The organism is Streptomyces sp. NPDC050508 (assembly GCF_040655155.1).
In the GTDB taxonomy this organism is placed as follows: Bacteria; Actinomycetota; Actinomycetes; order Streptomycetales; family Streptomycetaceae; genus Streptomyces.
On the sequence record NZ_JBFAJJ010000001.1, the window covers coordinates 536175 to 593093 of the forward strand.

Genomic DNA, 56919 nt, shown 5'->3' on the forward strand with positions numbered 1-56919 from the left:
ACGACGAGATCGTCTCCGCCCTCGCCGAGGCGTTCGCCGAGCTGACCGTCGGCGATCCTCGCGACCCGGCCACCGACGTGGGCGCGATGGTCACCCGCAAGCACTACGAGCGGGTCCTGGACTACCTCGCCTCCGCGGAGAAGGAAGGCGGCACCTTCGCCGTCGGCGGCGGCCGGGCCCCCGGCCACGACATCGGCTACTACGTCGCCCCCACGATCATCACCGGCGTGTCCCCGGACGCCAAGGTCGCCCAGGAGGAGATCTTCGGCCCCGTCCTGACCGTCCTGACCTACCGGGACGAGGAGGAGGCCGTCCGCATCGCCAACGGCACCGAGTTCGGCCTGTCCGGCGCCGTCTACAGCACCGACACCGAGCGCGCCCTGCGCGTGGCCCAGCGGATCAACTCCGGCACGGTGAACCTGAACAACGGCATCACCGTCGACATCGGCGTGCCCTTCGGCGGCGTCAAGCAGTCCGGCTACGGCCGCGAACTCGGCCCCGAGGGCCTGGACGCCTTCTTCAACACGCACGTCATCTTCATCGACGGCGAACCCCTGCGCGTGATCAGCGGCTAGGGGTGGGGAGTACGGCCCGGTCCGGTCCGTTGCGGGGGACCGGACCAGGCCGTTTGAACTGATCCGGGATCAGTGGAGGAGCTCGCGTGCCTGCTCCCGCCCCTCCAAGCGGGGCGCGGCGGGACCGGTCGGCCCGGCGCCCAACCGCCCCGCCATGCCGGACCCCCGCCCGCGATCAGGGTTGCTGTTCGGGAACGGGTCGGAGGGTGCACGGCTGGTGACGTTATGCTCACGCGGTGGGCCGGAACCTCCCTCATGCCGTCGTCCGGACTGTCGGAGGATGGGAGATGAAGCCGGTCCCGTCGAGCACAGGGTCAGAGGAGGCAACGGGGTGCGGCAGGCAAGTGTGCTCGATGTCGGGTGTCACAGCGCTCTGCTGACGGTCGTACGGCGGCGCCCGGGTGCGGCGCTGGAGCCGGTCTTCTCCCGCAAGGTGCGGCTGAGACTGCACGAGACCCTCGACCACAAGGGACGGCTGGACCAGGCCGGCGTACACAGCGTCGAGCGGGCAGTGGCCGAGGCCGTCGCCGCTGATCCACGTCCGCGTGGACCGGAGGTGTTCGCGTTCGCCACCTCCGTCATCCGGGACGCCCCCAACCGGGACGCGATCATCGCGCGCGTGGCACGCACCACGGGTACCCGCCTACGTGTGCTGACCGGTGAGGAGGAGGCGCGGCTGGCCTACGTGGCCGCCCGCCAGTGGGCGGGCCCGGCGGCCGGCCCCCTGCTCGTCCTGGACATCGGCGGCGGCACCCTGGAGATCGCCTCCGGCACCGGAGACCAGCCCCGCACGGTGTACTCGCTGCCGCTGGGCGCCCGCAGGATCACCCGGGACTGGCTGCCCGGTAACACCTCGCCGTCCCCACGCCGCCTGGCCGAGATCCGGAAGTACCTGCAGCGGTCCCTGGAAGCCGTTCCCGACCTGCCGCGGGCCGAACCGGGCGTACGGGTGCTGGCCTGCTCCAAAACCTTCGAACAGCTCGCCCGGCTCGCCGCGGCCCGGAGCAAGTCGCCGCGAGCCGCACGGCAGTTGGCCCTGCCCCAACTGCGCGCCGCGGTCTCCCTGTTGGCCGGGGCGAAGCCGTCCCGCCGTGGCAAGCTGCCGGGCATCTCCCGGCACCGAGCCGAACAGTCGCTGGCTGGAGCCTTGATCGCCCAAGCCCTCATGGAAGCCTGCGGGGCCAAGCGCGTCGAGATCTGCCCCTGGTCCACCCGGGAAGGACTCCTGCTGGAACACCTCAGCGCACCCCGCACCACGACGGACCGCTCCCGCCTCGCCGGCTGAACCCCAACGCTCTGCTCCGCGAGCGTCGCCCGCCCTCCCGAGGTCGACCTCTTGGCGAGCCCCGCCTCGGCGAACAGCTGGCTGCGCACGCTCCAGTGGCCGACCCGCCCCCGTTCTACGAGCTGTGCGAAAGCCTCCAAGCGGCCAAGCGCTTAGAAGGCGCTTGCCCTGTCCGTTGAGTGGTGTATCCGGGCAATGACATCCCGGTCTGCCAGCGTTGCCTTTTGCTGCGCGGAGCCCATGGGAAGAGGGCCGCCCACCTTCAGTGTGTGTCCATCCGCTGCGCTGCAGCTGCACGCGATGTGCGGATTGACCGTGGGGTGTTGTGACGAGTGCCGGTGCCGGACAGTACGACGGCGATCCGCTCCCGGCTCCTGAACTGCCCCTGGTGGCGTTGAAGCCACGGGGAGGACGCGCTGACCTGCTGGGATGCGGCGATGGGGTTGCCTGGGGTGGAGGTGCGTGGACCCCTGTCTCTGTGCCTGGGCGGTTCGGGGGGTCGTGTGGGGTGCGGGGCTTGAGGAGGTTGGTCTGGGCGAGGCGTCGATTCCGGGGTGTGGCTGCGTGGGGGCAGTTGTGGCAGTCCGCTTGCTGACCTTTGCTGACTTTCCCGATGGTGTCTCAGCCGGCCGCGAGGGGGTTGGGGGCAGGGGCGGAGGCGGCCAGGCGGACGTGGCGGGATCCGAGGAGCCGTGGGCTGGCAGACTTCGTTCTGTGAAATCCGTGGTGAAGCGAACGACGAGCGACTTGCGGCGGCACAACCGGTCCATCCTCCTCTCCGCTCTCTATGTGCAGGGACCCACCAGCCGGAACAAGCTGACGCGGGTCTCCGGCCTCAGCTCCGCGACGGTGAGCAACGTCGTCTCCCAACTCCTCGCCGAGGGCCTGATCGCGGAGGGCGGTTCGGAGGACTCCGACGGGGGCAGGCCGCGCTCGGTGCTGGAGGTCCGCCCTGACTACGGCTCCGTGATCGGCGTGGACATCGGGGAGACGCACGTCCGGATCGGGCTGTTCGACTGGACCCTGTCGGTGATCACCTCCGAGGTCTACCCCATCGCCAGTACCCGGCTCGACGCCGAATCGGTGGCCGCACTGGTGCTCCAGGGCATCTCCGACGTGACCCGCGCCGCGGGCGTCGACCCCGCGGACCTGCTCGGCGTCGGTGTCGGCGTGCCCGGCGCGGTCCAGCCCGACCCGCGGATTCCCGGGCGCATGCTGGTACACGCGCCGACGCTCGGCTGGTCCGGTGTCGCACTCGGCGAGATGCTCGCCCCCGGGGTCGCCGCACCGCTCATGCTGGACAACTGCGCGCGAACCCTGGGCCAGGCGGAGATGTGGCGCGGCGTGGGCCAGGGCGCCGACCGGGTGGTCACCGCGCTCATCGGGGTCGGGGTGGGCGCGGCCCTCGGGTCGGGCACGGAGGGGGGCACCACGGGCCTGGCCCCGGCCACGATCGAGTGGGGGCACACGGTGATCTACGCCGGAGGGCTGCCCTGTCGCTGCGGTTCGCGGGGCTGCCTGGAGGCGTACGTCGGAGCCGATGCCATCCTCCACCGTTACCAGGCCACCCTGGGCAGCCAGCCGTTCCACGCCTCCGGGACCGAGGGGCGGCTCGCGGAGTTGACGGCACGGGCGGCCACCGACCCGGTGGCCATGGAGACCCTGGAGAAGATCGGGGAGTACATCGGCATCGGGATCGGCAACCTGATCAACCTGCTCCACCCGGATCTCGTGGTGCTCTCCGGATGGGCGGGCTCGGTGATGGGCGGGGTGGTGCTGCCCACCGTGCGTGAGACGGCCGAGCGGCACGCCCTGTCGTATCTGCGCGGGCGCACCCGGATCGAGGTCGGGCGGCTGGGCCAGGAGGCGGTGGCGATGGGAGCGGCCACCCTGCCGGTGGCGCACCTGCTGTCCACGGGCGGCCGACGTCCGGAGATCGTGTCCGGGCCCGGGGCCGGGGTGAGGTCCGTCTCCGGGACCGTGCCAGGGTCGGGGTCCGGCGCTGGGGCTTGGGCGTAGACCCGCCGGCAAAACACTCTGCTGTGCGGCGGGACCCGGTGGCACTGGTTGACGTCCATGACGTTCGCCTCTTAGTTTAAGTCAAAGCCAAAGTCTCCCTGACCTCCGTGGAGTCTTCATGACGTCTCAGTTCCCCGTGGCACAGCTCTACATCGACGGAACGTTTCGCCCGGCCTCGTCAGGGCGTACCGCCGACGTCGTGGAGAAGGCCACGGGTGCCGTGATCGGTACGTACGCCCTCGGCGGGGCCGTGGACGTCGGGCGGGCGGTGGCCGCGGCCAGGGCCGCCCAGCCGGGCTGGGCCGCACTCAGCGCTCCCGAGCGCGCGGCGGGCCTGCGGCGGATGGCCGAGTTCTTCCAGGCGCACCACGCGGAGCTGGTCGAACAGAGCATGCGCGAGACCGGCGGGGTGCGGGCCAAGGCCGAGGACGAGGTGTCCACCGGAATCCGTCAGCTGCAGATCTCCATGATCCAGGCGAGCGAGAACGCCGGCGACCTGCTGCCGCCGTACAAGGCGGGCAAGCTCTCCATGTCCCGGGCGGTACCGCTCGGGGTGATCGGTGTGATCACACCCTGGAACTACCCGGTCAACCTGGCCATGCGGGCGGTGGCGCCGGCGCTGGCCTTCGGCAACACCGTCGTGCTCAAGCCCGCCGAGCTCACCCCTATCATCGGCGGCCAGGTACTCGCCGAGGCGGCTCAGGCCGCCGGACTGCCGCCGGGTGTGTTCAATGTGGTGACCGGAGACGGCCTCGACGCGGGGCACGCGCTCGCCGAGCACACCGGCCTGAACCTGCTGGACTTCACCGGCTCCCGTGAGGTCGGCCTCGCCATCGCGGCCTCCGCCGCTGCCACGCTGCGGCCGGTCCGGCTCGAACTTGGCGGCAGCAACGCCTTCGTGGTCCTCGACGACGCCGACATCGACCGCGCGGCCTCGTGCGCGATGGTCGCCTCGCTCGAATACCAGGGGCAGACCTGCATCAGCGCCAGCCGCCACATCGTCACCCGCGCGGTGGCGGACCAGTACCTCGACGCCCTCACCCGCCGCGCCGCCGCCCTGCGGGTCGGCGACCCGATGAGCGGTACGGCGGATCTGGGCCCCCTGATCAGCACCTGCCAGCGCGACCGGGTGCACGCCCTCGTGACGGCATCGGTGGAGATGGGCGCGGAGGTGCTCACCGGCGGCACGTTCGACGGCTCCGAGGGGCTGTTCTACCGGCCCACCGTGCTGGCCAAGGTGACGCCCGAGATGCCCGCCTTCACCGAGGAGATCTTCGGCCCGGTCCTCCCGGTCACCGTGGTGGACGACCAGGAGGAGGCGGTGGCCGTGACCAACGGGCTCCCCATGCTGATGAACTCGGTGTTCTCCGCCGACCTCATACGGGGCCTGTCGGTGGCCGAGCGGCTGGACGCCGGCGAGGTGCACGTCAACGACGCCCACGCGCGGCATGGTGCGGACGACCAGATGGCGGGCTTCACGAAACGGCAGTGGATCGGTCTCCAACGCACACCGCTCACCCTGCCGTCGTGGACCGCCGACCCCGCGACCCGTTGATGGCCGCGGAACGTACGGCGCTGGTGGTCCGCGGCGGCTGGGAGGGCCACTCCCCACGGGAGTGCACCGACCTGTTCCTGCCGGCGCTGGCCGACGCCGGTTTCGCGGTCACGGTCCGGGAGGACCTGGAGGCCTACGCCGACGCGGACCTCATGGCACGGACCGATCTCGTCGTGCAGTGCTGGTCCGAGGGCCGGCTGACCGCGGAGCAGGGCGCGGGGCTCGTCTCGGCCGTCGAGGCGGGCACCGGCTTCGCGGGTTGGCACGGTGGCGTTGTAGCGACGTTCCAGGACACACCCGCGTACCTGCGCATGGTCGGCGGACTGTTCCTGCACCACCCGGAGGAGTTCCTGGAGTACCGGGTCCGGATCGAGCCGGAACACCGGGAGCACCCGATCGTCGCCGGACTGCCCGACACGTCGGTGATGACCGAGCAGTACTGGATGCTGACCGACGCGTTCAGCACGGTACTGGCGTCCACCACCGTCGCTCCGGACGCTGCGGGGCAGGGCGAGCGGCCGGTCGATATGCCCGTCGTATGGACCAGACAGTGGGGGCGGGGGCGCGTCTTCTTCTCCGCGTTGGGGCACCGGCCGGACGACCTGCGCGAGCCCACCGTAAGGGCGCTCACCACACGCGGACTGCTCTGGGCGGCCCGGTGAACCAGTCGGCCTGGAGGCACGTCGCGAGATCGAGCCGGGGCCGCGGCTGAGGGAGTTCCGCCGCGGCACGCGTGCGTGCCGCGCTCGCAGGGGCCGACATCCTGCTGACCGGCTGGGGCTGTCCGAGGGTGGGTGTGCCGGCCCGGACGCCGCGGCTGCGTGCCGGGGCGGAACGCGGCGGGCACGGCCAAGGAGCACCTGGCGGGCCGTCTTCGAGCGGGGCGTCGTGGCCGGACCGGCTCGGCGACTTGGGGCAACGCGATCCCGGTCGCGGAGTACACGCCGGCGTCGGCCGACAAGGGCGCGCTGACGGCGGCCCGTGAGTACCGGCGGCGCCGCGCCGATCCGGACTTGGTCCGCCGGGACCCGGTCTTCGGCGACTATCGCCCTACGGTTGACATGGCCGATACGTCGAGGATAGGGCGCCAGGTGCTGGAACTGCCGCAGCCGTTCGACCTGGAGGTGCTCCTCGGCGATCAGCTCTCACCGCCGACGAGACGGCGGCGCTCGGCGCCCGGCCGGCCGGGTTCGCGGAGTTGTTCGCCGTCGGCGACCTGGTCTCGCTGTACGCCCATCGGCCGAAGTGACGCGCGCGATGGTGGATGCCAGCCTGTCGGCCCGGATGCCTGCCGGCGCCACGCTGCTCGACACGGCACGCGGCGCGCTCGCGAACCGGGACGCCCTGGCCGCGGAACTGCGCACCGGCCGTATCCGGGCCGTCCTCGATGTCACCGAGTCCGAGGTGCGGTGCAGGAGGTCAGGCAGCCCTGTTGTGCGAGCCGACCCCTGCGTCCGCTGTCCGGTGCGGACTTCCCCTCATGAAGAAATCGACATGTCCAAAGAAATGGACCCGTCGTAAATCGGTACGTCGACCATATTGACCCCACCTCTGCCGCGACTTAGCTTAAGTCGAAGTCAAAGTCGGAGCAGGTCGACTGCCGGTCGGCCATGGGTTCAGGTCCCAAGGGGGACCACCGGGCGACGGCCTCACAGGCGGGACGACCGCGGCAGGCCCTCTTCTGACACGAAAGTGAGCACTGGCCAATGAAGACCAGATTCGCCGCAGTCGCAGGCGCCACACTGGCCGCAACACTGGTTCTCGCCGCCTGCGGGGGAGGCGGCGGGGGCTCCGGCAGCGGATCGGCGCCGACCGGCGGCAAGGTCCGCCTGACCATGTGGGCCTGGGACCCGGGCATGGACAAGGTCGTCGCCCTGTGGAACTCGACGCACCCCGACATCCAGGTCGCCCTCAGCAACCCGGCCGGCGGTGACCAGCTCGTCAGCAAGATGATCACCGCGCACCAGGCGAAGACCGCCCCCGACATCGCGAAGGTCGAGTACCAGTCGCTGCCCGGCCTGGTGGCGAACGGCGTGGTCCGCGACATCACCGCCGAGACGAAGAAGGCGGTCACGGACTTCGACGAGGCGACGCTGGCCCAGACCCGCTTCCAGGGCAAGGTCTACGGCATCCCGCAGGACTTCGCCCCGCTGATGATGTTCTACCGGGCCGACCTGTTCAAGAAGTACGGCCTGAAGGTGCCCACCACCTGGCAGGAGTACGCGCAGGTGGCCGCGGAGTTGCACAGCAAGGCCCCCGACGCCTCGATGACCAACTTCGACGCCGCCGACCCCGGCTGGTTCACCGGCCTCGCCCAGCAGGCGGGTGCGGACTGGTGGACCACGAAGGGCGACTCCTGGCACGTGGACATCAACGGCACGGCCAGTGACAAGGTCGCCGACTACTGGCAGGGACTGGTCGACAAGGGGCTGGTGAAGAAGAACCCCTCCTTCTCCCCGCAGTGGAACAAGGAGATGAACAACGGCACCCTCCTCACCTGGATCTCCGGAGCCTGGGCCCCGGCGCAGATCGGCGGCATCGCCCCGTCGACCAAGGGGAAGTGGACCGCCGCGCCGCTCCCGGCCTGGACGGCGGGCGACACCACCACCGGCATCTGGGGCGGCTCGGCCATCACGGTCACCACCGACTCGAAGCACCCTGCCGAGGCGGCCGAGTTCGCGAACTGGCTCAACACCGACGACAAGGCGGTCACCGCCCAGGTCAAGAACATCAACATCTACCCGGCCTCGACCTCGGGGCGCGCCCTGCAGATCCTCGACCAGCCGCCCGCCTTCTTCCCGAACCAGCCGGACTTCTACGCCGAGGTGAAGAAGGTCGCACCCGGCGCCCGCAGCTTCTCGATGTGGGGCCCGAATGTCACAGTGACCTTCTCCGCGTACCGGGACAGTTTCGGCGCGGCGCTGCAGTCCGGGAGCTCGTTCACCGGGGCGCTGGACACCATGCAGAACAACACCACGGCCGGCATGAAGAAGCTCGGGTTCACCCTGAACTAGCCCGGGCGACCCGGCCGCCCGGCCGCGGGCTCCTGACCCCCGCGCCGGGCGGCCGGGCCGGCTCCGCCGGCACAACCACCGAAACAACCATCGAAGCAACCACCGAGACAACCAGTCACTGGCACCAGCCATTCATCCGATGGGGACGACGTCGATGGCGACAAGCATTTCGCGGCGGGGCCGCCGGGCGGGCCACAGCCGTCTGCCCTATCTGCTGGTCCTGCCCGCGATCCTGCTCCTCCTGCTGTTCGTGGCCGCCCCCGGGGGCTACGCGCTGTTCCTCAGCTTCCAGCAGCGCAAGGTCAGCGGGGGCCTGCTGGGAACAGGCAGCAGAACGGTCTTCGCGGGTCTGGACAACTACTCCACCGTCATCCACGACACCGAGCTGTGGCACAGCCTGCTCCGGATGCTCCTGGTCGGCGCGATCACCGTACCGGCGACCGTGCTCCTCGCCCTGTTGTTCGCGCTCCTCCTGGACACGGCGCGAGCCCGGCTCACCCGGTTCGCACGGCTGGCCATCTTCCTGCCGTACGCGGTACCCGGCGTCATCGCCACCCTCCTGTGGGGCTTCCTCTACCTGCCCGCGACCAGCCCCATCGGCGGACAGCACCTCGACTTCTTCGGCAGCTCGATGGTCTACGTCTCGGTCGCCAACATCGCGGTGTGGGGCGCGGTGGGCTTCAACATGGTGGTGATGTACACGTCCCTGCGCGCGCTGCCGCCGGAGATCTACGAGGCGGCGAGGATCGATGGAGCCTCGGAACTCCAGATAGCGCTGCGGGTGAAGGTCGCCCTGATCCGTCCCGCCATCGCCATGTGCACCCTGTTCACCGTGCTCGCCGCCCTGCAACTGTTCAACGAGCCCAACACTCTGCAGCCGCTGTCGAACGCCATCTCCCTGACCTGGGTTCCCCTGATGAAGATCTACACCGACGCTTTCGTCGACTCCGACATCCACCTCGCGGCTGCCACCTCGGTCGTCTTCGCGGCCGGGATCCTCGCCGTCTCGGTGGTCGTCGGACGCCTCGCGCAGACCTGGTGGGGCGCCGCCGGAGCCGCCGGCAAGGAGGGACGATGACCATCGACTCGCCCGCCCGTCCCGTGCTGTCCCCGGTGACCGTCGCCCGGTCCGAAGGCCCCCGCCGCAGACGGATAGCCCTGCTGCCCACCGTCGTACTGCTGCTCGGAGCCGTCTACTGCCTGGTGCCGACGCTGTGGATCCTGATCGCGTCCACGAAGTCGCGCAGCGAGTTGTTCTCCACCGCGACCTATCTGCCGTCGTTCGGCTCGGGGCTGGTGGACAACGTCGCCGACCTCTCCTCGTACGACTCGGGCGTGTTCTGGCACTGGATGCTCAACAGCTTCCTGTACGCGGGGGTCGGCGGGTTCGTGGCCACCGCCGTCTCCGCCGCGACCGGCTACGCCATCGCCAAGTACCAATTCCGGGGCCGCACCCTGCTCTTCAACACCATCCTGGCGGGCGTCCTGCTGCCGCAGGTCGTGCTGGCCGTGCCGCAGTACCTGCTGCTCGCTCGGGTCGGTATCACCGACAGCTACGCGGCGGTGATCCTGCCCCAGCTCTTCAACCCCTACGGCATATACCTGTGCCGGATCTACGCGACCGCCTCCGTACCCGACTCACTGCTCGACGCCGGGCGGATGGACGGGGCGAGCGAGTGGCGGATGTTCTCCGCGATCGGGCTGCGGCTGATGGCACCCGGACTGATCACCGTCTTCCTCCTCCAGTTCATCGTCATCTGGAACAACTTCCTGCTGCCCTTCGTCATGGTGACGAACGACAACAAGTTCCCGCTGACGGTCGGCCTGTACAGCCTGCTGCGCCACGGCGCCAACGAGGCGTCCCTGTACTCGCTGGTGATCACCGGCACACTGCTGTCCGTCGTCCCGGTCATCGCCCTCTTCCTGTCCTTGCAGCGGTACTGGCGTATCGACCTGGTGACCGGTGGCCTGAAGTAGGCGGACGTACCTGTCGTGACGACATCGGCTCGCGGAGCTGGGCTTCAGGAGGCCCCGGGCAGTAAGGCGGATCAGTCGCCGTCCACCACGAGGATGGCGCCCGTGACGTAGGACGCCTCGGCGGAGACGAGGAACAGGGCGCACCGGGCGACCTCCTCGGGTGCGCCTACACGGCCCATGGGGTTGGCCCGGGCGATGGTGCGCATCGGATGGTCGGGGGCGAGCATGTCGCCCTCGGCGGCCAGTTGCCTGGTCATCGCGACGACGCCGCCCTTGGTGGCGGTGTGCGCGATGCGGGTGTTGGTGAGGGAGCCGGTCAGACCGGCGGTGGAGCCGACGAGCAGGATGCTGCCGCCGCCGCGGGCCACCAGGTGCGGCCATGCGTGCTTGGTGACGAGGAAGACGATGTCGAGTTCGTTGCGGTCGGTGAACGACCAGTCCGCGTAGGACGTTTCGGCGACCGGTGAGAACCGCGTCGTGCCCGCGTTGTTGTAGACGATGTCGATGCCGCCGTGGCGGTAGGCGGCCTCGTCGATCCACTCCGCGACCCCCTCTCGTCGGCGAGGTCGAGCGGATGGGTGCTGTCCATGACGCCCCGGCGGCGCGGACCGGCGCCACTGTCTCGGCGGCGCCGGCGGCGTTCACGTCCGTGCCTGCGACGGTCGCGCCCTCTTCACGGTCTTCATGGACGTGCTGCTGTGTGCCGTTCCGCTGAACGGAACAGGGCGCGACAGCCGGATTCTGGAGAAGCACGCTGGCCGCAGGAAGCCCGGAGCAGGTCATCGACGGACCGGCTGAGGCCGATTTCATGGGCGGCCACGGGGGTATCGCGAATCATCGAACCGCGAGGTGTGTGCAAATGTTCAAACTAGCCCGGCACAGAGCCGCGTTGCTGCTTGCCGCAGTGGTCACGACAGTGTTCGCTTCCCTGTCGTTCGCCGCACCTGCGCAGGCTGCGACCGGCCCGTTCCAGATCAAGAATTATGGAAGCGGTCTTTGTGTCCAGACCGACCACACCGACAACGGCGCCGACATCCAGGTCGAACAGGAGTCGTGCGATCGGTCCAACCCCGCCCAGCTGTGGTTCTTCGATGCACTCGGCGGCGGCGACTACCACATCGTGAACGTTCAGACGTTCAACTGCCTGCGGGCCATTGCCAATTCCGATGGCGCTCAGGTTCAGACCATCGACTGTACGACCATCAGTGACGAGCGGTGGGGCGTCGCCGGTTCGCTCCCCACGACCGTCCCGCACCAGATCATTTCCCACATCAGCGGTGGGAACCGGTGCCTGGACGTGCAGAACGGATCCACGTCGCCCGACGCGAAGATCCAGCTTTATCACTGCGTGACCGACACCGCCGCACAGGTATTCACCATTACCTGACGCGCAGGTGTGACAGAGCCGCCTGCCAACCCACGGCTGCGAAGTCTGGTTCACATGTTCCCGAAAGCGGCATCCGTGAGAAGCGATGCTCGCGGATGCCGCCGCCGACGACCGGGCACAGCCTTTCACAAGGTGATCAATACGGGTTGTTCGGTGATGCGCAACGTACGTGGGCATCGGCCTGGTGGCCGCCGGCCTCGGAGTGGGAGGCAGCGTCATGACGGTTCCCCTGCTACGACGAAGGGGCCTCCCCATGGCCGAGGCGACCGCTATGGCCAACCCCCTCAGCGTCCCGGTCGCGGTGGCCGGCAGCCTCGTCTATGCCCTCGCCCCCACCGCCCCGCCGGCCCAGGGCAGCTCGGTTACGTCGTCCTGCTCGTGGTCGTCCTGGTCGTGATGGTGGTCATGGGAACGTGACGCGGTGTTCCCGCGAACTCCTGGTCTCGGGTCCTGCTCACGGGCCGTCCGCCGGGTGTGTGGCTGCCTGGTGAATGCGGATCACCGCGTACGTCTCGCCGTTCCTTGGCGGTCGAGTCCATGAGCGGGTGGTGAAGGTGTGCAGCCGCCCGTTCGAGATGGCATGACGTGGTAGGGACGCACCGAACTCCCCGGCCACCGTTTCCAGCAGCGACTGTTCTGCTTCGGTCCTGTCCTCCGGGCCGCCGAAGAACCGGCTCGGATCCAGCGTCTGCGGTATTTCACCGCTCTGGTGGATCTCTCCGTCCGCGTACGTGAACGCGTATTCCTCGGCACCGTCTCGTGCCACCGAGAGGTGGAAGAACGGTGTCCCGTGCCGTGTCCTCAAGCCGCTCCACACCACCACCGCGCGGGTGCCCGCGCTGGCGGTCGAGGCCGGGGAGACGAACCGCCGGCGGTCGAACTGTGCGGGAGCGCCGTCGAAGGCGAAGCTCCAGCCGGTCCCGGCCCGGCCGACTGCCATGAGAGCCCTGTCGTCGTAGGACGAGAACTCCCGCTGGTTGCGCGTCGATCTGTGGCGCGCCTCCCAGAGGGTCTGGGGTTCGTTCAGCGCGATGCCGGCGCCGTTCCTGTCCGCGTCCCCGTCCCTGTCACCGTCCGTGAGGCGTCGGGGCAACTCTTCCGGCTCCGTACCTTCCACCAGGACGAACCGGTAGGACGTGCGGTTGTTGCCCGGGTCCGGTTCCGCGAGCCACGACAGGTTGTCCGGGTCGAGCCCGGCCGTCGGCCTTGGCGCCTCGCCGGCCTGCCCGCCCCTCGGCGTGGACAGCAGCTCGCGGCCCCGCTCCGGGGTCAGCAGCGGCCCGAGCAAGGGGTCGGCCACCCACCCCAGCGGCGCCAGATGGTCCGGTCCCAATGGCTCCCACAGCGGAAGAGCGTCCCTCAGCGTCCGCCATGCCCCGTCGGTGTCGCCCCACCGCGCCAACTCCCGGGCCCGCTCGACCGCTTCGCCGTACGGTCCGGCCGCCGTGTACCGGTACGTGCCGTTCCTCACCTGATCCAGCATCGAGTGAGCCAGTGACACCAGGTCGTCGTCGGCGCCCCGCTGGTGGAACCTCAGTGTGGAGTCGTCCCGGTACGAGTGCGCCGCGTGCTCGGCGACCAGCGGTGGCAGCAGCTCGGGCGCGTACCGCGGGTCCGTCACGAGTCCGTCGAAGTACACCATGTAGGTCTGCCCGAGCAGTCGGCGTATCTGGTCCCCCAGCCCGGCGGCCCGCGCTCTGCCGTACCCCTTGGCCTCGTCCAGCGTCTTCGCGGCCTGTTCCCAACCGCCGCGTAGCGCCTCCAGCCGGGCCTCCTCCACCAGAGCGTCCAGCTTTCGCGTCGTGTCGTTGGCGAACGCCGGCTCCCCGTCGCCCCGGCGCGCCCCCAGACTGTGGAACTCCCGGTACATGTCCCGCATGAACGCAGGGAAGTTCGCGTGCCGTTCGGGCGGCTCGGCCCGCCAGCTCGCCCACGTGTACACGGCCCACTCACCGTTCTCGTCCACGTCCTCGGGATCCAAGAGGACGTGCGTGATGTCGGACTCGATGTCGAGCTGCAGCCCGCGCCGCCAGATGTCACCCGCCCGCCGCTCCTCGAGCCCGGCGTCCTCGTCGAGGTCCTCCTCGAACATGTCGGCGAGTCCTGACTCGTTGTTGTGCCAGTGCGCGTTCTCGGTCCCCGCCAGCAGCCACACGAACCCGCCCGCGTGCCGCCACCCGTCGCTGACCTTGAGGAACTCCCGGTACGACGGGGGCATCCGTCGGCCGAGGCGCTCCTCCATGGCTGCGATCCGCTCCTCCGACGCGGACGGGAACCCCAGCCAGCGCGCCTGCCGCGCGGCCTCGTCGTCCTCGCCGCGCGTCTCACCGTCCGCCAGGGAATCCGCCCACTCCCCACTCCACCTGAGCAGGAAGGGCCGCCAGTCGAATGCCGTGGAATCCGTCATACGCCCGATGCTGCCACCCACCACTGACAGTGCCCGCTGTTTCCGTGACGGGGTACAGGCGCCGGGCCTTGGTACCGCCTCAGCCGGGCATGCGTCCGGGCTCTCCCGCGTGAGCAGAGGCCTGGGCGTTGAGGGGCGCGACGAGCGACGAACATGGGCCGGCGCGTGACGACACTGGACAGCACTCCCGGTCCGCCCCCCCAACTCGGGCGGAATGGACGGAGTGCGCCGGGCCGTCCAACCCCGCGCGACCGTGCGAGGGACTGTCGGATCACTGACCACGGACCAGCCAGCCCGCCAGTCCACCATGGGCGAGTGCTGGACTGTGAGTATAGTGATTGGACACACAGTCCGAGCAGACCAAAGGGCGGGAGAAGAGATGGCGATGCCGGACAACCCCCCGCCCCTGAACGCGGAACGGGACGCGATCGTCGCCGCATTGGCGCCCGTCGTCGATGGCATCGCGGCAACGTTCGGACCCGTCTGTGAAGTGGTGCTGCACGACTACCGGCGTCCGGAGCAGTCGGTGGTCGTCGTCGCCGGAGCCGTGACCGGACGGTCGGTGGGCGGGGCGATGAGTGAGATCGGGCTGCGGATGCTGGCCCGCGGGGACGAGGCCGTCGACGAGCTGAACTACCTCACCCGGACCAAGGGCGGTCAACTGCTCAAGTCGTCCACGATCGTGCTGCGGGACTCCACGGGCGCGGTGTTCGGCGCGCTGTGCGTCAACGTCGACGTCACCGCCGTACAGCAGGCGCAGGCCGTGCTGGCCGGGATCGGCAGCATCGGCGGAGCCGCTTGTGGCGGCGCGGCCGGGGCGGCGGCCACCACCACCTTCGGCAACGACATCGACTCCGTCGTCGAGGCCATCGTCGACGCCCACCAGCTCCGGCAGAGCAGGACCTGGGTCCAACTCGACCGTACCCAGCGGCTGGAGCTGTTCCGCAGCCTCGACGAGCACGGGGTGTTCGCCGTGCGTCGGGCCGTCGAGCAGGTCGCCGCCCGGCTGGGTATCTCCCGGGCCTCCGCCTACAGCTATCTCTCCCAGGCGCGGGCCGTGACCGGCACCCCCGCCCCTTCTGACTCCGCTTCCGATGGAGGAGCCGCGTGACGACCACCACCCCGCCCATCACCCTCGACGACGTCCGTGACGCCGCCGCGCGGATCAAGGGCGTCGCCCACCGCACACCGGTGCTGCGCTCGCGCACCCTCGACGCGCTCGTCGGCGCCGAAGTGTTCCTGAAGTGCGAGAACTTCCAGCGGATCGGCGCCTTCAAGTTCCGCGGCGCATACAACGCGGCCTCCCGGCTGACTCCCGAGGAGCTGGCCCGGGGCATCGCCGCCTACTCGTCCGGCAACCACGCCCAGGCCGTCGCCCTCGCCGCCCGGGAACTCGGCACCACCGCGGTGATCCTCATGCCCGAGGACGTCCCGGCCTCGAAGCGCGCCGCCACCGAGGGATACGGCGCCGAGGTCGTCACCTACGACCGTTACGGCAGCGACCGGGTGGCCATCGGGGAGGCCCTCGCCGCCGAGCGGGGGCTCGCCCTCATCCCGCCCTACGAGCACCCGCACGTCATGGCGGGGCAGGGCACGGCGGCACTCGAACTCGTCGAGGAAGTAGGGGAGTTGGACTCCGTGCTGGTGCCCGTGGGCGGCGGCGGGCTGATCGCCGGGACGGCCACCGCCGTCAAGGGGCTGCACCCGGGCACCCGCGTGATCGGCGTCGAACCGGAGGCCGGGGACGACACCAAGCGGTCCCTGGAGGCGGGTCGGCGCGTGTCCATCCCGGTGCCGCGCACCATCGCGGACGGGCAGGCAGCCGACACACCCGGTGAGTTGACCTTCTCCGTGAACCGACGGCTGGTCGACGAGATCGCGCTGGTCGGCGACGAGGAGATCAAGGACGCGATGCGGTTCGCCTTCGAGCGGCTGAAGATCGTCGTCGAACCCAGCGGTGCCACCCCGCTGGCCGCGCTCCTCGCCGGGCGCGCGGGCCGGCTTTCCGGCCGGGTGGGGATGATCGTCTCGGGCGGCAACATCGACAGCGAGCGGTTCGCCCGGTTGTGTGCCAGCGGCTCGTCCTGACCGTGCCCAAGTCGGCGTGCGGGTCTCGGCGTTGGCGTGCTGCGGGAGCGCGAGCGCACGGGACGGCCCGCACCTGGCGGTTCCCCCGAATGGCGCTCCCGGGTGGACAGGCAGACGATGGAGTGGTGGGGCGCGGCCCTCGCCGGAGCGCCGGTGCCGTTCATGGCTGCCGGGAGACGGAGACCGGCCCCGGCCGTGCTGTGCACGGCCGGAATGGAGGCAGTCGTCATGCTGGAAGTAAAGACGGTCGACAAGCCGGACGAGCGGCGTGACTTCCCCCGCGGCCACCTCGAAGCCGTCCACCTCAGCGGACTCGACTTCGCCGTGGGCACCTTTGAGCCGGGCTGGCGCTGGTCGGAGTCCGTGGCTCCGATCGCGGGAACCAAGAGTTGCCAGATCCACCACAACGGTTACGTGGTCCAGGGACGGATGCACCTCCTCATGGACGACGGCGGCGAGTCCGAAGTGGGCCCCGGCGACGTCTTCGTGTGCTCGCCCGGACACGACGCGTGGGTCGTCGGCGACGAACAGGTGATCGTGTACGACTTCGCGGGCGCCATGGCCACGGACTACGCGAAGGCCCCGTAGCGGCCCTGCGCACAGGTGCCCCGCGGTGGGACGCCTACGTCATGCCTCGTAGCGGAGGACTTGAGTCTCCGCGTACGCGACAGCCTCCGCGTGGCCGAACAGGCCGGGCAGTCCGCCCGTGTGCACGAACACGGTCCGCTCGCCCGGTCTGACGTCACCGTCCCGGACGGCTGCGATCAGACCTGCCATCGCCCGCCCGGTGTACGTCGGGTCGAGGACCAGCCCTGCGGTGCGCGCGGCGAGGGTGAGGGCTTCGGCGGTGGCTGCGGTGAGCGTGGCGTAGCCGCTGCCGATCTGGTCCCGTCGTACCCGTAGTCCCTCCGGTGCGGTCAGGCCCGCGAACTCGCTTACGGCGGAGGTCGGTTCGGGCAACGCACCGACGTCCACCCCGAGTACCGCCTCCGCCCCGAGCGATACCACCAGCCCCGCCATCGTGCCGCCCGAACCGAGCGCGACGACAGCGGTACGCAGATCGGGCAGTTGTCGGCGCAACTCCTCGCCGCAGCGGACGTAGCCGCGTGCGCCGAGCGCGCTGGAACCGCCGAACGGGATCAGCGCGGGCTTGGCCCCTGCCTTGCGTAGCTGCCCGGACACCTCGGCCGCCGCCCGGTCCAGTCCGGCCTGGTCCACCTCGCCCGCCCACGCGATCAGGGCGCCGAAGAGTCCGTCGAGGGTGAGGTTCCCCGAGCGCGACACACCCGGTGATCCGCGCAGCACCAGCACCACGTCCAGGCCCAGCCGGGCTCCGGCGGCCGCGGTCAGACGGGCGTGGTTGCTCTGCGGGGCGCCTGTGGTCACCAGGGTGTCCGCGCCCTCGGCGAGCGCCGCGCCCACGGTCCACTCCAGTTTGCGGATCTTGTTGCCGCCGCCTCCGAGGCCGGTCAGGTCGTCGCGCTTGATCCACAGGTCGTCCGGGCCGAGCCCGATCGCGGTGGCCAGTCGGGGCGCCGGTTCGACGGGGGTGGGGAAGGTGGCCAGTTCCACGTGCGGGTCGCTCATGGCGTACATCATCGCGCGCTCCGGTCGTCGGTCCGGCTGTGGGTGGGCTCGCGGGCTTGCCCATGGAAACCGATCGGTTTACTGTGGTCGACGTGAGGAAACCGATCGGTTTCCATCTCGCAGCGGGTGCTCTGCGGCATCCCTCACCTCGGGAGATCCCCATGACGAACATCGAAGGTTCCGTCGTCCTCGTCACCGGCGGCAGCCGCGGTATCGGCCGGGCGCTGGTCACCGCCCTGTACGAGCGCGGCGCGAAGAAGGTGTACGCCACCGCCCGTGACCCGAAGACCGTCACGCACCCGGACGCCGTGCCGCTGGCGCTGGAGGTCAGCGACCCCGCGTCCGTCGCGGCAGCTGCCGAACAGGCGCAGGACGTCACGATCGTGATCAACAACGCGGGCGCCGCCGTGAACGCGAACTTCCTGGACTCGCCCGTCGAGGACGTCCGCCGCGAGTTCGAGACCAACTTCTACGGCCCGCTGCTCGTCACGCGCGCCTTCGTGCCGATCATCGAACGCAACGGCGGCGGCCACATCCTCAACGTGCACTCGGTGCTGTCGTGGCTGGGCGTCCTGGGCTCCTACAGCGCTTCCAAGGCGGCCCTCTGGTCGCAGACCAACTCCCTGCGCCTGGACCTGAAGCCGCGCGGGATCGACGTCACCGGACTGCATGTCGGCTACGTCGACACCGACATGGCCGCCCACGTCGACGGTCCCAAGTCCACTCCCGAGAGCGTGGCGGCACAGGCCCTCGACGGCATCGAGTCCGGCGCCTTCGAGGTCCTGGCCGACGACCTGACCCGTCAGGTGAAGGCCGGGCTCTCCGCCGAAGGCGGTGCGCTGTACCCGCAGTTGGCGGCGGCCTAGTCAGATCGGCAGCAACCGGCCGACCAGCGCGCTGAGTTGCTGCGCGTTCCGGCACTCGTGCATCTCGACCAGCTCCGCGTAGCCGGGCGCCGCCGAGTCGCCGGTGCCCCACTGGGAGCGCTGCTCGGGGTTCAACCAGTAGACACGGCGGGCCCGTTGGGCGATGTGCCGGACGGCCGGGAGGTTCGGGTCGCTCATGTTGGTGCGGGCGTCGCCGAGGACGAACACGGTCGTACGCGGGCCGACGGCGTCGCCGTACCGTTCCGCGAACTCGCCCAGGGCGACGCCGTAGTCGCTGCTGCCGTGCCAGCCGGTGAGGGTGGCCTCGTCGCGGATGCGGGTGCCCAGGCCCTCGGGGTCGGCCGTGCCGTGCACGAGCAGCGGGGTCACCTCGTCGAGGCGGTTGACGAAGGCGAACACGCGCACCTTGCTGAACTGGTCGTGCAGCGCCTGCACCAGCAGCATCGTGAAGTCGGAGAAGCCCGACACCGAGCCCGACACGTCGCACAGCAGCACCAGTTCGGGCCGGACGGGCCGGCGTCGGCGCAGCACGGGCCGCATCGGCACCCCGCCCGTCGACAGTGAACCGCGCAGCGTGCGGCGGAGGTCGATCGTGCCCCGGGACGCACGGCGCCGACGCGCGGCGAGGCGGGTGGCCAGCTTCCGGGCCAGGGGCTGAACCGCCCTGCGCAGCTCGGCCAGTTGGGCCCGTCCGGCGAACAGGAAGTCGACGCGGTCGGCCGTCGGTGCGATCGCCCGACGGGCGATCTCGTCCCGGCCGCGCCGCTCGGCGACCCGGCGCCGCGCCTCCCCGGCGACCTGCCGACGGAAGCCCTCGATGCGCTGTCGGATCTCCTCGTCGAGCAGCCGGTCGGTGAACCCGGACTGCCCGCCCTCCGCCCGGATGCTCGTCCGCACCCGAGCCAGCAGCGTCTGCGGTCGCAGCCACTCCAGGGTCTGGTGCGACGACCAACCGTCCGACGTGGGGGAGTTGCCGTATCCGCCGAAGCCGTCGACGGCCTCCGCCGCCAACTGCCCCATCAGCGCTCGGTCGTTGGCGGTCAGCGCTGCCGTGAGCCGGTCGCGGAGGTCCTCGCGGTTGGTGGGCTCGCCCTGCGGTGCTCCGACGCCGCGCGGGAAGTACAGGTCGAAGACCGGGTCGAACACCGGGCGTTGGGCCGTGCCGTGCAGCAGTGTCGCGGCCAGACCCTCGCGGAGCAGTTCCCGGTCCGCGAACCCGAGCGCCTCCATGGCCAGCGCCGCGTCCACGGTCTCGCCGGTGCCGATGCGCAGACCGTGCGCGCGCAGCGCCCCGACGAGGCCCGTCAGCCGCTCGGTGACACCGACGGCGGTCACACGGCGTCCAGGTCGAGCTTGGCTGCCGCCCTGAGGATGTCGTCCTGGTGCTTGAGGAGGACGCCGAGGGTGTCCCGTACGACCGTCTCGTCGAGGGTGTCGGCGCCGAGCGCCAGGAGGGTGCGGGCCCAGTCGATGGTCTCGGCCACCGACGGCACCTTCCGCAGCTCCATCTCCCGCAGCGCCCCGACCACCCGGACCACCGACTCGGCCAGCGTCTCGCCGAGCCCCGGCACCTTCAGCCGTACGATCCGACGCTCCAACTCCTCGTCGGGGAAGCCGATATGGAGGAACAGGCAGCGGCGGCGCAGGGCCTCGGACAGTTCGCGGCTCGCGTTGGAGGTGAGGACCACGAAGGGGCGGCGGGTCGCGGTGATCGTGCCCAACTCCGGGACGGTGACCTGGAAGTCGCTCAGGATTTCCAGCAACAGGCCCTCCACCTCGACGTCCGCCTTGTCGGTCTCGTCGATCAACAGGACCTTCGGGTCGTCGCCGCGGATCGCCGTGAGCAGCGGGCGGGGGAGCAGGAACTCCTCGCTGAAGATGTCGGTCCGGGTCTCGTCCCAGCTCTCGTCGCGGCCCGCGCTGATGCGCAGCAGCTGCTTGGCGTGGTTCCACTCGTACAGCGCCCGGGACTCGTCGACGCCCTCGTAACACTGCAGCCGGACCAGCTGTGCTCCTGCGACCTCGGCGACCGCCTTGGCCAGCTCCGTCTTGCCGACGCCTGCCGGGCCCTCCACGAGGAGCGGCTTGCCGAGGCGGTCGGCGAGGAAGACGGTCGTGGCAACCGCGGGCGAGGCCAGATAGCCGGTCTCGGCGAGGCGTGCGGCGACATCGTCGACGGAACGGAACACGGGGCCTCCGGCGGGTCACGGGTGGTGTATCGGGCGCGCAGCAACATATCCAAGCGCTTGTTCACCTTCACTGTCACCCGGGATCGGGCGCCTGCGCAAGCTTGTACACCGATCGGTTTCCTCCTGGCGTCCGGCGCGGTAACCTCGCAGTATGGCCACGACAGAGAAGGCGTCACCCCGAGACCGACTGCTCGACGCGGCGGCCGAGCTGTTCTACCGCGACGGCGTCTCCATCGGCGTGGAGGCGCTGTGCAAGTCCGCCGGGGTCTCGAAGCGGTCGATGTACCAGCTCTTCGACAGCAAGGACGAGGTCCTGGCCGCGAGCCTGGAGCGGCGCGCCCCCGGTTACGCGGCGCACCTCATGCCTGGTCCGGACGACGCCGGTACGCCGCGCGAACGCATCCTGTACGTCTTCGAGCAGGCGGAGAAGGCGTCGACCCAGGCCGGCTATCTGGGCTGCCCCTTCCTCGCCACGATGGTCGAGCTGAAGGACCCCGAGCACCCGGCGAGCATGGTCGCCCGCGGGGCCAAGGAGAAGTTGCAGGACGCTTTCCGGGACCAGGCCGAGCTGGGTGGCGCACGTGATCCGGTGCTGCTGGCACGTCAGTTGATGCTGATCTTCGATGGGGCCAGTGCGCGTGCCGGTGCGAAGCTGGAGTCCCTGGACGGGTTGACCGTCGAGACTGTGCGGACGTTGCTGGATGCGGCGGGGGTTGCTTGAACGTTGGGAAGTGTTGTTGGTCGGCTACTGCTCCGTTGTGGCTGGGCGCGCCCACGCGGCGGAGCCGCATATCGATACAGCCCCGTGCCCCTTTGGGGCGCTGCCGGACCGTGGGTGAAGGGGCAGCCGCCGTTGCGACTGCCCCGAACCGAACCGAAGGCAACCGGACCGGTCGTACTCACGCGGCCAATGCCACCGCCTCCACCGCCGGCGTACGCAGCACGCGCCGTGCCGTCACCAGGCTCGTCCCCAGTGTCACCGTCGCCGCCACGGCGACGACCGCCAGCCAGATCCCGAGCCCCTGGTGCGGCAGTACCGAGTCCGTGCGGACCATGGTGAACGGGACGATCCCCGCCAGCGCGGCCACCGTGCCGGACAGGACGCCGGTGACCGTGAGGATCGCCGTCTCGGCGCCCACCGTGCGGAGCACCTGCCCCGGAGTCGCGCCTGCCAGGCGCTGTCCGCCGAACTCGCGGGCGCGGTAAGTCGTCGCCGCGTACAGCGAGTTGACCAGCATCACGCAGACGAAGACCACGATGATGCCGACGACCGTGAAGTTGAGGGTCTCCAGGTTCTTCGCGTCCACCGACTTCGTCAGGCCTGAGGCCTTCACCGCGTCGCTTTCCACCGCCTGCATGTAGAGCGTCGCCGTGGACACCGCCGTGAACAGGATCAGCGACATCAGGATCCCCGCGAGTTGGTCAGTGCGCTCCCGTAGATTGCGTACGGCCAACCACCCACTCGCGCCCGTCAGTTGGAGCCGGTCGAGCAGGCCCTTCAGGAACCGCGGTGCGAGCAGCGCCAGTCCCACCGACAGAAGGATCGCCCCGTACGCCGGTGCCGCCATCAGCGCCGCGTCCGTGGCGGAGAAGGCGAAGGTCGCCGTCACCGACACGACGCCGGCGACGAGTGCGGCGTACGCGAAGAACGTCCGCGCCCGGCCCTGCTGCCGCTGCCCGCGCGTCGCTCGTCGTACGGCCAGGAACGCGGCGCCAGCCGCGGCCAACAGCGTGATGCCGAGGCCCGATTGGAGCGCAAAGGGGCCGAAGGAGTAGTCGACGGAACGGGCCACCTGGCCGCTGTCCTGAAACACCCCGAGCAGTGCCCGGCCGCCGAGCATCGCGGGACCGATGGCGAGGATCGCGCCCAGCAGAGCGACGGCCACCGCCTCACCTACAACCATCCGCTTCAGCTGCGCCGGAGTCGCTCCCGAGCAGCGCAGGGTCTCCAACTCCCTCGACCGTTGCCGCACGTTGACCGTCAGCGTCGACGCGACGGCGAAGAACACCAGCAGGGTGCCGTATCCCCCGACGACACTCGCCGACGTGGACAGCGTGTCGGCGCTGACCGAGTCGATGCCGTGCTGCGCCACCGTGTCCTGCAGCGAGTTGAACGTCATGATGATCGCCGCGCCCAGGAACGCGGCCAGCAGTGTCGCCAGGAACCGGCCAGGACGCTGCCGGATCGAACGTATCGCCAGTACGAACATCGCTCACACCCCCGCCGTCACGTCGTCGCCCAGGTGTGCGAGCCGCTCGGCGACCGCGTCGACGGTCGGCGCGTGCATCCGGCCGGCGAGTCGGCCGTCCGCGAGGAAGAGCACCGAGTCGGCGTACGAGGCGGCGACCGGGTCGTGCGTCACCATCACCACGGTCCGGCCGTGCACCCGCACCGCCTCCTGCAACAGCAGCAGCATTTCCCGCGCGCTGCGCGTGTCCAGGGCACCGGTCGGCTCGTCCGCGAAGATCACCCGGGGTTCGGTGACCAGCGCGCGGGCGATGGCGACCCGCTGCCGCTGACCGCCCGAGAGCTGGTCGGGGCGGTGGCCGAGCCGGTCGCCGAGACCGACCGCGGTCAGGACCTCCTGGGCCCGCTTCCGGTCGACGCGCCGTCCGGCGAGCTTCAGCGGCAGCACGGTGTTCTGCGCGACGGTGAGCGTGTCCAGGAGGTTGTACTGCTGGAACACGAACCCGATCCGACTGCGCCGGAACCGCGTCAGCTCGGCCTCGCTGCCGCCCGTCATCTCCGCGCCGTCGACCATCACGATCCCGCTGTCCGGCCGGTCAAGCCCGGCCGCGCACTGCAACAGCGTCGACTTGCCGGACCCCGAAGGCCCCATCACCGCGGTGAACGTACCGCGCTCCAGGCTCAGCGTGACCCCGTCCAGGGCTGTCACGGCGCTGTCGTCATGGCCGTAGGTCCTGCTCACCTTGACCAGCCGCAGCGCCTCGGCGGCGGGTCCCTTGTCGTGCGTGCGTCGTGCGGTGCGAAACATCGCCATCACCCTCCGTGCGGCACGCCCTGTGCCTCGCTGAAGACGCTACGGAGCGGGCGGCCGACGCACATTGGGCGCAGAACCCGTATCCCGGGGTGTACTCAGCGACACCCCGTACGGGTCACCAGAACGAGCCGCCCCCGGGCCCGACCGATGCAATGGACCTGTGACCGCGCCCCCGGACGACTGCCTCGCCCGCAACGAGTGGATCTGCGGCGAGTACCTGAGCACGCGCCGCCACATCCTCGTCGACGCGGTCGTCCAGCACCTCCAGCTGACCGCGATCTCGGTGCTCATCGGCCTCGCCATCGCGCTTCCGCTCGCCGTGGTGGCCCGCCGCTGGGGCTGGGCCGCCGGCCCGGTGCTCGCGGTGACGACGATCCTCTACACGATCCCGTCCCTGGCGATGTTCTCGCTGCTCCTGCCCGTGTACGGACTGTCCGCCACCCTCGTCGTCGCCGGACTCGTCCTCTACTCGCTCACCCTGCTCGTCCGCAACATCCTCGCCGGCCTGCGCGCCGTACCCGAAGAGACCCGACAGGCCGCACGCGGCATGGGCTACGGCCCGATCCGCCTCCTCCTCACCGTGGAACTGCCCCTCGCGCTCCCGGCCGCGATGGCCGGTCTGCGCATCGCCACCGTCTCGGCGGTCTCGCTGGTCACGGTCGGTGCGATCGTCGGCTTCGGGGGACTCGGGAACCTCATCTACGCGGGCATGAACACCTACTTCAAGGCACAGGTGCTCACCGCGTCCGTACTGTGCGTGGTGATCGCGATCGTCGCCGACCTGCTCCTCCTGCTCGTGCAACGGCTCATCACGCCTTGGACCAGGGCGGTGCGCGGATGAACACCCTGACCGGCGCCTGGCACTGGCTCACCGACTCCGCCCACTGGACCGGGGACGACGGCATCTGGCACCGGCTCGCGCAGCACCTCGTCCTCACGGTCGTCTGCCTGGTCATCAGCTGTCTGATCGCACTGCCGGTCGCCCTCGTCCTCGGCCACCTCGGCAAGGGCGGCGCACTCGCCGTCAACATCTCCAACATCGGCCGCGCGGTGCCCACCTTCGCCGTACTGGTCCTGCTGCTCCTGACCCCGATCGGCAAGTGGGGCGAGGGGCCCACGGTCGTCGCCCTCGTCCTGTTCGCCGTACCGCCCCTGCTCACCAACGCGTACGTCGGCATGCGCGAGGTCGACCGCGACGTGGTGCGGGCCGCGCGCGGCATGGGGATGACCGGGCCGCAGATGCTGTTCCGCGTCGAACTGCCCCTCTCACTCCCGCTGTTGATGAACGGCGTACGGATCGCGGCCGTCCAGCTCGTCGCCACCGCCACGATCGCCGCGCTGGCGGGCGGCGGCGGGCTCGGCCGCATCATCACCGCCGGCTTCAACCTCGCCAACACCGCGCAGGTGGTGGCCGGGGCCGTGCTCGTCGCGGTGTTCGCGCTGCTCGTCGAGGGCGTCTTCGAGGTCGCCGAACGGCTGGCGCCCCGGTGGGCGGGGAGAGCGCGATGAAGCGACTGCGCCGGATGGTGGTGGCCGGACTGCTCCTGGTCACCGGCTGTTCGACCGGCCCGTCCCTGGAGAACCAGGGCGCCGTCACCGCACCGCCCGGCGACAGCCACCACCTCACCATCGGCTCGGCCGGATTCACCGAGAGCGATCTGCTCGCCCAGATGTACGCGCTGCTGCTGAACCAGGCCGGATACAAGACGTCCCTGCTCACCGTCGCCAACCGCGAACTCTACGAACCGGCCCTGGAATCAGGGCAGATCGACGTCGTGCCCGAGTACGCGGCCACCTTCGCCGACTGGCTCAATGCCAAGACCAACGGCCCCGACGCACCGGCCGTCGGCTCACCCGACCTCGCCACCACGATGAAGGCACTCCGCCAACTGGCCACGCCACGCGGCCTCACGATCCTCGACCCCGGGAAGGCCGTCGACCAGAACGCCTTCGCGGTGGCCCGCTCGTACGCTCGCGAACACCACCTCAAGACCCTCAGCGACCTCGGCGCCTCGGGACTCAAGGTGCGGCTCGCGGCGGGCGACGAGTGTGTGCAACGGCCGTACTGCGAACCGGGGTTGAAGAAGACCTACGGCATCGACATCACCGCCGTCGACCCGAAGGGCGTCGGCACGACACAGGCCAAGAGCGCCGTGCAGAACGGCCAGGACCAGATGGTGCTGACCACGACTACGGACGCCACCCTCGACGACTTCGGCCTGGTCCTCCTCACCGACGACAAGCACCTCCAGAACGCCGACTACGTCGTCCCGGTCGTCAACCGCTCCCGGGCGGGCAGCGCGGGCGTGACCGAGGCGCTGGGGAAACTGAACGACGTCCTGACCACGGCCGACCTGGCGTCCATGAACCAACAGGTGGACAGCTGGCGGCGGTTGGCGCAGGACGTGGCGCGGACGTATCTGAAGGACAAGGGCCTGCTGAAGTGAGCGCGGGGGGATTGTCAGTGGCGCCTTGTACCTTTCGAGCATGGGTGTCTATCTGGTCGATGTCGGTGCAGGAGAGTGGTTCGGTGAGGACACGGGGGAAGGGGGCCTGGGCGCGATAGCCAAGGGGCTCGACGCGGAGCTGGCCCGACGCGGGCTGCCGCCGTACGCGTCCGTGCCGGAGCGGGACTTCGGGGCGGCGTTCGAGGAGAAGCTGAGTCCGTCCATGCAGGGGTTCGACGCGCTGTGTCGTGCCCAACTGACGCCTGCCGGGCGGGAGTTGATCGGCGGCTGGTCGGTGCTGGTGCCGATCTCGCTCGACGAGGAGATACGGCTGCCCATCGGCTCCGCCTACACGGACGAGACGGTGATCGTGGGCGCACCGCAGGTGCTCGCCCTCGCTGAGCGGCTGGCCGCGGCTCTCGAACTGCCCGTCGAGATACCGGAGATGACCGGGAACCTCGCCCTGACGTTCTGGTTCCTGGAGGGCGAGGCGGAGGAGTTCGCCGCCGCCCGGCCCGGGCGCTGGAGCGAGGATCTGGACACGGCCTTCTACGTGGCCCTGTATCTGCGCGCCGCCCAGCACGCGCTCCGACAGGGCTGCCCCCTCACCTACTCCTGAGCGGCAGAGCGCTCCTCAGGCGTCCGCCACCGAGTCGAAGTCCACCTGGCCCCGCGGCACTCCGAGCGCATCCGCGTCCACGGACCGCCGTAGCGCCTCGTGGAGCTTCGCCGGAGTCAGCACGCCGAGGAAGCGCGCTCCGTCCAGCACGGCGACCCACCCGGCGTCGTGCTGGAGCATCACGCCGAACGCCTGCTTCAAGGGGGCGCCCACCGGTACCCACGCGTTCATGCGATGGGCGAGGTCGCCGACCGTGCCGCCTGCGGCGAGTTCGTCGGCCTTGACCCAGCCCTGCAGTTCGCCCTGCTCGTCGAGGACCACCGCCCATCTCGCGCCCTCGACCCGCAGCCGGTCGGCAGCCCGCTGCGCCTGCTCGTCCGCACGGGCGACCGGCGGCTGTTCCAGGTCGTCGGGCTCGATCTCCGTCACCGACAGCCGCTTCAGCCCCCGGTCCGCGCCCACGAACTCGGCGACATACGGCGTCGCCGGAGTACCGAGCACCGCACCGGGAGTGTCGTACTGCTCGATCCGCCCCTGCCCGTACACGGCGATACGGTCACCCAGCCGCACCGCTTCCTCGATGTCGTGCGTGACCAGCAGGACCGTCTTGCGCACGGCGGCCTGCATCCGCAGGAACTCGTCCTGCAACTGCTCCCGCACCACGGGGTCGACGGCGCCGAACGGTTCGTCCATCAGCAGCACCGGCGGATCGGCGGCCAGTGCCCGCGCCACACCGACGCGCTGGCGCTGCCCGCCCGACAGTTGCTCCGGATAGCGCGGACCGTACGTCTTCGGGTCCAGGCCCACCAGATCGAGCAGCTCGGCGGCCCGGGCCCGCGCCTTCGCCCGCTTCCAGCCGACCAGGGACGGCACGGTCGCCGTGTTGTCGAGGACCGTGCGGTGCGGGAACAGCCCCACCTGCTGGATGACGTATCCGATACGGCGGCGCAGCCGCACCGGGTCGACAGTGGCGATGTCCTCGCCGTTCACGAGGATCCGGCCGGAGGTGGGCTCGATGAGCCGGTTGACCATCATCATGGTCGTCGTCTTGCCGCAGCCGGACGGGCCCACGAGGGTGACGAGTTCGCCTTCGTTCACCTCGAAGGACAGCCCGTCCACGGCCGTCGTGCCGTCCGGATACCGCTTGCTGACCTGCTCGAACCGGATCATGACCTCACGCTAACGGCGCCGGTCCCGCGCCGCCCATCAGCGGGGGCCTACTGGCTGGTGACGGGGGCATGTCGACCTTGAAAGGATGCGAAGCCACTCCATCTCAGCGGTACACCTCCACTTCCCGGCAGGCTGAAGGGACAGCGGCATGAACGACGGAGTCGACGGAACGGCCTCCACCGAAGGAACCCCCTCGGCCGGCACCACGGTGTCGGGCCTGACCGCGGAACACCGCACCGACCCGCTCGGCATCGACGCGGCACACCCGCGATTCGGCTGGCGCATGGCGTCCACCGTGCGGGGCCGGCACCAGACGGCGTACCGGATCCTGGTCGCCACCTCGCCCGAGCAGCTTGCCCACGGCCGCGCCGACGTCTGGGACAGCGGTCGCGTCGACGCGTCGGACTCGGTCGCCGTGCGCTACTCCGGCCCCGAACTGCACGCCTCGACCCGCTACCACTGGACGGTGACGATCTGGGACGAGCACGGCCGAACCGTCCCCGCCGCACCCCCCGCCCACTTCGAGACCGGCCTGCTCGGCACCGACGGCGTCACCGGCTGGGACGGCGCGAGGTGGATCGGCATGACCGGCAAACGGCCGAACACCGCCGGCGCACCGCTCCTCCGCCGCGAGACGGCACTGACGGGCGGCCCGGTGAGCGAGGCCCGGCTGTACCTGTCCGCACTCGGCGTGTACGACGCCTACGTCAACGGCCGGCGCGTCCCCGTGCCCCAGGGCGACGGCACCACGTACGAGTTCCTGCCCCCGGGCTGGACCAACTACGACACCACCGTCAACTACTTCACCTACGACGTCACGGACCTGGTCACGGACCCGTCGCGGGTCACCCTCGCCGCCGTCCTCGGCAACGGCTGGTACAACGGCCGCATCTCCGAGAACAGCACCTACTACTCGGCCGACGGCAACCCCCTGGCCCTCAAGGCGAAACTCCTCATCCGGTACGCCGACGGCTCGACCCAGACGATCGTGACCGCCCCCGGCGACGACTGGCGAGCCACCGACACCGGCCCCTACCGCGCCGACGACCTCTACGACGGCCAGACCTACGACGCCCGCAAGGAGCTCCCGGGCTGGACAGCGAACGGCTTCGACGCCTCCACCTGGGCCACTGTCGAGGAGCACGACCCTTTCCCCGACGCCCAGTTGGTCGCCCATCCCGGTGAGAGCGCCCGCCTGATGCCCGAATGGGACCGGACCCCGCACTCCGTCACCGTCCACACGGGCGTGACGGGTCAGGACGGCAGCGCGAACGGCAGGGGCCGGATCGTCGTCGACCCCGCCCGCACGGTCACCGACCCCACCCGCGCGGCCACCGCCTCCGTCACCCTGCACCCGGGCGACACCGCCGTCATCGACCTCGGCCAGAACCTGGTCGGCGTGCCCCGCTACACCCTGCGCGGCCCGGCGGGCGCCCAAGTCGCCTTCGAACCGGGCGAGATACTCAACGACGACAGCGCCGGTGCCGACGGACCGGTCGGCTCCGTCTACCGCGCGAACCTCCGCACCGCAGAGGCCACCAGCACCTACATCCTCAAGGGCGACCCCGCCGGCGAGACCCACCAGGACTCGCTGACCTTCTACGGCTTCCGCTACGTCTCCGTCACCACGACCGAGACCGTCACCCTCACCGAACTCACGGGCCGAGTGGCCACCTCCGCCCTGCACGACATCGGCAGCGTCACCACCGACGACACCGACGTCAACCAGCTGATCAGCAATGTCCGTTGGGGCCAACGCGGCAACTACCTGTGGATTCCCACCGACTGCCCCCAACGCGACGAACGCCTCGGCTGGACCGGCGACACCCAACTCTTCGCCCCCACAGGCCTGTACAACACCGACGCGGTCGCCTACCTCAGCCACTTCCAGGACACACTGATCGACTCACAGCGCGTATACGGCGCGGACGGCGCCCAGTTCACCTGGGTCGCCCCGGGCCACCGCTACAGCCAGGCACTCCCGGCGAGCGGTTGGGCGGACTGCGGGGTGGTCGTGCCGTGGACGGTGTGGCAGATGTCCGGCGACACCACGATCATCGACCGCAGTTGGACGGCGATGACCAGGTACCTGGACTGGATCCGGCACCGCACCGGCGACACCTACGCGGGCCAGGGCGCGATCTTCGGCGACTGGCTCGCCTTCCAGATCACCAGCACCCAGCTCATCAGCGACGTCTACTACGGCCACAGCGCCCGCCTCATGGCCGACATGGCCCGAGCCACCGGCCGCACCGCCGAGGCGTCCGCCTACGACGAGCTCTTCGCCCACATCAAGCGGACCTTCATCACCAAGTACCTGACCACCGACCCCGACACGGGCCGGATCACCGTCCGGTCGAGCCTCGGCGACCCACCGCCGCACACCCCCGGCAACAGCACCGGCAAGACCGAGGACAACACCCAGACCGCCCTCCTCTGGATCCTCGAACTCGGCTTCTACGACACGGAGGCCCAGCACCGCCAACTCGTCACCCTGCTCGCCGACAACATCGGCAACAGCGCGGCCTACAAGAAGGCCCACCCCGACAGCACCCGCGTGGAGTACCCGGAGAACACCCTCTCCGTGGGCTTCCTCGGCGTGAACGTCATCGCCCCCGTCCTCACCGACGAGGGACGCGTCGACCTGGCGTACAAGCTGCTGCACCAGAAGGCGATGCCGTCCTGGCTCTACTCGGTGGCGAACGGCGCCACCACGGTCTGGGAGCGCTGGAACTCGTACTCGAAGGAGGACGGCTTCGGGCCGGTCGACATGAACTCGTTCAACCACTACGCCTACGGCGCGATCATGGAGTGGATGTACGAGAGCATGGCCGGCATCGCCAGGGACCCGGCCCATCCGGGCTTCAAGCACTTCTTCCTCCGGCCGCACATCGACCCGACCGGGAGGATCACGCGGGTGACCGGCTCCCACGTCTCGCCGTACGGGGAGATCGTGAGCGAATGGACCGCGCGGGACGGGCAGTTGACGTACCGGGCCGTCGTCCCCGCGAACAGCACGGCGACCCTGCGCATCCCCACCAGCGACCCGTCGACCGTCCGCGAAGGCAGGACACCGCTGGCCGAGACGCCGGGCGTCGAGTTCCTGGACTTCGCGGACGGCACCGCCTCCTACCAACTGCCGTCCGGCAGCTACGCGTTGACCTCCACGCTCGCCTGACCGCTCACCAGCACCACCTCCAGCGTGCGCGGACCGTGCACCCCCTCGACCCGGTCCAGCTCGATGTCACTGGTCGCCGAAGGACCGGAGATCCAGGTCAACGGGCGGGCGGGGTCGAGTCGTCGGAGTGCCTGGGGGACCGAGGAGACCACCTGCTCCGGCACCCGCACGACACAGATGTGATGGTCGGGGACGAGCGTGATCCGGCGGCGGCCCTGGTCCGGGCCGCCGTCCAGGACGATGGTGCCGGTCTCGGCGGCGGCCACCGCGCACGCCGTGACCACACTGTCGACCCGGTCCAGCTCGTGCGGGGTGTTCTCGGCCCGGTCCGCGATCTGCTCGACGTCGGCCGCGGCGAGCCAGGAGGGCTCAAGACCTGGCGGTACGACGACCGTCCGGGAACCCCGCTCGGCGAGCAACCCGGCGATCACGGCGGCCAGTTCGGCCTCCGTGCACCGGTGCACGATCGCCCGGTAGTCAGCCAGGTTCTCGGCGAGCAGGTCCACCGTCTGCTCGACACTCCGGTCCCCGTGCTCGCGCAGATAGCCGCGCTCGACGGCCTGGTCGTAGGGCGTGTCGTCCTGTGGCACGTCCGCGAGGGCGCGCTCCACACGGCCCAGAATCCGTTCCCTGCTGCTCACTTGGCGCCGTCCTTTCCGCCGTGCGTGCGCTGCCACCAGTCGCGGAACGGCTCCGCGGGTACGGCCGGCAGGTCCCGGGTACCGCTCCACGCCTTGCCGGGGCCGGGCAGGGTCCGGGGATGGAAGCGGCGGGTGCGGGACGCGAGCCGTTGCCCGGTGCGCAGGGCACCCGGGTGGCTGAACGTCCAGCGCGCCGCCCGCATGGCCGCCCGCTCGGCGGCATGTCCCTTTGCGGGTTGCAGGACGACCTTGTTGCCCTCCCGGGTCACCGGCCCGCCCTCCACGATCCGCTCCCGCAGATGCACCAGCACCTCGGGGATGTCGATGGCGACCGGGCACACCTCGTAGCAGGCCCCGCACAGGGAGGAGGCGTACGGCAACGAGGCGTCGATCTCGCTTGCGGTGCCCCGGAGTTGGGGGCTGAGGATCGCGCCGATCGGCCCCGGGTAGACCGAGCCGTAGGCGTGACCGCCGGCCCGCTCGTACACCGGGCAGACGTTCAGGCAGGCCGAGCAGCGGATGCAGCGCAGCGCCTGGCGGCCGACCTCGTCGGCGAGGGTGTCGGTGCGGCCGTTGTCGAGGAGCACCAGGTGGAAGGTGCGCGGCCCGTCGCCGTCCGTCGTGCCCGTCCACGTGCTGGTGTACGGGTTCATGCGCTCGGCGGTCGAGGAGCGGGGGAGGGTCTGCAGGAACACCTCCAGGTCCTGCCAGGTGGGCACGATCTTCTCGATGCCGACGACCGAGATCAGCGTCTCGGGGAGGGTGAGGCACATGCGGCCGTTGCCCTCGGACTCGACGACGACGAGCGTGCCGGTCTCGGCGACCATGAAGTTGGCCCCGGAGATACCCACCTTGGCGCGCAGGAATTTCTCCCGCAGGTGCAGACGGGCGGCCTCGGCGAGTTCGGCGGGCGTGTCGGTCAGCCCGTCCGGGGCCGGGCGACCCCACTCGCTCATCTCGCGGACGAAGATCTCCCGGATCTCGCCGCGGTTGCGGTGGATCGCGGGGACCAGGATGTGCGAGGGGCGGTCCTGGCCCAACTGCACGATGAGTTCGGCGAGATCGGTCTCGTAGGCGCGGATGCCCGCCGCCTCCAGGGCTTCGTTGAGCCCGATCTCCTGCGTGGCCATCGACTTGACCTTGACGACCTCCGACTCGCCCGTCTCCTTGACGAGTTGAGTGACGATCAGGTTGGCCTCGTCCGCGTCGGCGGCCCAGTGGACGATGCCGCCGGCCGCCGTCACCGACTCCTCCAACTGGACGAGATACCGGTCGAGATGGCGGAGGGTGTGGTCCTTGATCTGCTTGCCTGCCTCGCGCAGGGCGGCCCAGTCGGACAGCTCCGCCACGGCCTTGGCCCGCTTGGCGCGGATCGTGTGGGTGGCGTGGCGCAGATTTCCGCGCAGGGTCTGGTTGTTGACGGCCTCGTGGGCCGCGACGGGGAAGGCCGGGAACGTGGGCATTCCGACGAACGTCTCGCTCATGCGCCCGCCTCCTCTTCCGATTCCGTCGCGGCCAGGATCTCCGCGATGTGCACCGGCCGCATCCCGGTGTGGAGCCGGGTCATCGTGCCGCCGATGTGCATCAGGCAGGAGTTGTCCGCCGCGCACAGCACCTCGGCGCCCGTCGACTGGGCGTTGCGCACCTTGTCGGTGCCCATCGCCGCCGACACGTCGGCGTTCTTCACGGCGAACGTCCCGCCGAACCCGCAGCACTCGTCGGCACCGGGCAGCTCGACCAACTCCAGCCCCTTGACGGCCTGGAGGAGCTTCAGGGGCCTGTCGCCGAGCCCGAGGCTGCGCAGCCCGTGGCAGGTGGGGTGATAGGTCACCTTGTGCGGATAGTAGGCACCCACATCCGTCACCCCGAGCACGTCCACGAGGAACTCGGTCAGCTCGTACGTCTTCGGCACCACCGGCGCCAACGTGGCAGCGAGAGCGTCACCGCGCCCCTCCGCCCTGGCCCTTTCCCCCATCCGCGGATACAGCTCCCGCACCATCGCCCCGCACGACCCGGACGGCGTGACGATCGCCTCGTACTCGCCGAAGACATCGGAGAAATGCCGGGCCAGCGGCTCGGCCTCATGGCGGTAGCCGGTGTTGTAGTGCGCCTGTCCGCAGCAGGTCTGGGCCATCGGGAAGTCGACCTCGACGCCCAGTCTGGTCAGCAGTTTCACCACGGCGCGCCCGGTATCCGGATAGAGCGTGTCGTTGACGCAAGTCAGGAACAGGGCGACACGCATCGCGGCTCCTTAGTGGTCGATCATCGGATGAGTGCAGCGTAGTCGGAGGTCACCGTCTGGGGGAGCCCCCGGGTCACCGCGCGGCGAGCCGGGCCTGCGCCGCCCGCCACCGGGCGGTGTCGCCCTGCGGTTCGTACCGGGTCGAGGGCTGGGTACGGGCGAGCAGCCCCCGCATCCCGGCCAGGTCACCGACGAGCCCGTGGGCCCGCGCCTGGACGAGCACATTGCCCAGCGCGGCGGCCTCCGTGGGACCGGCCACCACCGGCAACCCACAAGCGTCGGCGGTCAGTTGGCACAACAGGGCGTTGCGCGTACCCCCACCGACAATATGCACCACATCGACTCCGTGGCCGGCGAGATCCTGGGCGTCGCAGACCGCCCGCCGATGGGCGAGCGCGAGGGAGTCGAGAATGCAGCGCGTGATCTCGTCCCGGGACTCCGGCACCGGCTGCCCGGAGCCACGACACGCGTCCGCGATCCGCTCCGGCATCCGCCCCGGCGCCAGAAACGCCGCGTCACCCGCGTCCACGACCGACCGCAGCGCCGGAACCCGAGCAGCCGCGCGTAGCAACTCGCCCAACTCCGGCTCGCCCCAGGCCCGTACACATTCCTGAAGCAGCCACAGCCCCATGATGTTGCGCAGATAGCGGACCGTGCCGTCCAGTCCCAACTCGTTGGTGAAGTTGGCGGCCCGGCTCGCCTCGGAGAGCACCGGCGCGTCGAGTTCCAGCCCGGCCAACGACCAGGTGCCGGTGCAGATATAGGCGAACCGCTCCTCAACTGCCGGAACGGCGGCGACGGCTGACGCTGTGTCATGTGACCCGACCGCCGTCACCGGCACCGGACCCCGAAGCCCCGTCTCCTCCAGCACCTCGGACCGCAACACCCCCGCCGGATCGCCAGGCTGCCGCAGGGGCGCGAACAGCCCGAGGTCGATATCGAGCCGGGAGGCGATGTCGTACGCCCAGTCGCGCGTCCGGGGATCGATGAGCTGGGTGGTCGAGGCGTTCGTCAGCTCGGTGCCCTGCTCGCCCGTGAGCCAGTACGACAGCAGATCGGGGATGAGCAACAGCCGCTCGGCGTGTGCCAGTTGAGCGGAGTCGCGGGCGGCCGTCAGCTGGTACACCGTATTGAACGGTGCGTACTGCAACCCGGTCGACACGTACAACTCACTCGCGGGCACGGTCGCCCACACCTTCTCGGCGACGCCTTCCGTGCGGGCGTCCCGATAGTGCACGGGATTGCCCAGCAAGGCCCCGTCCGCGTCCAACAGGCCGTAGTCCACGGCCCAGCTGTCGATGCCAACGGAATCCACGGCCGGGCCCGCCGCCCGGAGCCCGTCAAGGACACCGGCGTACAGCGCGAGGATGTCCCAGCGCAGCCCTTCAGGCGTGCGGACGGGCCGGTTGGCAAAGCGGTGCGCCTCCGCCAACTCCAGGGAGTCGGGCCCGACACGGCCGACCATGACCCGCCCACTGGACGCGCCGAGGTCGACCGCGGCATACGCCTTCACGTCGCCGCTCACCGAAGGAAGGCGGCCGCAACGCCGGCGTCGACCGGGACGTGCAGTCCGGTGGTGTGCGTCAAGTCCCCACCCGTGAGCGCGAATACGGCGTTGGCGACATGCTCCGGCAGTACCTCCCGCTTGAGGATGGTCCGCTGGGCGTAGAACTCGCCGAGCTTCTCCTCCTCGATCCCGTAGGTGGCCGCGCGCTGTGCGCCCCAGCCGCCCGCGAAGATGCCCGAGCCGCGCACGACACCGTCCGGGTTGATCCCGTTGACACGGATGCCGTGCTCACCCAACTCGGCGGCGAGCAGCCGTACTTGATGGGCCTGGTCGGCCTTGGTCGCGGAGTAGGCGATGTTGTTGGGCCCGGCGAACACGGCGTTCTTGGAAGCGATGTACAGAATGTCACCACCGAGCCCCTGCGAGATCATCGCCCGGGCAGCCTCACGCGAGACGAGGAACGACCCACGGGCCATGATGTCGTGTTGCAGATCCCAGTCCCGAGCCGAAGTCTCCAGCAGGGGCTTGGAGATGGAGATCCCGGCATTGTTGACGACAAGATCGACCCCACCGAAGGCGAGCAGGGCAGCCTTGAAGGCGTCAGCGATCTGGCCCTCGTCGGTCACATCAACCGTTACGGCAACGGCCTTGTCGGGCCCACCCAGTTCCTCCGAAACAGCCTGCGCACTCGCGGAGTTGAGATCCGCGACAACGACACAAGCTCCTTCATCGACCAACCGCCGCGCAATAGCTTTCCCGATCCCACTCCCCGCACCGGTGACGAGCGCGACCCGAGTGGCAAGCGGCTTGGGCTTGGGCATCCGCTGAAGCTTGGCTTCCTCCAACGCCCAGTACTCGATACGGAACTTCTCCGACTCCTCGATCGGCGCGTAAGCCGACACGGCCTCGGCGCCACGCATCACGTTGATGGCGTTGACGTAGAACTCGCCGGCCACACGCGCGGTCTGCTTGTCCTTGCCGAAGGAGAACATGCCGACACCCGGGATCAACACGATGGCCGGGTCGGCACCACGCATCGCGGGGGAGTCGGGCAGAGCGTGCCGCTGGTAATAGGCGGCGTAGTCGTCCCGATAGGCGGAGTGCAATTCCTTCAGTCGAGCGATCGCCTCGTCCAGCGGAGTGGTGGGCGGCAGATCGAGAACGAGCGGCCTGACCTTGGTCCGCAGGAAGTGGTCGGGACACGAGGTACCGAGCGCGGCAAGCCGGGGATGCTCGGCCCGCGCGAGAAAATCAAGCACGACACCGGAATCGGTGAAGTGCCCCACCTGCGGCCGGTCTTGAGAGGCGACAGCACGGACGTACGGCGCAAGCGCGGCGGCCCGATCCCGTCGCTCACCGTCGCCGAGCGGACCGTACCCCTCAATGACGGGCCCGAAGGGCTCCGGCCTTCCCCGCTCGACGAGAAATGCCTCGGCGGTACGGATGATGTGCAGCGAGTTCCGCTCGCACTCCTCGGACGTGTCACCCCACGCGGTGATCCCGTGCCCCCCGAGCACACAGCCAACGGCCTGCGGATTGGCGGCTTTGACGGCAGCGATGTCCAGCCCCAACTGAAACCCGGGCCGCCGCCAGGGCACCCACACCACGGTGTCACCGAAACACTCGGCCGTCAGCTTCTCCCCGTCGGCGGCACAGGCGAGCGCGATCCCGGAGTCGGGGTGCAGATGATCGACATGCGCCGCGTCCACGAGCCCGTGCATGGCGGTGTCGATGGAAGGCGCCGCACCCCCCTTCCCATGCAGGCAGTAGTCGAACGCGGCCACCATCTCGTCCTCGCGGTCCACGCCCGGGTACACATCGACAAGCGCCCGCATCCGGTCCAGCCGCAACACAGCCAGCCCGGATTCGGTAAGGGTCCCAAGGTCACCGCCGGACCCCTTCACCCACATCAACTCGACGTCACCGCCGGTGACGGGATCGGTGTCGGTGCCCTTTGCGGACGTATTACCGCCGGCGTAGTTGGTGTTACGGGCATCGGAACCCAGCAGATTGGACCGGGCGAGGAGGGCGTCGGCTTCGGGGTGAGGTGCCATGAACCTTCAGTCCTTCTTGAGAGAGGGCGAGCGCAATTTTTTTAGGGGCCCGGGGAACTGCGCGACCAGCCACAACGGACCCGCACCCGCAAACGACAGATACCCGGCAGACGCTCAGGCGCCCCACCCGGCCTGCTGCCCCCCAACCCGCTCAGCAACAATCCGCTCCTGCCACCCGCTGGCCCGATACGCCGCAATCGGGTCAGGGGCAAGCCCCTGCTCCTCGCGCAACTCCCGCAGCAACGGCCGCACATCCGTGTTGTACGCGTCCATCACCACGGCATTGGCCTGCAGCACATCCCCCGCACCCTGCGCCGCAGCCAACGCCCCTCGATCCACGAGCAACGCCTTCGCCGTAGCCTCCTGCACATTCATCACCGACCGAATGATCGCCGGAATCTTCGCCTCGATGTTGTGACACTGATCGAGCATGAAGGCAACATCAGCCGTGAACCCCCCACCCCGAATCACCTCATACATGATCCGGAACAACTGAAAAGGATCAGCCGCCCCCACCATCAGGTCATCGTCCGCATAGAACCGAGAGTTGAAGTCGAACGCCCCGAGCTTCCCCTCCCGCAACAAGGTCGCGACGATGAACTCGATATTGGTGCCGGGCGCGTGATGCCCCGTGTCGACCACAACCTGCGCCTTCGGCCCGAGCTTCAGGCAATGCGCGTACGCCGTCCCCCAGTCCGGAACATCCGTCGCGTAAAACGCCGGCTCGAAGAACTTGTACTCCAGCAACATCCGCTGCCCGTCCCCGAGCCGCTCGTACACCGCCGCAAGCGCCTCCGCCAACCGATCCTGGCGCGCGCTCAGATCATCCTGCCCCGGATAGTTCGTGCCGTCGGCGAACCAGAGCTTCAGATCGGCGGAGCCCGTCGCGTCCATGATGTCGACGCACTCCAGCAGATGATCGAGCGCCTTGCGCCGCACCGCCGCATCGGGATGACACACACTCCCGAGCCGGTAGTCGTCGTCCTGGAACGTGTTGGAGTTGATCGCGCCGAGCTTCAGCCCGTGGTCCTCCGCGAACTTCCCCAGCGCCCCGAAGTCGTCGACCCGGTCCCAGGGGATGTGCAGGGCCACGGTCGGCGCCACGCCGGTGAACTCGTGGACCTTCGCCGCGTCCTCCAGCTTCTCCTGCGGAGTCCGGGGAACGCCCTCCTGGGCGAAGACCTTGAACCGGGTCCCCGAGTTCCCGTACGCCCACGACGGCGTCTCGACTGCCTGGGTCCTGAGAGCGGCCTTCACCGCGGCGAGATCGGTCACTTGACGGCTCCTGTGACGTGCGACGGAACGGCGTATGTATGAAACGATTCAGAGAGCGAAGCTATGAGCCTCCCGAAGGGGTGTCAAGCCCTACGGCGAAGCCTGTGGCCCGTGACTCCAATGTGACCTTTGGCTATCGAAAGTTTTTCGACGCGGACCCATTGACGTGACAAGGCTGGCGCGCCTAACGTCCCGGCAACCAAGTTGAAACCTTTCACGACGCTGTGAGGGCCTACCCGCCGGCGTCGTCGAGGAGCCCCTCATGACCCACCCGTCAGAAGCGGGTCCGGCCCCGGTGCTCGCGCTCAAGGGCATCTCCAAGTCCTTCGGCGCGGTGCGCGCCCTGCGGGACGTGTCCCTCGAACTCTTCCCCGGTGAGGTGCACGCACTCGCCGGTGAGAACGGCGCGGGCAAGTCCACCCTCATCAAGACCCTCGCCGGTGTGCACCGGCCCGACGCCGGCCAGGTGCTGCTCGACGGCGCGCCCGTCCTCTTCCACGGCCCCGGCGACGCCCGCGACGCGGGTATCGCCGTGATCTACCAGGAACCGACCCTCTTCCCCGACCTGTCGATCGCCGAGAACATCTTCATGGGCCGCCAGCCCCGCCGCGCCCTCGGCCGTATCGACCACAAGGCCACGTACACGGCGACCGCCGCCCTGATGAAGCGGCTCGGCGTCGAGCTCGACCCCGACCGCCCGGCGCGCGGACTGTCCATCGCCGACCAGCAGATCGTGGAGATCGCGAAGGCGCTCTCCTTCGACGCCCGCGTCCTCATCATGGACGAGCCGACGGCCGCCCTCACCGGCAGCGAGGTGGCCCGCCTCTTCGGCGTCGTCCGCACCCTGCGCGAACAGGGCGCAGCCGTCCTGTTCATCTCGCACCGCCTGGAGGAGATCTTCCAGATCTGCCAACGCGTCACCACTTTGCGCGACGGCGCCCTGATCTCCAGCGAGCCGGTCGAGGGAATGACCGAGGACGATCTCGTACGACGCATGGTCGGCCGCGACCTCGACGAGCTGTACCCCAAGCAGGACGTCGAACCCGGTGAAGTCGCCCTGAGCGTCAAGCGGTTGACCCGCGAGGGCGTCTTCACCGACGTGTCCTTCGACGTACGGCGCGGAGAGATCGTCGGTCTCGCCGGGCTCGTCGGCGCCGGCCGCACCGAGGTGGCGCGGGCCGTCTTCGGCATCGACCGGTGGGACGCCGGCGGCGTCGAGGTCGACGGCAGGTCGCTGACGAACGGCGCCCCTTCGACCGCGATGGCCGCGGGCCTCGCCCTCGTCCCCGAGGACCGACGCGCCCAGGGCCTGGTGATGGACATGTCCATCGAGCGGAACATCGGCCTGACCGGCTTGCGTACGACCGTCAAGGCGGGCCTCGTCGACCGCGCCGCCGAGCGCAGCCGTTCCCTCGACTGGGCGGTGAAGCTGCACGTCAAGTACGCGCGGATCGCCGACACCGTCAACACCCTCTCCGGCGGCAACCAGCAGAAGGTCGTCCTCGCCAAGTGGCTGGCCACCGGCCCCAAGGTGCTGATCGTCGACGAGCCGACCCGTGGCATCGATGTCGGCACCAAGGCCGAAGTGCACCGGCTGCTCAGCGAGTTGGCCGCCGACGGGGTCGCCGTCCTGATGATCTCCTCCGATCTGCCCGAGATCCTCGGCATGGCCGACCGCGTGCTCGTGATGCACGAGGGCCGCCTCACCGCCGAGATCCCCCGCTCCGAAGCCACCGAGGAAGCCGTGATGGCCGCAGCCACCGGGAGGGCCGCCGCATGACGGTCACGGCTCCCAATCCCGCGCCCGCCGCCGAAGTGCCCGAGTCGAGCAGCACCCGGCTGGTCGACCGGGTCTTCAAGATGCGTGAACTCGCCATCCTGCTCGTCTTCCTGGTGATGATCGGCATCACCCAGGCGGGCAACAGCCAGTTCCTGTCCGAGCAGGGCATCAAGGACCTGCTCCTCAACGCGACCATCCTGGTCCTGGTCGCCACCGGTCAGTCGCTGGTCGTCATCACCCGCAACGTCGACCTGTCGGTCGGCTCCACCCTCGGCATCACCGCCTTCGCCACCGGCACCTATCTCCAGGGCGGTGGCAACGCTGTCATCGCGATCCTGCTGGCGGTGCTGCTCGGCATCGGACTCGGCCTGGTCAACGGGCTGTTGGTCAGTCTGGGGCAGGTGCCCGCCCTGGTCGTCACCCTCGGCACGCTGTACATCATCCGGGGCGTCGACTCCATCTGGGTCGGCTCACGGCAGATCACCGCCGCCGATCTCCCGGGCGGATTCGTGGACTTCGGCTCCGGCGGACTGTCCGCGGTGCCCTGGCTGGCGCTGATCGCGCTCGCTGTTCTCATCGCTACCGCCTACTACCTCAAACACTTCGGCAGCGGACGGGAGTTGTACGCGCTCGGCTCCAACCCCGAAGCCGCCCGGCTCGCCGGTATCCCCGTCCGCAAGCGGACCCTCGCCGCGTACACCTTCTGCGGCGGACTCGCCGGACTCGCCGGCGCGATGTACCTGGCCCGCTTCGGCAACGTCGACTCCGGCACCGGCACCGGCTACGAACTCACCGTCGTGAGCGCGGTAGTCGTGGGTGGCGTGGTCTTCACCGGCGGCTCCGGCAGCGTCTACGGCGCGGCCCTCGGCGCTCTCCTGCTGACCTCCATCAACAGCGTGCTTCCCGCCCTCGGTGTCAGTTCCGTCTGGGTGCTCGCCATCAACGGCATCCTGCTCATCCTCGCCATCGCCGTCGACCGGATCGTCGCCCTGCGCGTGGCCACCGCACTGAAGAAGAGGAACGCCCGCCATGCCTGAGTCGTTGACGCGCGCGATCCGCTGGGACACGGTCGTCGGCGCCCTCCTGATCGTCCTGCTGCTGTTCTCCTTCTCCTTCGTGGACGGCTTCGGCAACGTGCTGAACCTGTCGTTCCTGATCGGCAACACGCTCCCCATCGCACTGATCGCCCTTCCGATGACCCTGTTGGTCGTCTCGGGTGAGATCGATCTGTCGGTCGCCTCCACGGCCGGGCTGTCGGGCGCGGTGATGGGCAAGCTGTGGAACGACGGCATGGCCATCGAGACGATCATCCCGATCTGCCTGCTGCTGGGCGTGGCCTGCGGACTGGTCAACGGGCTGTTGGTGACCAGGCTGGGGCTGCCGTCCCTCGCGGTCACCATCGGCACGCTCGCCGCGTATCGGGGGATCGCGCAGATCGTGCTCGGTTCGGACGCCGTGACCGACTTCCCCACGCAGTACCTGGACTTCGCGTCCGGGCGGCTCGGGGGCACGTTCTTGCCGCAGGCTTTCCTGCCCTTCCTGGTGTTGCTCGCGATTGCCGTGGTCGTGTTGCATGCCACGCCGTTCGGGCGGTCGTTGTTCGCGATCGGCGCCAACGTGGAGGCTGCTCGGTTCGCCGGTATTCGGGTCCGGCGCCAGAAGCTGATCCTGTTCACGGTGACGGGGTTGATGGCTTCTCTCACCGGGGTGTTCTGGGCGCTGCACTACGCCAGTGCCCGCTATGACAACGCGACCGGGCTCGAACTGTCCGTCGTAGCCGCGGTGTTGCTCGGCGGGATCGACTTCGACGGTGGGAAGGGGACGTTGGGAGGTGCGGTCGCCGGTGTCTTTCTGCTCGGGGCGTTGCAGAACGTGATGAGCCTGCTGAACGTTTCGGCACAGTCGCAGATTGTCGTCACCGGTGTGCTGCTCGTTGTTTCGGTGCTTGGCCCTCGGGTCGCACGCCAGATTGCCATCGCGAGGGCCGCTGCGCGCGCCGTCGGATAGGTCGTTCGAAAGCTGCCGGCCGGTTGTGGCTGGTCGCGCAGTTCCCCGCGCCCCTTCAGGACGCGTCGTACTCACCTTCGTCACAAAGGAACCGACATGCGCAAAACATCCCTTCGCCGTGCCCTTGCGGCCCTCGTCGCCGTCACGTCTCTCACCCTCGTCGCCACCGCTTGCGGCGGCACCACCAAGAAGGACGTCAAGGACGAGAACACCGGCTCGGCCGTCACCGGCGGCAAGGCGGACCCGAACGCTGCCCTCAAGAAGGGGCTCACCGTCGGCTTCCTGCCCAAGGCGGTCAACAACCCGTACTTCACCACGTCCGACAAGGGCGGCGAGAAGGCGCTCACCGAACTCGGCGAGAAGTACAAGGAGGTGGGCACGACCAACGCCACCGATACCTCCGGTCAGGTGAGTTACGTCAACACGCTCACCCAGCAGCAGGTGAACGCCATCGCCGTCTCCGCGCAGGACCCGGGCGCCCTGTGCACCGCGCTCAAGCAGGCCATGAGCAACAAGATCAAGGTCGTCACCTACGACTCCGACACCAACCCCGAGTGCCGCAACGCCTTCGTCTCGCAGGCCAGCGCCGAGGACCTCGGCCGCACCCAGGTGCAGCTGCTCGCCCAGCAGATCGGCTACAAGGGCGAGATCGCGATTCTGTCGGCCGCGCAGACCGCGACGAACCAGAACACCTGGATCGGTTTCATGAAGGAGGAGTTGAAGGACCCCAAGTACAAGAACATCAAGCTGGTCAAGGTCGCCTACGGCAACGACGACGCCCAGCAGTCCTTCCAGCAGACCCAGGGCCTCCTCCAGGAACACCCGAACCTGAAGGGGATCATCTCCCCGACCACCGTCGGCATCAAGGCCGCCGCCCAGTACCTCTCCGGCTCCAAGTACAAGGGCAAGGTCAAGCTGACCGGCCTCGGCACCCCCAACGACATGCGCAAGTACGTCAAGAACGGCACCGTCGACGGCTTCGAGCTGTGGGACCCGGCGAAGCTCGGCGAGCTGGCCGCCCGTACCGCGGTGGCGCTGGTGTCCGGGCAGATCACCGGCAAGGAGGGCGAGACCTTCAAGGCCGGCGACATGGGCTCGTTCACCATCGGCAAGGATGGCGTGATCAACCTGGGCAAGCCGACCGTGTTCGACGCGAAGAACATCGGCCAGTTCAACTTCTAGTGGATACAGGGGTGTTGATGCAGCGCGTGTGCTTCCTGCTGAAGGTCCGGGCGGACCGCCTCGACGAGTACCGCGAGCGGCACGCCGCCGTGTGGCCCGAGATGCTCGACGCACTCTCGGCCACCGGCTGGCACAACTACTCGCTCTTCCTGCGCGAAGACGGCCTGCTGGTCGGCTACTTGGAGACCGAGGACTTCGCCGCTGCCCAGGCAGGCATGGAAGCCACCGACATCAACTCCCGCTGGCAGGCGGAGATGGCGCCGTTCTTCGAGTCCCTGGACGGCGCCCGTCCCGACGAAGCGATGAAGCCCCTCACCGAGGTCTTCCACCTCGGGTGATCCCCCACAGGAGCCGCTCATGAGAAGACGCGCCGTGCTCACCACCGCCATACTTGCGGCCGTGGCAACGCCGGGCATCGCACGGGCAGCCGACCCCGGCCCGTCCGTCACCAAGAAGAGCACCACCCAACTGGACGCCCAGGCCGTCTACTTCGTCTCGTACGACGGCCTGGTCAACAACAACTCGTTCCAGAAGAACGGCCTGTTGACCTACAAGGGCTACCAGTACGCGGCCTGGTACACGTCCACCAAGCACGCCGTCGTTGCCCGCCGCATCCTCGGTGGCTCCACCTGGTCCACGGTCACCCTCTCCCACACCCTGAAGAGCGACGACTCCCACAACGTCATTTCGATGGGCGTGTCCAAGGTCGACGGCCGCCTCCACCTCAACATGGACTCGCACAGCGACGGCTTCTTCTACGTCAAGTCGGTCGCCGGCCTCCTCGACAACCCGGCGTCCACCATGTGGACTTCGGCCGTCTTCGGAGCCGTACAGACATCGCTGGACGGAGTCGCCCTCACCACCCAGTTCACCTACCCCCAGTTCATCGCCACCCCCGAAGGCAAGCTCCAGCTCAGCTACCGCGTCGGGATCTCCGGCAACGGCCGCAACGCCCTTGCCGAGTACGACGGTTCGACCTGGACGGCGCTGGGGGAGTGGAGCGCCTCGACCGGTACCTACACCAGCACGCACGGCTCCAGCACCGCCCGCAACATGTACCTCCACGGCATCGACTACGACGTCAACGGCCGACTGCACTCCTTCTTCACCTGGCGCGAGCAGTCCGCCGCCGTGATGTGCAACAGCGGCGGCATCACCAACCACGACACCGGCTACGTCTACTCGACCGACCGGGGCCGCAGTTGGCGCAACGACGCGGGAACTGTCGTAGGAACCACGGGTAGTTCGAACACCGTGGCCGTCACGGACGCAGGCCTGGTCGTCGACCCGCTCGACCCCGACCACTCCCTGATGAACCAGGAGAGCCAGTCCACCGACTCCACCGGCCTCCCGCACGCGATCATCAGTTACGTCCCCGGCCGCTTCGGCCAGTGCACCACCAACTACGTCACCGACCGCACCGCCAACGGCCGCGCCTTCCACGTCCGCAAGAACTCCGCCGGCACCTGGCAGAAGACCGAGATCCCGATCGCCCTGAACTCCAGCCAGCGCAGCAAGCTGGTCCTGGACAAGTACGACAACGCCTACGCGGTCCTGCCCTACGGCCGTATCGCGGGCGCTTCGAAGTCCTCGGGTTACACGGACTGGGCGCTGCTGTACGACGGGAGCGGCCTGAACGCCTTCGGCGAGGTCGTCATCGACGAGCTGCGGGTCAAGGCGGACAATGTGCTGTCGTTCATGTACCAGGAGAAGTCGAGCGGCACGACCCCCTCGGCACTCCACGTCGTCGACTTCGCCCTGCCCGCGTGACCGGCATGGTCGTAGGAGTCGTCACAGGTCATGGCGGTAATGTGAAGACCTGCCCGCCGTCCCACGTCACCCTGGAGGTCTCCGCCTGATGGCCCAGCCGGTGGGTATCAAGGACGTCGCCCGCGCTGCCGGAGTCTCCGTCGGCACGGTCTCGAACGTCATCAACCGCCCGGACACCGTCGCCACGGAGACCCGGGCCCGGGTGCTGTCCGCGATCGACCGGCTCGGCTATGTCCGCAGCGAGTCCGCGCGTCAGCTGCGCGCGGGCCGGAGCCGGATCATGGGGCTGCTCGTCCTCGACATGGGCAACCCGTTCTTCGTGGACGTGGCCCGCGGCGCCGAGCGGGCCGCGCGAGAGTCCGGGCTCGGTGTGATGGTCTGCAACAGCGCGCAGAGCCCCACCGAAGAGGCCGAGTATCTGTCGCTCTTCGCCGAACAGCGGGTGCGGGGCGTGCTGTTGACCCCGGCGGACGCGACCGGACGCAACATCGAGTCGTTCCGTCGGCACGGCATCCCCTTCGTGCTCGTCGACCGCGTCGCCGAGGGCACCACCGAGTGCTCGGTCTCCGTCGACGACGTCGCCGGCGGCGCGCTCGCCGTGCGCCACCTCGTCGACGCCGGGCACCGATCCATCGCGTACGTCAGCGGCCCGCCCGGCTTCAACCAGGTACGGGACCGCCGTACCGGCGCGAAGAACGCGCTCGCCGAGGCCGGACTCGACCCCGACGCGCTGCGCGAGCTGCCCACCGACCGGCTCGACGTGGCCGCCGGGCGCGATGCCGGGGCACGTCTACTCGGCCTCGCCGACCGGCCCACGGCCGTCTTCTGCGCCAACGACCTCCTAGCCCTCGGCGTGCTCCAGGCCATGTACGCGGCCGGGGTCGGTGTCCCCGACGACCTCGCGATCGTCGGCTACGACGACATCGAGTTCGCCGCCGCGGCAGCCGTCCCGCTCACCTCGGTCCGCCAACCCGCCGTCACCATGGGCGCGTTGGCCGCCGAGCTGCTCCTGGAGGAGACCGAGGCGGAGACCGCGGCCCGACCGCACGAGCACCGGCGGGTCGTGCTCCAGCCGGAACTGGTGGTGCGCCGCTCCAGCCTGGCCGCCCGCTGACCCGTCGGTCAGTAGAGGTCGGCAGGATTTCATGATCCAGGGGGTCGGATATCGGACGCGCATGTGCTGAGATGTGACGCGGCCCGTCATTCGTCCGTACCAGGAGCCCCGTTGTCTGTCAGCTACCGCCAGCCCGGCGTCGTCCTCACCGACCGCCACTTCACCGTGCCCCTCGACCACGAGGACCCCACGGGCGAGACCATCGAGCTCTACGCCCGTGAGGTCGTCGCGAGCGACAAGGCGCACCGCGAGGACCTGCCGTGGCTGGTCTACCTGCAGGGTGGTCCCGGGTTCGGGGCGAATCGTTTCGTCGGCAGACAGGCCTGGCTCGACCGCGCGCTCGACGAGTACCGCGTGCTTCTCCTGGACCAGCGCGGCACCGGCCACTCCACTCCGCTCACCCGGCAGACGCTCCCGCTGCGCGGCGGCCCCGCCGAGCAGGCCGAGCACCTCACGCACTTCCGCGCCGACTCGATCGTCCGGGACTGCGAGACGATCCGCCCGGCCCTCACCGGCGGCGCCCCCTGGACCGTCCTCGGCCAGAGCTTCGGCGGCTTCTGCGTGGTGAACTACCTGTCCACCGCCCCCGAGGGCCTGCGCGCCGCCGTCCTCACCGGCGGCCTGCCGTCCCTGGACGCCCACGCCGACGACGTCTACCGGGCCGCCTACCCGCGCATCGAACGCAAGGTCGCCGCCCACTACGACCGCTACCCGCAGGACGTGGAACGGGCCCGCCGCATCGCGGAGCACCTGATGCGGCACGAACCGATCCTCCCCAACGGCTACCGGCTCACCGCCGAGGCCTTCCAGTCCCTCGGCATCATGCTCGGCGGCAGCGACGGCAGTCACCGCCTCCACTTCCTCCTCGAAAGCGCCTTCGTGCGCACCCCGCAGGGCCACGAACTCTCCGACGCGTTCCAGGAAGAGGTCCAGAACTCCCTGTCGTACGCCGGACACCCCCTCTACGCCCTCGTCCACGAGGCGATCTACGGCCAGGACGGCCGCCCCACCGCCTGGTCGGCGGAGCGGGTCCGGGCCGAGTTCCCGCAGTTCGACGCCGCCAAGACGCTCGCGGGCGACAGCCCCCTCCTCTTCACCGGCGAGTCCATCCACCCCTGGATGTTCGACTGCGACCCCGCCCTGCGCCCGCTCCGCGACACCGCCGAACTCCTCGCCGCCCACACCGACTGGCAGCCGCTCTACGACCCCGCGCGCCTCGCCGCCAACGAGGTCCCGGTCGCCGCCGCCGTCTACCACGACGACATGTACGTCGACGCGACCCACTCCCTTCAGACCGCTCGCACGATCCGCGGCCTGCGCACCTGGGTCACCGACGAGTTCGAGCACGACGGCGTACGGGCCGGCGGCCCACGCGTCCTGGACCGGCTGCTCGCTCTCACCCGCGACGAGGTGTGAGGGGGGGCTCCACCGGGTGGCCGTCGAGGACATGCCGCGTCGAAATTTCCGGCATAGGGTTTATTTCGATGAATACCAAGTCGCTCCGCCGGGCCCGCCCGGCCGCCCTGGTCCTCGCTGTCGTCGCGGCGAGCACGGTCACGTTGGTGTCGTGCGGCAACGACAACGACAACGACAGCTCCGCCAGCAGCAGCTCGCAGGTCTCGACCCCGGACACGGCCTCCTTCTCGGGTATGACTCCGTCGCCCCTGAAGTCGGCCGCCTCCTCGGCGGTCGCGTCCGCCCGTGCCGCCGCCTCCGCGGCAGCCTCCTCCGCCTCGGCCGCCGCGTCCTCCTTCGAGGCCTCCGTGTCGGCCGAGGTGGCCCGCGCGAGCAAGGACGCCCAGAACGAGCTGAAGGACGTCAAGGGTCAGGGCAACGCGATGTCGGAGGTCGCCATGACCGGCAAACCGCGCGCCCAGACCAGCGGCCTGCTCGCCGTCGTCGTCAACATCACCAACAAGACCGACAAGAAGGCGTCGTACGCCGTCCAGGTCGACTTCCTCGACTCCTCGGGGAAGGTGGTGGAGACCCGCTACGTCGGCGCCGAGAACCTCGCGCCCGGCGCGAAGGCCCAGCCGGTCGCCATCAGCGCCAAGCCGCCCGAGCCGGTACTGACCCCGAAGTTGGCGAAGGCGCAACGTTATTGAGTGAGCTGTTGGGCAACAGGTCTATCGGACCTGGGCGTTGAGTTCGTCCACGGCTCCGCCCGCGTCCCCGATCGTTGTGTAGTCCACGGCGACGAAGTTCACCGGCCGACCGCGTTCCCGCTCGCAGCGGTGGACGCGGTCGAGCACGTACTGCCGGGCGTTGACCTTGCCCGCGTCCAGTCGGCTGCCGCCGTCGATGGTGATGAAGTGGTTGAGCAGGAACAGGCGTTTGTCGCTGCCGCCGCGATGCGGTATGCAACTCATCGCGTCCGGAGTGCGGAACGCGAACGGGGTCTCCATGCCGTAGTCGTAGAAGTTGCGGTACCAGGACGCCGGACCGTCGGCCTTCTCGGCGAAGACGACGAGCCGTCGCCCGCTGTCGATCATGTCGCCCAGGGTCGGCCAGGGCTTCGCGGGATCGGCGTCAGGGGTGTGGACCAGGTCGGTCAACCCGGCCTGTGCGAAGGCCTGTTCGGTGTCCTCGCCGCTGATCGCGTCCTGCACGATCAGCGTGATGACCTCGGTCGGATGGGCACGCATCCAGTCGCCGATCTCGCGCAGGGCGGGCACCAGGGCGAGGGCGCCGGCCCGGCACACGGAGTGGCACAGCCACAGTCCCTCGCGCGGCGGGTTGAACCTGTCCACGGCCGCGGCGATGAACTTCCGCTGTTCCGGGGTGAAGTCGGACTCCGCGAGCCGCTGGGTGATCTCGTCGGGTCGCTCCCACCGGTAGGTGTCGATCTGGAGGGCACGCACTCCGTCGTCCAACTGGGCGGTGATGCCCGGGTCCTGGAGCGGGCCGATGAACCGGTCGACGGTCGTCGACATCGCGTTGTGCGAGGTGAGGTAGGCGACCTTGTCGTAGGACCGGTCGCACAGTGCCGCGCTGCCCTCGCAGGCGCGGGACGCGGCGGGCGTGACGGCGTACGGCACCAGGAGGATGCCGGCGACGGCGGCGCCGCTCGTGGCCAGGGCCAGCCACCGGACGCGGGGCGGCGCGGAGAGGTGCGGTCGGACCTGGAGGGCCCAGCCCACGCCGGTCAGGAGGGCACCGGCCAGCACGGGCACCAGGGCCGTCGTCAGGGCGGTGGTCGTGAGCCGGTCAAGGGCCGTGCGCTGCACGTCGTCGACCAGTCGGGCGAGGCTCGGCGGCCACGAACCCGGAGGATCGATCACCTGCCCGCCGCTGACCAGCCGGAACAGGACGGCGACGAGCCCGGCCAGTACCCCGCCGGCCGCGAGCGACCAGCCCAGCGGCAGCAGTCGGCGACCCGGAGGCGCCGAACCCCCGGCCGCCCACAGCACCGCCAGCGCGACAACGAGGAGCGCCGAGGAGAGGGCCTCCGCCAGGCCGAGTCCGACGGCGGTGTAGGTGCGGGCGCGGTGGAGGGGAGCCAGGTCGTTGCCGGACGCGGCGAGGGCGTCGGTGAGGTTCCAGGTGCCGCCGCCGACGGACGTCCGCAGCTGGGCGGCGGCCGTGCGGGTCCGGTCCGACACGACGGCGGGGGCGACGGTGGCGAGCGCGGTCGCGACATCGCCGTTCCGCAGTGCCGCCTCGACCGCGGGGCGCAGGGTGTCCCGGTCGGCGACGGGCAGGCCGCTCACCAGTGTCCCGGCCGCCTGGCCCGCCTGCGCCTCGGTCAGCGGAAGGGCGGGCAGCCCGTCGGGCACGTGCCCCGCTGCCACGGCACCCAGAGCGGCGGACAGGTCGGCCGAGAAGCGCTCGAAATCGGGCTCGGGCCGGTCCTGGACCGAGGCGACGAGATCGCCGAAGTAGATCTGGGCCAGGTCGTTGACGTTGGCCAGCACCGGCCGCAGATCGACCGTGAGGTCCAGCGAGTCGCTCTTGCCGCCCAGATAGCCCACCACGGCGTTGATCTGCTGCTGGGTGAGGTCCCGGACCGTCTCCGGTGGCAGCACCAGCTTGAGGTTGGAGGTGACCTGGGCCTCCGGCACGGGCAGCCGGGCCAGCAGCCCGCGCGTGACCGCCGCCGTCTTCGGATCGACCAGCACCTGGTTGTACAGCCGGTCGTAGGCCTTCTGCTCGTCCAGCGTGGACCGGTAGAAACCCGGTGAGACGACAGTGGAGCGGGCCGTGGCCGCGGTGGTGAGGACCGCGGTGGCGAGGACGGCCAGGAACATGGCCGCGATGCGCGGCAGACTGCGGGACGCGACGCCGACCGGGTCCATGATTCACCATCGTCGTCCCGCCCCACCCGGCCCGCAAACGGACAGGGGAGCCAGAAACCGTATGGCCATGGCGGCGGAGGACGTGTTTTGATCCCTCCGGCTTTCGCTCGCACGACTACGGAATCCACAACGGGGACGGTATGAACGACACGGAACTCCTGGCGGACCGCTTCGAGGAACACCGCGGCCGACTGCGCGCGGTGGCCTACCGCATGCTCGGCTCGCTGCCGGAGGCCGAGGACGCCGTCCAGGAGACGTGGCTGAAGCTCAGCCGTACCGACGTGGACGACATCAGGAACCTCGGCGGCTGGCTGACCACGGTTGTCGGCCGGGTCTGCCTCGACCTGCTGCGCTCCCGCACCGCGCGCCGCGAGGACCTCATCGACGAGACCTTCGCCGAGACGTTCGTCCCCGACCCCCTGATCAGCCCTCTCACGGACCTCGACCCGGAGGAGGAGGTGCTCCACGCCGACTCGGTGGGTCTCGCCCTCCTCGTCGTGCTGGAGACCCTGGAGCCCGCCGAGCGGCTCACGTTCGTCCTGCACGACATGTTCGCGGTGCCGTTCGACGACATCGCCCCGATCGTGGAACGCAGTTCGGCCGCGACCCGCCAACTGGCCAGCAGGGCCCGCCGCCGGGTGCAGGGCGCGCGCCCGTCGACGGATCCCGACCTCGTCCGCCGGCGCGAGATCGTCGAGGCCTTCCTGGCCGCCGCACGCGAGGGCGACTTCGACGCCCTCGTCGCACTCCTCCACCCGGACGTGGCCCTGCGCGCCGACTCCGGCGCGCTGGTGCGGGGCGCGGCTGCCTCCAAGGCGGTGCGCGGAGCACGCGCGGTCGCCGAACAGGCCCTCATGTTCGCGCCGTTCGCCCGCTTCGCCCGACTCGCTCTGGTCAACGGCTCGGTGGGTGTGGTCAACGCGCCCGAAGGACAGCTGCTTTCGGTCATGGGCGTCACCGTGGCCGACGGCCGGATCACCGAGGTCTACATCCTGTCCGACCCGGACCGGCTGGGGCGCCTCGACCTGGATGGGTCAGTACGCTGAACGACATGGAAGATCACATAGCGGCCCCGACCGACCTGCGCGGCGACTGCGAGCGGTGTTTCGGGCTGTGCTGTGTGGCGCTGCCCTTCACCGCGGCGACGGACTTCGCGATCGACAAGGCGGCGGGGACACCGTGTCCGAATCTCCAGGGCGATCACCGCTGCGGAATCCACACGAAGCTCCGGCCGAAGGGTTTCACCGGCTGCACGGTCTACGACTGCTTCGGGGCCGGGCAGAAGGTCTCGCAGGTCACCTTCGGCGGTCAGGACTGGCGTACGGTCCCGCGAGCGGAGTCGCGTCGGATGTTCGACGTGTTTCCCGTCGTACGGCAGCTTCACGAGTTGCTGTGGTACTTGACCGAGGCGCTCACCCTTCCCGCGGCCGGGTCGATCCATGGCGAGTTGCGTCGTGCGCTGGAGAAGACCGACGCGCTCACGCGCGGGACGCCCGAAGAGCTGGGCGTGCTGGACGTGGGCGCGCATCGGCAGGAGGTCAATGTGTTGCTGCTGCGGACCAGTGAGCTGATGCGGGCCGGCGTGAAGGGGAAGAAGAAGGACCGGCGCGGTGCCGATCTCATGGGCGCCCGTCTCAAGGGCGCCGATCTGAGCCGGGCCAACCTGCGCGGCGCCTACCTCATCGCGGCCGATCTCACCGGGGCCGACCTGCGGGGTGCGGATCTGATCGGTGCCGATCTGCGGGACGCCGATCTCACGGACGCCGATCTGACCGGCGCGTTCTTCCTCACCCAGCCCCAGGTCAACGCGGCCCGGGGGAGCGCCGGGACGAGGTTGCCGGAGTCAGTCGTCCGCCCCGTGCACTGGACAGCGGGGCTCTGAGGGGCCGTCGTCGGGAACGGGCACCGCTTCGGCCGGGGCCGCCGCCGTGCGCCGGTCCAGGTGCAGGCGGAGACCCTCGGGCATCAGTGTCAGCCGCTCGGTGACGCGCAGACGGTACGCGGGGTCGGGGCGCAACTCGTAGCGGCGCAGCAGCAGACCGAGGACCAGCGTCGCCTCGTGCAGGGCGAACTGGCGGCCGATGCACGCCCGCGCCCCCGTCCCGAACGGCTTGAAGGTGTGCGGGGCGCGGGAGCGTACGGCCTTGGCGTCGAAGCGGTCCGGGTCGAACTCCTCGGCGTCCGCGCCCCACACCTCGGGGTCGCGGTGCAGCATCGGCGTCAGGATCAGCGCCCAGGCGCCGCGCCGCATCGGGTGGACCCCGGCGAGGTCGGTGTCCCGGGTGGCCTCGCGGGCGTACGCGGGCGCCGTCGGCCACAGCCGTAGCGACTCGTCGAGCACCCGGCGGACGTAGCGCAGCTTGGCGACCTGGTCGTAGCCCGGCGTCTTCGTGTCGCCCCAGACCTGGTCGACCTCGGCGCGGGCGCGGGCCGCGATCTCCGGGTGGCGGGCGAGGTAGTGCAGGGCGAACGAGAGGGAGCCCGAGGTCGTCTCGTGGCCGGCGACCAGGAAGGTGATGACCTGGCGGCGAACGTTCTCGGGGGAGAGGCGCTCGCCGGTCTCCGGGTGGGTCGTGTCGAGCATCCGGTCGAGCAGGTCGCCGTCGCCGCCCGCCGTACGGCGGGTCTGCACGAGGTCGTCGACCGTGCGGTTGAGGTAGGCGATGTCGGCCTCGTTGCGGCGCGTCGCGGTGCGCAGCAGGAGCGGGGCGAGGGGGGACGGTACGGAGTTGAGGCGTTGGGCGTAGCTGAGGGTGCCCACCATCGAGGTGACGAAGGGATGCGGGTGGTCGCGTTCGAAGGAGCCGAAGTCATGGCCGAAGCCGGTGCGGGCGATCGTCTCCAGGGTCAGCTTGGTCATGTCGCCGGGGACGTCCACCGACCGTCCGGCCGTCAGTTCGCGGTCCCAGCGGTCCGTCAGCCGCTCGGCCACGGACAGCATCATCGGGTGGTAGCCGGCCATCGCCTCGCGGCTGAAGCCGGGGGCCAGGACGTCGTGCGCCAGCTGCCAGTTGGGCTCGTGGTTGTACGCCGTGAACAGCCCGTCCCCGGCGACCGGCCGCAGGTTCGCGACCCCCAGACCGACATGCTTGGCGAACCGTGACTCGTCCGCCATGTCGGCGACCAGGTCGGCACCCCACACGAACACGAACTCCTTGCCGAAGGCCTTCCGGCGGAAGATCGGGCCCAGTTGGCGGGCGTAGCGGAGCGTGTCCTGCAGGGGAGTGCGGCGGTCGGCGCCGAGGACGTCACCGAGCAGCGGGACCCGACGCGGGGGATGCGGGATGCGGTCGAGGCGGGGCCAGCCCTGCTCGGCACCCCGGAATCCCTTCGGCAGTGCGGTCGGCGTCGCTGTCGTCGTCTCCGCCATGACGCGATCTCCCTTGATCCTGCGGCAGGTTGAGCCTGTTGTACGTGGGTTCAATAGCGGGTTTCAGTGTGATCCCGTTGTTGAACCGACGTCAAGTAAAGTGCGGGAATGGCCGCGAACCAGGGTGAGCGCACGCGCCGTCGCCTCAGCACCGAGGAGCGCCGGGAGCAACTCCTCACGGTGGGTGCGCGGCTGTTCTCTGAGGATCCCTACGACGACGTGTGGATCGAGCAGGTCGCCGAGATCGCCGGGGTCTCCCGCGGGCTGCTCTACCACTACTTCCCGACCAAGCGGGACTTCTTCGCGGCCGTCGTCGAGCGCGAGAGCGAGCGGATGCTGCAGATGACGGCGGCCGTACCGGGCGTACCGGCCCGTGAGCAACTCGCCGTCGCGCTCGACACGTATCTGGAGTACGTGCACACCCACGCGCACGGCTACCGCGCCTTCCACCGTGCCGACGCGGCGGGGGACCAGACCGTACGGCGGGTCTATCAGCGGGCGTTGGCGGCGCAGGAGCGGCAGATCCTGGCCGCGCTGGCGGCGGATCCCGAGTTCGGGCCGGCCGTGGCGGAGCGGCCCGACGCGAAGCTCGCGGTGCGCGGCTGGCTGGCCTTCACCACCGCCGTCTGTCTGGAGTGGCTGCGGGGGCCGGAGTTGAGCCGGGAGCAGGTGCGCGATCTGTGCGCGCGGGCCCTGTTGGGCGTCATCTCGCCCTGAACGACTGTGGTCTCACCCCGAAGTGCCGTTGTAGAGATTGCGTGGCGTGGTTGGCGTGCGCCCCGATCTTCGGTAAGTTAGGCAAGGCTTACCTAAGGAGGTTCAGGGATGGGTGACAGCCAATCGTGGACGGCCGTGCCTGCCGCGGCCGAGCGGGCCCGCTCGGTGCTCGCCGCCGCATGGTCCTGCGCGGTGACCGCGGAGGGCGGTCGCGAGGAGTTCGTCGGAGCGCACAGCGTGGCCGACGACGGCCGGGTGCTCCTTCAAGTACCCGAGGACAGCGCCCTGTTGGCGACCGCGATCTGCGCGCCGCGCGGAGAGCCGTCCGCCGTCCTGGAGTTCGCGGACGTCGCGCCCGTCCCCGTACGCAACCGTATCCGGGCCCGGCTGTGGATGGCCGGCTGGTTCGTGTCCGAGGAGGACCAACTCGCCTTCCGCGCAACGCGCGTGGTGCTGCGCCCGGCGACCGGCGCGGTCGTCATCGACCTCGACGAGTTCGCCGCCGCCGAACCCGACCCGCTCGCCCTGGCCGAGGCCCAGCTGCTGACCCACCTCGCCGACTGCCACTCCGACGCGGTCGAGCGGCTCACCCGGCTCGTCGAACCCGACAGCCTGCACGGCGCGGTCCGCGTCCAGCCCCTCGCCGTCGACCGGCACGGACTGACCCTGCGCATCGAGCGCGCCCGCGCCCACGGCGACGTACGACTGCCGTTCCACGCGCCCGCCGACACGGTCGCCCACCTCACCGAGCGCATGCACGCACTGCTCACCCAGGCCAGTGCCGCGTCCTGCCCGCGCCCCCTACAGCGGCAGCGCACAGACGGCGACCGGTGACGCGAACGGCTCGCCCGCGAGCCGTAGTTCACCGCTCGTGGCGTCCACATGGAACACGCTGACCGTGCTCGACCTCTGGTTCGCCGTGAACAGCAGCGCCCCGTCCGGCGAGAACGCGATCTGCCGCGGGAAGTCACCGGACACCGGCACGGTGTCGAGCAGCCTGAGCCGGGCGCCGTCCGCCTCGACGGCGTACCGGGCAAGGGTGTTGTCGCCGCGGTTGGCGAGATAGGCGTACGCACCGCTCGACGTCACCAGGATCTGCGCCGGGTAGTTGGTGGTGCCGCCCGTGCTGCCGCTGGACTGCGGGTCGCCGATGGAGAGGGCGCCCGTCGCCGGGTCGTAGGCGCAGACCGCGACGGTGTCGTCGACCTCGTTGGCCAGATAGGCGTACCGGCCGCCGGGGTGGAACGTGAGGCTGCGCGGGCCCGCACCCGCGCGCGTGTGCGCCTGCGAGACCTCGGTGGGCGTGCCCTTCGTGGTGTCCAGGCGGTAGGTGTAGACCGTGTCGGTGCCCAGGTCGACGGCGAGGACATGGCCGCCGTCGGGACTCGTGACGAACTGGTGCGCGTGCGGGCCGTCCTGGCCCGGTCCCGGCTGGGGACTGGAGTGCTTGACCAGGGCGGTGCGGTCACCGAGCTCGCCCGAGGTGTCGATCGGGTGCACGGCCACGCTGCCGGACGTGTAGTTGGCGCTGAGCAGCCAGCGCCCGGTGGGGTGCACGGACAGATGGCAGGGGCCCGCG

General features: G+C 69.8%; 51 protein-coding genes (2 of these 51 running past the window's edge). 34 read left to right on the top strand and 17 right to left on the bottom strand.

Going from position 1 to position 56919, the window contains the following annotated elements; all coding sequences use genetic code 11:
* The 9 genes from AB0I69_RS02400 to AB0I69_RS02440 form a co-directional block, all read left to right on the top strand.
* Positions 1-575, top strand: the 3' portion of a protein-coding gene (locus AB0I69_RS02400) for an aldehyde dehydrogenase (RefSeq protein ID WP_363093609.1). 913 nt of this gene lie to the left of the window's left edge; 575 of the gene's 1488 nt are visible here — the last part of the coding sequence; the start codon falls outside the window, past its left edge; its stop codon occupies positions 573-575.
* A 331-nt stretch (positions 576-906) separates the two neighbouring features.
* Entirely contained in the window at positions 907-1860 is a 954-nt protein-coding gene (locus tag AB0I69_RS02405) for a hypothetical protein (protein WP_363093610.1), read from the top strand.
* 723 nt (positions 1861-2583) lie between these two features.
* Entirely contained in the window at positions 2584-3879 is a 1296-nt protein-coding gene (locus tag AB0I69_RS02410) for an ROK family transcriptional regulator (RefSeq protein ID WP_363093611.1), read from the top strand.
* Positions 3880-3997: 118 nt separating this feature from the next.
* Positions 3998-5434, top strand: a complete 1437-nt coding sequence (locus AB0I69_RS02415; RefSeq protein ID WP_363093612.1) for an aldehyde dehydrogenase family protein — start codon at positions 3998-4000, stop codon at positions 5432-5434.
* Entirely contained in the window at positions 5407-6096 is a 690-nt protein-coding gene (locus AB0I69_RS02420; protein ID WP_363093613.1) for a ThuA domain-containing protein, read from the top strand. The genes AB0I69_RS02415 and AB0I69_RS02420 overlap by 28 nt, the downstream gene beginning before the upstream one ends.
* 583 nt (positions 6097-6679) lie before the next feature.
* Positions 6680-6955 (top strand): NAD(P)-dependent oxidoreductase, encoded by a 276-nt coding sequence (locus AB0I69_RS02425; RefSeq protein WP_363093615.1) that lies wholly within the window; start codon positions 6680-6682, stop codon positions 6953-6955.
* A gap of 185 nt (positions 6956-7140) precedes the next feature.
* Positions 7141-8448 carry a sugar ABC transporter substrate-binding protein gene (locus AB0I69_RS02430; RefSeq protein ID WP_363093616.1) on the top strand — a complete coding sequence of 436 codons (1308 nt, stop codon included), beginning with the start codon at positions 7141-7143 and terminating at the stop codon, positions 8446-8448.
* Positions 8449-8602: 154 nt separating this feature from the next.
* Positions 8603-9526, top strand: a complete 924-nt coding sequence (locus AB0I69_RS02435; protein ID WP_363093617.1) for a sugar ABC transporter permease — start codon at positions 8603-8605, stop codon at positions 9524-9526.
* Positions 9523-10425 (top strand): carbohydrate ABC transporter permease, encoded by a 903-nt coding sequence (locus AB0I69_RS02440; protein WP_363093618.1) that lies wholly within the window; start codon positions 9523-9525, stop codon positions 10423-10425. Before AB0I69_RS02435 ends, AB0I69_RS02440 begins: the two co-directional genes overlap by 4 nt.
* Positions 10426-10496: 71 nt before the next feature.
* Here AB0I69_RS02440 and AB0I69_RS02445 read toward each other — a convergent pair whose 3' ends face one another.
* On the bottom strand, positions 10497-10961 hold the full coding sequence (locus AB0I69_RS02445) for an SDR family oxidoreductase (protein ID WP_363094153.1): 465 nt from the start codon (positions 10959-10961) through the stop codon (positions 10497-10499).
* A 323-nt stretch (positions 10962-11284) separates the two neighbouring features.
* Here AB0I69_RS02445 and AB0I69_RS02450 point away from each other — a divergent pair, with 323 nt between their 5' ends.
* Together AB0I69_RS02450 and AB0I69_RS02455 are read left to right on the top strand one after the other, a co-directional pair.
* The gene (locus AB0I69_RS02450) at positions 11285-11812 is read left to right on the top strand and encodes an RICIN domain-containing protein (RefSeq protein ID WP_363093619.1); all 528 of its coding nucleotides are present in this window, start codon (positions 11285-11287) and stop codon (positions 11810-11812) included.
* A gap of 253 nt (positions 11813-12065) precedes the next feature.
* Positions 12066-12209, top strand: coding sequence for a hypothetical protein (locus AB0I69_RS02455; RefSeq protein WP_363093620.1), 144 nt, complete (start codon positions 12066-12068; stop codon positions 12207-12209).
* 57 nt (positions 12210-12266) lie between these two features.
* On the opposite strand, the gene AB0I69_RS02460 is transcribed toward AB0I69_RS02455, so the two are convergent.
* Positions 12267-14219: an SMI1/KNR4 family protein gene (locus tag AB0I69_RS02460; protein WP_363093621.1), complete on the bottom strand. Its 1953-nt coding sequence runs from the start codon at positions 14217-14219 to the stop codon at positions 12267-12269.
* A 385-nt stretch (positions 14220-14604) separates the two neighbouring features.
* Between AB0I69_RS02460 and AB0I69_RS02465 the strand changes: the two genes are divergently transcribed.
* The 3 genes from AB0I69_RS02465 to AB0I69_RS02475 all read left to right on the top strand — a co-directional run bounded on the left by AB0I69_RS02465 (position 14605) and on the right by AB0I69_RS02475 (position 16895).
* The gene (locus AB0I69_RS02465; protein WP_363093622.1) at positions 14605-15330 is read left to right on the top strand and encodes a PAS domain-containing protein; all 726 of its coding nucleotides are present in this window, start codon (positions 14605-14607) and stop codon (positions 15328-15330) included.
* Positions 15327-16307 (top strand): pyridoxal-phosphate dependent enzyme, encoded by a 981-nt coding sequence (locus AB0I69_RS02470; RefSeq protein ID WP_363093623.1) that lies wholly within the window; start codon positions 15327-15329, stop codon positions 16305-16307. The genes AB0I69_RS02465 and AB0I69_RS02470 overlap by 4 nt, the downstream gene beginning before the upstream one ends.
* 228 nt (positions 16308-16535) lie before the next feature.
* Positions 16536-16895 carry a cupin domain-containing protein gene (locus tag AB0I69_RS02475; RefSeq protein ID WP_363094154.1) on the top strand — a complete coding sequence of 120 codons (360 nt, stop codon included), beginning with the start codon at positions 16536-16538 and terminating at the stop codon, positions 16893-16895.
* Positions 16896-16934: 39 nt separating this feature from the next.
* Here the strand turns inward: AB0I69_RS02475 and AB0I69_RS02480 are convergent, their stop codons facing one another.
* Positions 16935-17894, bottom strand: a complete 960-nt coding sequence (locus tag AB0I69_RS02480) for a pyridoxal-phosphate dependent enzyme (protein WP_363093624.1) — start codon at positions 17892-17894, stop codon at positions 16935-16937.
* A gap of 161 nt (positions 17895-18055) precedes the next feature.
* Here AB0I69_RS02480 and AB0I69_RS02485 point away from each other — a divergent pair, with 161 nt between their 5' ends.
* The gene (locus tag AB0I69_RS02485) at positions 18056-18760 is read left to right on the top strand and encodes an SDR family oxidoreductase (RefSeq protein ID WP_363093625.1); all 705 of its coding nucleotides are present in this window, start codon (positions 18056-18058) and stop codon (positions 18758-18760) included.
* Here the strand turns inward: AB0I69_RS02485 and AB0I69_RS02490 are convergent, their stop codons facing one another.
* Positions 18761-20116, bottom strand: coding sequence for a VWA domain-containing protein (locus tag AB0I69_RS02490; protein ID WP_363093626.1), 1356 nt, complete (start codon positions 20114-20116; stop codon positions 18761-18763).
* Positions 20113-20970 carry a MoxR family ATPase gene (locus tag AB0I69_RS02495; protein WP_363093627.1) on the bottom strand — a complete coding sequence of 286 codons (858 nt, stop codon included), beginning with the start codon at positions 20968-20970 and terminating at the stop codon, positions 20113-20115. The genes AB0I69_RS02490 and AB0I69_RS02495 overlap by 4 nt, the downstream gene beginning before the upstream one ends.
* A 151-nt stretch (positions 20971-21121) precedes the next feature.
* On the opposite strand from AB0I69_RS02495, the gene AB0I69_RS02500 reads away from it, so the two are divergent.
* On the top strand, positions 21122-21691 hold the full coding sequence (locus AB0I69_RS02500) for a TetR/AcrR family transcriptional regulator (protein WP_363093628.1): 570 nt from the start codon (positions 21122-21124) through the stop codon (positions 21689-21691).
* Between the two features lie 178 nt (positions 21692-21869).
* Here AB0I69_RS02500 and AB0I69_RS02505 read toward each other — a convergent pair whose 3' ends face one another.
* Both AB0I69_RS02505 and AB0I69_RS02510 read right to left on the bottom strand, forming a co-directional pair.
* The gene (locus AB0I69_RS02505; RefSeq protein WP_363093630.1) at positions 21870-23180 is read right to left on the bottom strand and encodes an FtsX-like permease family protein; all 1311 of its coding nucleotides are present in this window, start codon (positions 23178-23180) and stop codon (positions 21870-21872) included.
* Between the two features lie 3 nt (positions 23181-23183).
* The gene (locus tag AB0I69_RS02510; protein ID WP_363093632.1) at positions 23184-23966 is read right to left on the bottom strand and encodes an ABC transporter ATP-binding protein; all 783 of its coding nucleotides are present in this window, start codon (positions 23964-23966) and stop codon (positions 23184-23186) included.
* A gap of 166 nt (positions 23967-24132) precedes the next feature.
* On the opposite strand from AB0I69_RS02510, the gene AB0I69_RS02515 reads away from it, so the two are divergent.
* Genes AB0I69_RS02515 through AB0I69_RS02530 form a run of 4 tightly spaced genes read left to right on the top strand, consistent with a single transcriptional unit; the run spans position 24133 to position 27038 of the window.
* Positions 24133-24813, top strand: coding sequence for an ABC transporter permease (locus AB0I69_RS02515; RefSeq protein WP_363093633.1), 681 nt, complete (start codon positions 24133-24135; stop codon positions 24811-24813).
* Positions 24810-25481, top strand: a complete 672-nt coding sequence (locus AB0I69_RS02520) for an ABC transporter permease (protein WP_363093634.1) — start codon at positions 24810-24812, stop codon at positions 25479-25481. The genes AB0I69_RS02515 and AB0I69_RS02520 overlap by 4 nt, the downstream gene beginning before the upstream one ends.
* Positions 25478-26419 (top strand): ABC transporter substrate-binding protein, encoded by a 942-nt coding sequence (locus AB0I69_RS02525; RefSeq protein ID WP_363093635.1) that lies wholly within the window; start codon positions 25478-25480, stop codon positions 26417-26419. The genes AB0I69_RS02520 and AB0I69_RS02525 overlap by 4 nt, the downstream gene beginning before the upstream one ends.
* A 40-nt stretch (positions 26420-26459) precedes the next feature.
* The gene (locus AB0I69_RS02530) at positions 26460-27038 is read left to right on the top strand and encodes a hypothetical protein (protein ID WP_363093636.1); all 579 of its coding nucleotides are present in this window, start codon (positions 26460-26462) and stop codon (positions 27036-27038) included.
* Between the two features lie 15 nt (positions 27039-27053).
* Here the strand turns inward: AB0I69_RS02530 and AB0I69_RS02535 are convergent, their stop codons facing one another.
* Positions 27054-28208 (bottom strand): betaine/proline/choline family ABC transporter ATP-binding protein, encoded by a 1155-nt coding sequence (locus AB0I69_RS02535; protein WP_363093637.1) that lies wholly within the window; start codon positions 28206-28208, stop codon positions 27054-27056.
* Positions 28209-28356: 148 nt separating this feature from the next.
* On the opposite strand from AB0I69_RS02535, the gene AB0I69_RS02540 reads away from it, so the two are divergent.
* A complete protein-coding gene (locus tag AB0I69_RS02540) occupies positions 28357-31386 on the top strand; it encodes a family 78 glycoside hydrolase catalytic domain (RefSeq protein ID WP_363093638.1) in 3030 nt (1009 codons plus the stop codon).
* Here the strand turns inward: AB0I69_RS02540 and AB0I69_RS02545 are convergent.
* The 6 genes from AB0I69_RS02545 to rhaI all read right to left on the bottom strand — a co-directional run bounded on the left by AB0I69_RS02545 (position 31359) and on the right by rhaI (position 39105).
* Positions 31359-32027: an LUD domain-containing protein gene (locus AB0I69_RS02545; protein WP_363093640.1), complete on the bottom strand. Its 669-nt coding sequence runs from the start codon at positions 32025-32027 to the stop codon at positions 31359-31361. The genes AB0I69_RS02540 and AB0I69_RS02545 overlap by 28 nt on opposite strands.
* Positions 32024-33511, bottom strand: coding sequence for a LutB/LldF family L-lactate oxidation iron-sulfur protein (locus tag AB0I69_RS02550; protein ID WP_363093642.1), 1488 nt, complete (start codon positions 33509-33511; stop codon positions 32024-32026). The genes AB0I69_RS02545 and AB0I69_RS02550 overlap by 4 nt, the downstream gene beginning before the upstream one ends.
* Complete coding sequence (locus tag AB0I69_RS02555) at positions 33508-34269, bottom strand: (Fe-S)-binding protein (RefSeq protein WP_363093643.1); 762 nt, start codon at positions 34267-34269, stop codon at positions 33508-33510. Before AB0I69_RS02555 ends, AB0I69_RS02550 begins: the two co-directional genes overlap by 4 nt.
* A 73-nt stretch (positions 34270-34342) precedes the next feature.
* Positions 34343-35782, bottom strand: a complete 1440-nt coding sequence (locus AB0I69_RS02560) for a rhamnulokinase family protein (RefSeq protein ID WP_363094156.1) — start codon at positions 35780-35782, stop codon at positions 34343-34345.
* Between the two features lie 8 nt (positions 35783-35790).
* On the bottom strand, positions 35791-37830 hold the full coding sequence (locus AB0I69_RS02565; protein WP_363093644.1) for a bifunctional aldolase/short-chain dehydrogenase: 2040 nt from the start codon (positions 37828-37830) through the stop codon (positions 35791-35793).
* A 114-nt stretch (positions 37831-37944) separates the two neighbouring features.
* On the bottom strand, positions 37945-39105 hold the full coding sequence (gene rhaI / locus AB0I69_RS02570) for an L-rhamnose isomerase (RefSeq protein ID WP_363093645.1): 1161 nt from the start codon (positions 39103-39105) through the stop codon (positions 37945-37947).
* Between the two features lie 262 nt (positions 39106-39367).
* On the opposite strand from rhaI, the gene AB0I69_RS02575 reads away from it, so the two are divergent.
* From AB0I69_RS02575 to AB0I69_RS02615, 9 genes are all read left to right on the top strand, one after another.
* Positions 39368-40885: a sugar ABC transporter ATP-binding protein gene (locus AB0I69_RS02575; RefSeq protein ID WP_363093646.1), complete on the top strand. Its 1518-nt coding sequence runs from the start codon at positions 39368-39370 to the stop codon at positions 40883-40885.
* Positions 40882-41922, top strand: a complete 1041-nt coding sequence (locus tag AB0I69_RS02580; RefSeq protein WP_363093647.1) for an ABC transporter permease — start codon at positions 40882-40884, stop codon at positions 41920-41922. The genes AB0I69_RS02575 and AB0I69_RS02580 overlap by 4 nt, the downstream gene beginning before the upstream one ends.
* Entirely contained in the window at positions 41915-42892 is a 978-nt protein-coding gene (locus AB0I69_RS02585) for an ABC transporter permease (protein WP_363093649.1), read from the top strand. Before AB0I69_RS02580 ends, AB0I69_RS02585 begins: the two co-directional genes overlap by 8 nt.
* Positions 42893-42988: 96 nt before the next feature.
* Positions 42989-44074, top strand: a complete 1086-nt coding sequence (gene rhaS / locus AB0I69_RS02590; protein ID WP_363093650.1) for a rhamnose ABC transporter substrate-binding protein — start codon at positions 42989-42991, stop codon at positions 44072-44074.
* A 17-nt stretch (positions 44075-44091) separates the two neighbouring features.
* Positions 44092-44412 (top strand): L-rhamnose mutarotase, encoded by a 321-nt coding sequence (locus AB0I69_RS02595; RefSeq protein ID WP_363093652.1) that lies wholly within the window; start codon positions 44092-44094, stop codon positions 44410-44412.
* Between the two features lie 19 nt (positions 44413-44431).
* Positions 44432-45844, top strand: a complete 1413-nt coding sequence (locus AB0I69_RS02600) for a BNR repeat-containing protein (protein WP_363093653.1) — start codon at positions 44432-44434, stop codon at positions 45842-45844.
* Positions 45845-45932: 88 nt separating this feature from the next.
* The gene (locus AB0I69_RS02605) at positions 45933-46958 is read left to right on the top strand and encodes a LacI family DNA-binding transcriptional regulator (protein WP_363093654.1); all 1026 of its coding nucleotides are present in this window, start codon (positions 45933-45935) and stop codon (positions 46956-46958) included.
* A 111-nt stretch (positions 46959-47069) separates the two neighbouring features.
* On the top strand, positions 47070-48374 hold the full coding sequence (locus tag AB0I69_RS02610; protein WP_363093655.1) for an alpha/beta fold hydrolase: 1305 nt from the start codon (positions 47070-47072) through the stop codon (positions 48372-48374).
* Between the two features lie 68 nt (positions 48375-48442).
* Positions 48443-49063, top strand: coding sequence for an FxLYD domain-containing protein (locus AB0I69_RS02615; protein WP_363093656.1), 621 nt, complete (start codon positions 48443-48445; stop codon positions 49061-49063).
* Between the two features lie 21 nt (positions 49064-49084).
* Here the strand turns inward: AB0I69_RS02615 and AB0I69_RS02620 are convergent, their stop codons facing one another.
* The gene (locus tag AB0I69_RS02620; RefSeq protein ID WP_363093657.1) at positions 49085-51253 is read right to left on the bottom strand and encodes a PI-PLC domain-containing protein; all 2169 of its coding nucleotides are present in this window, start codon (positions 51251-51253) and stop codon (positions 49085-49087) included.
* A gap of 140 nt (positions 51254-51393) precedes the next feature.
* Here AB0I69_RS02620 and sigJ point away from each other — a divergent pair, with 140 nt between their 5' ends.
* Complete coding sequence (gene sigJ, locus AB0I69_RS02625; protein ID WP_363093658.1) at positions 51394-52299, top strand: RNA polymerase sigma factor SigJ; 906 nt, start codon at positions 51394-51396, stop codon at positions 52297-52299.
* A gap of 5 nt (positions 52300-52304) precedes the next feature.
* Positions 52305-53135: a pentapeptide repeat-containing protein gene (locus AB0I69_RS02630; RefSeq protein WP_363093659.1), complete on the top strand. Its 831-nt coding sequence runs from the start codon at positions 52305-52307 to the stop codon at positions 53133-53135.
* Here AB0I69_RS02630 and AB0I69_RS02635 read toward each other — a convergent pair.
* Positions 53097-54623: a cytochrome P450 gene (locus AB0I69_RS02635; RefSeq protein WP_363093660.1), complete on the bottom strand. Its 1527-nt coding sequence runs from the start codon at positions 54621-54623 to the stop codon at positions 53097-53099. The genes AB0I69_RS02630 and AB0I69_RS02635 overlap by 39 nt on opposite strands.
* 108 nt (positions 54624-54731) lie before the next feature.
* Here AB0I69_RS02635 and AB0I69_RS02640 point away from each other — a divergent pair, with 108 nt between their 5' ends.
* Complete coding sequence (locus AB0I69_RS02640) at positions 54732-55340, top strand: TetR/AcrR family transcriptional regulator (protein ID WP_363093661.1); 609 nt, start codon at positions 54732-54734, stop codon at positions 55338-55340.
* A 108-nt stretch (positions 55341-55448) separates the two neighbouring features.
* Complete coding sequence (locus AB0I69_RS02645) at positions 55449-56174, top strand: DUF2470 domain-containing protein (RefSeq protein ID WP_363093662.1); 726 nt, start codon at positions 55449-55451, stop codon at positions 56172-56174.
* Here AB0I69_RS02645 and AB0I69_RS02650 read toward each other — a convergent pair.
* Positions 56142-56919, bottom strand: partial view of a lactonase family protein gene (locus tag AB0I69_RS02650; protein WP_363093663.1) — the 3' portion only. The gene runs 449 nt beyond the window's last position; the window shows 778 of its 1227 coding nt (coding positions 450-1227); the start codon falls outside the window, past its right edge; the stop codon is at positions 56142-56144. The two genes, AB0I69_RS02645 and AB0I69_RS02650, sit on opposite strands and share 33 nt — an antisense overlap.

Bases quoted from the DNA above. Each gene is read 5' to 3' on its own strand.
- AB0I69_RS02415 (WP_363093612.1), top strand. From the start codon at position 3,998: ATGACGTCTCAGTTCCCCGTGGCACAGCTCTACATCGACGGAACGTTT.
- AB0I69_RS02430 (WP_363093616.1), top strand. From the start codon at position 7,141: ATGAAGACCAGATTCGCCGCAGTCGCAGGCGCCACACTGGCCGCAACA.
- AB0I69_RS02435 (WP_363093617.1), top strand. From the start codon at position 8,603: ATGGCGACAAGCATTTCGCGGCGGGGCCGCCGGGCGGGCCACAGCCGT.
- AB0I69_RS02440 (WP_363093618.1), top strand. From the start codon at position 9,523: ATGACCATCGACTCGCCCGCCCGTCCCGTGCTGTCCCCGGTGACCGTC.
- AB0I69_RS02450 (WP_363093619.1), top strand. From the start codon at position 11,285: ATGTTCAAACTAGCCCGGCACAGAGCCGCGTTGCTGCTTGCCGCAGTG.
- AB0I69_RS02455 (WP_363093620.1), top strand. From the start codon at position 12,066: ATGGCCGAGGCGACCGCTATGGCCAACCCCCTCAGCGTCCCGGTCGCG.
- AB0I69_RS02460 (WP_363093621.1), bottom strand. From the start codon at position 14,219: ATGACGGATTCCACGGCATTCGACTGGCGGCCCTTCCTGCTCAGGTGG.
- AB0I69_RS02465 (WP_363093622.1), top strand. From the start codon at position 14,605: ATGCCGGACAACCCCCCGCCCCTGAACGCGGAACGGGACGCGATCGTC.
- AB0I69_RS02475 (WP_363094154.1), top strand. From the start codon at position 16,536: ATGCTGGAAGTAAAGACGGTCGACAAGCCGGACGAGCGGCGTGACTTC.
- AB0I69_RS02480 (WP_363093624.1), bottom strand. From the start codon at position 17,894: ATGAGCGACCCGCACGTGGAACTGGCCACCTTCCCCACCCCCGTCGAA.
- AB0I69_RS02485 (WP_363093625.1), top strand. From the start codon at position 18,056: ATGACGAACATCGAAGGTTCCGTCGTCCTCGTCACCGGCGGCAGCCGC.
- AB0I69_RS02500 (WP_363093628.1), top strand. From the start codon at position 21,122: ATGGCCACGACAGAGAAGGCGTCACCCCGAGACCGACTGCTCGACGCG.
- AB0I69_RS02505 (WP_363093630.1), bottom strand. From the start codon at position 23,180: ATGTTCGTACTGGCGATACGTTCGATCCGGCAGCGTCCTGGCCGGTTC.
- AB0I69_RS02510 (WP_363093632.1), bottom strand. From the start codon at position 23,966: ATGTTTCGCACCGCACGACGCACGCACGACAAGGGACCCGCCGCCGAG.
- AB0I69_RS02520 (WP_363093634.1), top strand. From the start codon at position 24,810: ATGAACACCCTGACCGGCGCCTGGCACTGGCTCACCGACTCCGCCCAC.
- AB0I69_RS02525 (WP_363093635.1), top strand. From the start codon at position 25,478: ATGAAGCGACTGCGCCGGATGGTGGTGGCCGGACTGCTCCTGGTCACC.
- AB0I69_RS02530 (WP_363093636.1), top strand. From the start codon at position 26,460: ATGGGTGTCTATCTGGTCGATGTCGGTGCAGGAGAGTGGTTCGGTGAG.
- AB0I69_RS02535 (WP_363093637.1), bottom strand. From the start codon at position 28,208: ATGATCCGGTTCGAGCAGGTCAGCAAGCGGTATCCGGACGGCACGACG.
- AB0I69_RS02540 (WP_363093638.1), top strand. From the start codon at position 28,357: ATGAACGACGGAGTCGACGGAACGGCCTCCACCGAAGGAACCCCCTCG.
- AB0I69_RS02550 (WP_363093642.1), bottom strand. From the start codon at position 33,511: ATGAGCGAGACGTTCGTCGGAATGCCCACGTTCCCGGCCTTCCCCGTC.
- AB0I69_RS02555 (WP_363093643.1), bottom strand. From the start codon at position 34,269: ATGCGTGTCGCCCTGTTCCTGACTTGCGTCAACGACACGCTCTATCCG.
- AB0I69_RS02565 (WP_363093644.1), bottom strand. From the start codon at position 37,830: ATGGCACCTCACCCCGAAGCCGACGCCCTCCTCGCCCGGTCCAATCTG.
- AB0I69_RS02575 (WP_363093646.1), top strand. From the start codon at position 39,368: ATGACCCACCCGTCAGAAGCGGGTCCGGCCCCGGTGCTCGCGCTCAAG.
- AB0I69_RS02580 (WP_363093647.1), top strand. From the start codon at position 40,882: ATGACGGTCACGGCTCCCAATCCCGCGCCCGCCGCCGAAGTGCCCGAG.
- AB0I69_RS02585 (WP_363093649.1), top strand. From the start codon at position 41,915: ATGCCTGAGTCGTTGACGCGCGCGATCCGCTGGGACACGGTCGTCGGC.
- rhaS (WP_363093650.1), top strand. From the start codon at position 42,989: ATGCGCAAAACATCCCTTCGCCGTGCCCTTGCGGCCCTCGTCGCCGTC.
- AB0I69_RS02595 (WP_363093652.1), top strand. From the start codon at position 44,092: ATGCAGCGCGTGTGCTTCCTGCTGAAGGTCCGGGCGGACCGCCTCGAC.
- AB0I69_RS02600 (WP_363093653.1), top strand. From the start codon at position 44,432: ATGAGAAGACGCGCCGTGCTCACCACCGCCATACTTGCGGCCGTGGCA.
- AB0I69_RS02605 (WP_363093654.1), top strand. From the start codon at position 45,933: ATGGCCCAGCCGGTGGGTATCAAGGACGTCGCCCGCGCTGCCGGAGTC.
- AB0I69_RS02615 (WP_363093656.1), top strand. From the start codon at position 48,443: ATGAATACCAAGTCGCTCCGCCGGGCCCGCCCGGCCGCCCTGGTCCTC.
- AB0I69_RS02620 (WP_363093657.1), bottom strand. From the start codon at position 51,253: ATGGACCCGGTCGGCGTCGCGTCCCGCAGTCTGCCGCGCATCGCGGCC.
- sigJ (WP_363093658.1), top strand. From the start codon at position 51,394: ATGAACGACACGGAACTCCTGGCGGACCGCTTCGAGGAACACCGCGGC.
- AB0I69_RS02630 (WP_363093659.1), top strand. From the start codon at position 52,305: ATGGAAGATCACATAGCGGCCCCGACCGACCTGCGCGGCGACTGCGAG.
- AB0I69_RS02635 (WP_363093660.1), bottom strand. From the start codon at position 54,623: ATGGCGGAGACGACGACAGCGACGCCGACCGCACTGCCGAAGGGATTC.
- AB0I69_RS02640 (WP_363093661.1), top strand. From the start codon at position 54,732: ATGGCCGCGAACCAGGGTGAGCGCACGCGCCGTCGCCTCAGCACCGAG.
- AB0I69_RS02645 (WP_363093662.1), top strand. From the start codon at position 55,449: ATGGGTGACAGCCAATCGTGGACGGCCGTGCCTGCCGCGGCCGAGCGG.